This is a genomic window from [Clostridium] citroniae WAL-17108, from assembly GCF_000233455.1.
Classification (GTDB): Bacteria; Bacillota; Clostridia; order Lachnospirales; family Lachnospiraceae; genus Enterocloster; species Enterocloster citroniae.
The window spans coordinates 1-57,671 of the sequence record NZ_JH376421.1 but is presented as its reverse complement, the minus strand read 5'-3'; the positions used below and the strand labels follow the sequence as shown (position 1 = coordinate 57,671).

The following is a 57,671-nucleotide window of genomic DNA, read 5'->3' as shown; positions in this document are numbered from 1 at the left end:
TCAGGCCGTTGGAAGGTATTTTCCTGGATGAGATAGTGTAAAGGAGATTCCGTGGCTCAGGTCTTATATCATGCTTAAATTATATTGTCACTGAAATCCCATAATGATTAAAGGAGGGGCATGGATCATATGAATGAAAAATGGCAGCAGTTAAAGGACTGGATCCAATCCAGCGGGAACATTGTGTTTTTCGGCGGTGCGGGGGTATCCACGGAGAGCGGTATCCCGGATTTCCGGAGTGTGGACGGTTTGTATAACCAACAGTATAAGTATCCGCCGGAGACGATCATCAGCCACAGCTTTTATGTCCGCAATCCTGAGGAATTTTACCGGTTTTACAAAGACAGGATGCTTTTTACCCATGCAAAGCCCAATGCAGCCCATCAGGCCCTGGCGAGACTGGAGGAACAGGGAAAACTCAGGGCTGTCATTACACAGAACATTGACGGGCTGCATCAGATGGCGGGAAGTAAAGAGGTCTTGGAGCTTCACGGCTCCGTACATAGGAATTATTGTACCAGATGCGGCGAATTTTACGGGCTGGATCATGTGATAAACAGTGAGGGAGTCCCCCGATGCAGCTGCGGGGGCACTGTAAAGCCGGATGTGGTGCTGTATGAGGAGGGGCTGGACAACCGGATCTTACAAAAGTCCGTGGACTATATACGTAATGCGGACATGCTTATTATCGGCGGTACTTCTTTGGTGGTATATCCGGCAGCAGGCCTTATTGATTATTACCGGGGCAATCGTCTGGTGCTTATTAATAAAGGCGCCACTTCACGGGATTCCCAGGCTGACCTGGTTATCAGCGACAGCATCGGGGAAGTTCTGGGCGCAGTGGTTTTGGAGTGAATAAATGTATAATACGAAAAGGGGCAGATCATATGTACAAAGCAGCGGGAAACAGATACGAAGTTATGGAATATAAGCGCAGCGGCCGAAGCGGTGTCCTGCTGCCAAGGATCTCACTGGGGCTTTGGCAGAATTTTGGCCTGGAGAAATCCCTGGAAGAGCAGAAGGACATTTTATTCCGGGCATTTGATATGGGGATCACCCACTTTGACCTGGCTAATAATTACGGCCACCCTGCCAGGGGAATGGCGGAAGAAAATTTTGGAGCCATCCTTAAATCGGATCTTGGAAGATACAGAGATGAACTGTTCATTTCCACCAAAGCGGGATATGACTTCTGGCCGGGGCCCTATGGAAACTGGGGTTCCAGGAAATACCTGATGGCAAGCCTGGATTCCAGCTTAAAGCGCATGGGACTGGATTATGTAGATGTATTTTACCATCACCGCCCGGATCCGGAGACGCCGCTGGAGGAGACTATGGGTGCGCTGTCCGATGCGGTGAGGCAGGGGAAAGCCCTGTATGTGGCCATATCCAATTATCAGGCCCCGGAAGCAGAAAAGGCAATTGCCATGCTCCGCGCCAACGGCACGCCATGTCTGCTGCACCAGCCGCGTTACAATATGCTGGAGCGGTGGGTGGAGGACGGCCTGCTGGAGCTTCTTGACAGGGAAGGCGTGGGGTGCATCTGCTTCAGCCCATTGGCCCAGGGAGCGCTGACAGACAAGTATCTTTCCGGCGTGCCGGAGGGATCACGGGCATCCAGGGAGGGGAACACCATAGGCGGACGGTATCTGTCTGAGGAGAGCCTTGTTAAGATCAGGGAACTTAACCAGATCGCCGCCTCAAGGGGACAGACCCTGGCCCAGATGGCACTTGCATGGGTCCTGCGGCGCAATGAGGTGACAAGTGTGCTCATAGGGGCAAGCAGCACCGCACAGCTGGAAGACAATGTGGCGGCTCTGGACCATCTGGCATTTGAACCGGATGAACTTGAGAAGATCGAGTCCGTCCTGAGCAGATAGAGGGGCTGTATTTACATATAGAAGTGGAGTAATAAGATGATGGAAAAGCTGAATTACGAAGTGGGTGATGTGGTAAAGCTGAAAAAACCGCATCCATGCGGCAGCAATGAATGGGAAATCCTTAGAGTGGGAGCCGACTTCCGGCTGAAATGCATGGGATGCGGACACCAGATCATGGTGGCCCGCAGGCTGGTGGAGAAGAATACCAGGGGATTGACCAAAAAAGGGGCGAATCCACAGGAACTGCAGTGATGAAAGTTATAAAAATATTAAAAAACATCTTGCAATTGTCCCGGGAATTTGATAAAATAATACTCCGTGACATATCATATCCTTGCTCCTGTTACTGAAAGCAGGGGCCAGAGACCACAAGGAGGTAAAGCAAGATGAACAAGTATGAATTAACCGTTGTTCTGAATGTGAAGCTTGAAGACGATCAGCGTGCAGCAGCACTGGAAAAGGTGAAAGGTTACATCACACGTTTCGGTGGCACCGTGACCAATGTAGATGAATGGGGAAAGAAGAGACTTGCATATGAGATCCAGAAGATGCATGAAGCTTTCTACTACTTCATCCAGTTTGAGTCCGATTCTGTATGCCCGAATGAAGTAGAAGCACACATTCGTATTATGGAACCAGTTATCAGATACTTATGCGTTAAAGTAGAAGCATAAGACATACCCAGCCCGTGTAAGCGGGAAAGAAAAAGGAAGAGTGACCGTATGAACAGAGTTATCCTAATGGGAAGATTAACAAGAGATCCGGAAATCAGGTATTCACAGGGAGAGCGCTCCATGGCGATTGCCAGGTACACCCTTGCAGTGGACAGGAGAGGACGCAGAGGCCAGGAAGGCGGAGACCAGACCGCAGATTTTATCAACTGTGTGGCATTTGACCGCGCAGGAGAATTTGCAGAAAAGTATTTCCGTCAGGGTATGCGTGTCCTTGTTTCCGGCAGACTTCAAACAGGTAGCTATGTAAATAAGGAAGGTCAGAAAGTATACACCACCGAGGTCATCCTTGATGACCAGGAATTCGCAGACAGTAAGGGCGCAGCTTCTGAAATGGGCGGCTATACGCAGTCAGCTCCTTCTCAGAGACCGGCTCCTACCAGTGCGATTGGTGATGGGTTTATGAACATTCCGGATGGAGTAGAGGACGAAGGACTTCCATTTAACTAGAATGTTCTATGGTTGAATAATAAAGGAGGACAACACCAATGGCATTTAATAAAACAGATAGACCAGATGGCGCTAAGATGAGAAGACCAGGCGGAATGCGCAGAAGAAAAAAAGTATGTGTATTCTGTGGCGATAAGAACGGCACAATTGATTACAAGGATGTTAACAAGTTAAAGAGATACGTATCCGAGAGAGGCAAGATCCTTCCCCGCCGTATCACCGGCAACTGTGCTAAGCATCAGAGAGCTCTGACTGTAGCGATCAAGCGCGCACGTCACATCGCTCTTATGCCTTATACCTGTGATTAATAATTGGTAACAGATCAGGACGGCGGGAAAATGGGTGCCAAAGCGGGCGTTAAGCTTGCTTATAAGTCCGTTTTTCCACCCATTTTCACATGGGATTTCCTGAACAGTTACAATAATTGTATATTAAAAGTCCCGAGGCCGGTGGGCCCTGGGGCTTTTTTTGTGGTTGGATTATTTATCAAAGTCTAACCGGAAGTGCCAAAAGGGGTGCCTAAATCATTCCGGCACCCTTACATTTGAATTACTGGTATGCTTTGATCATCTATTCACAGAACCGCATCCCGATTACAATCCTTTGAATAAATATAAGCAAACTCCTCATCCCTTCCCACCCCGTACGCGGCCTGAAGGCAATAGGCACCCATAAAGATATAATCCCCTTTTTTTACAGGGATCCAGTCATTATCCAGGTTGTACATTCCCTGGCCGGAGTAGATGTAGGCCCCGTGTTCCTGGACATGGGTCTCCACATAACCGTGGCAGGCACCCGGGCGGAAGGAAAGGATATGGAAGTTCATGTCAAAGCCGGGATCGTCTGAAGCCGGCAGGAAATCCTTCATACGTACATCTGCCATCCCCTCATATTCTACCCAGTCCACATCGTGGATATTGGCAATGACCGTGTGTGCTGAGCAGCCCCCCAGCTGCTGATATTTCCTTTTGTACAGGAAAGCCCGCGCCCTGCCTTCAGGGTTCTCAAAATAAAGCAGTTTCCCGGCGGGACAGAATATGTATCCTCCCTTTGTTATGACTGCCTCCTCGTCTTCATTCCAGACCTTAAGCGTACCCTCAAACAGATAGAGAAATGTTTCCACGCCCTCACCGCCAAATCCCGTCCTGTTGTTTCCCTGGGGGTCTATTGTCATAAGATAGTCCACGAAGGAAGCCCCCAGTTTGGGGGAGGACAGGATGGTGATCTCACATCCCTGAAAACCGGGGATGGTGTTCTTTACCAGCCCGTCCGGCTCCAGCAGCGCATACATATCTTTTTTGACAATGGACCGGTTTGACAAAAGATCCCCTCTGTACCCTGTAACTTGATTTACATAACTCATATGATGTTCCTCCCGTGCATATCTTTCTCATTATTTCCGGTGCCAGCAGGCGCCTTGCTTATATGCTATTATACAGGATTCTTCAGATTTGTAAATGAATGCACCTGTAACATGCTTCCGGGATCGCTAAAAGGAAGACAGTTTCCTCTGGAGAAAATGGAATTTGTGCATATTATATAAAAAATAATGCGAAATATGTATGAAATGTAGAATTTATGTAAAACTCTTGCTGGTTAATAATATCAGTGATATATTAAAGCTAATATTAATGGAAGAATACAGATAAAAAATGAAAAGGAGATTGTATGATGACAAAGAAAGAACGGGTGATAGCAGCGATTCAGCAAAAGGAGGTGGATGGGATCCCTTCCGGTTTTTCCCTTCACTTTCCGGAGGACAAGAAAAGAGGAGAGGCTGCTGTAAAAGCACATCTGGATTTTTTCCGTGAGACAGATGGGGATATCTGTAAAATAATGAATGAAAACCTGATTCCCGCCTTTGGCACCATCCATACCCCGGATGACTATGACAGGCTGATCCCAAAGATGACTATGAATGATGAGTTCATGGAACACCAGATGGAGGTGACACGGGAGATCCTGGCCGGCTGCGGAAAGGATGTATTTACCATGGGAACCCTTCATGGTATCTGCGCGTCCGGCATCCACCCCATTGAGCAGGCCGGGGTGAATTATTTTGCGGCTAGGCAGATGCAGGTGGATTTTTTGCGCTGGGATGAGAAAAAGATGTTATCCGCCATGGAGCGGATCACGGACGTGCTCTGTGATCTGGCTAAAAGCTACATAGAAGCAGGGCTGGATTCCGTTTACTTTGCTTCTCTGGGCGGTGAAACATGCTTTTTTACAGATGAGGAATTTGAAAAATGGATCAAGCCCTTTGATCTCAGGATCATGAAAGCCATTAAAGATGCGGGCGGTTATTGTTTCCTCCATATCTGCAAGGATGGACTTAATATGGAAAGATACCGCTGCTATGCGCCATATGCGGATGTTGTGAACTGGGGCGTGTTTGAGGTTCCCTATGATATGGAAGAGGGAAGGGAACTGTTCGGGGGTAAGACCTTGATGGGCGGACTTCCCAACCGCCACGGAGTGCTGGTGGACGGCACTCATGAGCAGGTGGAGGAAGAGGTGAAGAGAGTGATCGCTGACTTTGGCAGAAAGGGCCTGATCCTGGGAGCAGACTGTACCCTTGCCACAGAGCAGGATCTGGAGAAGGTAAAACAGGCTGTGAAAACGGCCCGAAGCTGTTGAGCATTAACGTTTTCTGTATATATCCTTAGTGGACAGGGTGTGTCCTTGTCTGCAGAGGACAGGGTTCTCTAACAAAAAAAGAGGCTGGGCACCGGGTGATATACACCGGGGTGTCCGGTCTCCTTATTGTATACTTATTGAATACGATTGAATACTTATTATATACTTATCAGTCGCTGATCCTATGGGTTTATCTTCCTTTGGTTGCCTTAAAACTGCGGTTATACCACATCTACGCATACAGTTCCACCAAATATTTGAGGATCTCAACCACTTTTTCCATGGATTGGACAGACACAAATTCATGGCGTCCATGGCCGTTCTGGCCCCCGGTGCAAAGGTTGGGGCAGGGCAGGCCCATGTAGGACAGGCGGGAGCCATCGGTTCCGCCGCGGATAGGATCCACAATGGGGGTGACCTGGGCCTTTTCCATGGCCTCAAATACATGGCTGATCAGTTCCTTATGGTCCTTCACCTTTTCATACATGTTCAGATAGCTTTCCTGGATCTGGATTTCCACAGTGCCCTGGCCGTATTTATTATTCAGATACCTGCAGGCTTCTTCCATCAGTTCCTGACGCCTTAGAAATTTACCATGATCGTGGTCCCTTATGAGGAATTTCATCTTGGCCGTTTCCGTGCACCCCTCCAGACGGTCCAGGTGGTAGAAACCCTCGCGTCCCTCCGTGCACCCGGGCGTCTCATAGGCGGGGAGCAGACTCTGGTATTCCATGGCTATGAGGATGGCGTTTTTCAGCACGCCTTTAGCATACCCGGTATGGGCCGTGACGCCATGCACGGTGACAAAGGCGCTTGCAGCATTGAAATTTTCATAGGAAAATTCCCCCAGAAGCCCTCCGTCCACAGTGTATCCATAGGCAGCGTCCAGCTTCTTTATATCCACATGGTCCGCTCCCCGGCCGATCTCCTCATCCGGGGTAAACAGGATGCTGAGTCCGGGATGGGGATGCTGGGGATGTTCTGCCAGAAACTGCACCAGTGTCATGATCTCCGCCACACCGGCCTTGTCATCCGCGCCCAGAAGGGTGGTGCCGTCCGTGACGATCAGGTCCTGGCCCACAAAGCGCTCAAGCACAGGATATTCACTGACTCTGGTGACAATATTCTTCTCCTGATTCAGTACAATATCACCTCCGTCATAATCGGACACAATACGGGGCTTAATGTTGGCTCCCGACATATCCATGGCCGTATCCATATGCGCGATCAGGGCCAGACCAGGCTTGGCGCAGCCGCTGGAGGGCGGTATGTGCCCGTAGACGCAGCCGTACCGGTCCACTTCCGCATCCTCCACTCCCAATTCCTTCAGTTCATCCGCCAGATAACCGGCCAGCTTCAGCTGTTTGGGAGTGGAAGGCACCTTGCCGCTGTCAATATCGGACTGGGTGTCGAACCCCACATAGGTGAGAAATCTGTCTTTTACATTTCTGCCTCTTACATTCATGTAGACCTCCTTAAAGCGTTGGAGTCTCTGATCGGGCTCCGGTGCTCATATTACAAAATATTATACAGGTTATGATGCCGGAATACCAGAGGTATTATGCAGATACTCCCCGGAATCACAAAAGGCCGCCATATGAAAATGACAGCCTGAGAGCCATGTGGCAGGTTCCCTGTAAAGTATTTGAACTGATACGAATTATTTATGGAAATGCAGGTGGCAGCATCCGTCTCCGGCAGCAATGGTCTTTGTGATATCCAGTGTCAGCCCCATCTGGTCGGCAATACCGCGGTCCCCGTCCATGGCCATATCGCACAGCAGTTCCAGTTCCTTGCCCTTATAGCCTAGTTTTTCCCAGGCCTGAACAAGGGGACACTGGCGGAATTCTGCCACCAGGCTGTCATGGGAGGACTCGAGCACATCGATCTCCATGTTTTTTGCGCCCTGTCCGCTAAAGAATGCCCTGCCAAAATCAGCGGCGCTGTCCGGGTCCTCACAAAGGGGCTTATACATGTTGTCGCCATGGATATGGCCGCACTTGCGGATGGCTTCGCGGCACATCTTCTCAGCGTCAGCGCCCTGCTCCTTAGCCTGTTCATAGAGAAGTGCCATCCATGTGGCTCTGTGCTCCACGGCACCGCGGCAGGCCATGGTTGCGGGATCGGTAAATTTAGGTTCGTTGTGTTTAACAGACATCTTAAAATCCTCCTTCAATAAAATCAGTTTTTGATATTCCGATTTTATCCAGGCACGCAGAAATAACTGTTATTTATTTAAACATGCAAATGTAATCTAGTCAATACTTTCAAAGACTTAAATATATTTTTGTCGATTATGCCAATAAAAAAGAAAAAAAGTGTGCATATTAAACAAAAATAATTAAAAAACAGTTCGTAAGGTTGACATTTACGTTATATCTGATATTATCAGTGATATAACAATGATATTCTTAGTGTTCAGGCACGCAGCTACCCATTAAGAAGTATCACGGAAATACGGAGGTCGATAAACAACATGTTTAAGTACATTGTAAAACGTCTGTTGGTAGCGATTCCCACCTTTTTCGGAATAACTGTTCTTGTATATCTGATTTCGGCAATGGCTCCCGGAAGTCCCCTGGAGATGCTCATGGCAGATCCCATGGCAACCAAGGAGAGTATGGAAGCGCTGAAAACACAGATGGGGTTAAATGACCCGGCGATCATACAGTATTTCCGGTGGCTTGGAGCCATGCTCCAGGGAAATCTGGGGATCTCATACCGGAACAGCCTTCCTGTACTGGGACAGGTACTGGAAAAATTGGGACCCACACTGATACTTACACTGTCATCTACTGCGCTATCAGTTCTGATCGCAGTGCCCCTTGGCATCATGTCAGCGTATAAGCCCTATTCCGCATGGGATTACGCCTCATCCGGATTTGCATTTGTAGGGGCATCCACCCCTACCTTTTTTACAGGTCTAGTGATGATCTATCTGTTTGCAGTCAAGCTTCGGGTACTGCCCATGGGAGGAATGTACGATGCCGGGGTACATACGGTCGGCTCGGCAGTCAACCATCTGATCCTGCCCTGTCTGGTTCTGACCATATTTAATATAGGCAGCATACTGAGGCAGACCCGGGGCAGCATGATGGAAGTGTTCAGCGAAGACTATATCAGGACAGCCAGGGCCAAAGGCCTTGTAGAACCAAGGGTTGTCATTGTCCATGGCCTCAGGAACGCTCTGATCCCTGTGGTAACTGTTCTCAGCACCATGATTCCGTTTATGTTCGGAGGCGCTGTGGTGGCGGAGCAGGTATTCAGCTGGCCGGGGCTGGGAAGCCTTATGGTCCAGTCCATTAATGCAAGAGATTACCCCATGATAATGGGGATCACCGTAGTAATTGCAGCAGCCGTTCTGGTGGGCAATGTCCTTACGGATATTGCTTACAGTCTGCTTGACCCAAAGATAAGGGAGAGCCGTTAGCCGCCTCACTGGTTCGTGGACAACCTCACCAGGTGGGCCGCATGTATTGTACATAAACGGCCGGAGAACAGCTGTAACAAAGGAGGTAAGAGGATGTCAGAGACAATCGTCATAAAAAAGGACTCATATTATCGGGACGTGCTGAAAAAGTTCACGGCCCACAAGCTGGCCATGATCGGCGTTGCAATTATTGCATTGGAAGTATTCCTGGTGGTATTTCTTCCCATCATCCTGAAGCTGGATCCATACACATCGGATATACTGGCCTTCAGCGCAAAGCCCGGTCCCGGCCATTTACTGGGAACAGATGACACGGGAAGGGATGTGTTCGCAAGGCTGGTGTACGGCGGCCGCGTATCCCTTCTGGTGGGTCTGCTTTCCGCCATCATAAGCCTTTGCATCGGCGTCCCCCTGGGGCTGATCGCCGGTTATTACAAGGGGATATGGGAAACCATTGTCATGAGGGCCGCGGACATTTTCATGTCATTCCCATCCATGATACTGGTGCTGGTATTGGTTGCCGTGATCGGACCCTCTGTCTGGACCGTTACGCTGGTGATCGGCGTGCTGGGATGGACGGACTTTGCCAAGCTGATCTACGGCAATGTATTGTCGGTCAGGGAAAAGGAGTACGTGGAATCTGCAAAGGCCGTGGGGACCAAGGACCTGCCCCTTTTGATGAAATATGTGGTGCCCAATGCGTTTGCCCCCATATTGATCAACTTTACGTTCCGTACCGCCCAGGCCATTATCCAGGAATCCGCACTCAGCTTCCTGGGCATGGGCGTTCAGCCGCCCCAGGCTTCCTGGGGAAATATCCTGTACGCGGCGCAGTCCATCACCGTGCTTTCATCCAGGCCGTGGCTCTGGGTGCCGCCGGGCATTTTGCTGGTGCTTACGGTTACCAGCATCAATTTTGTAGGGGACGGCATCAGGGACGCCCTGGATTCAAAGACAAAGATTAAAAAGAAATAAAACAAACACATACAAGTTTAAAGGAGGAACATTATGAGACGTAATTTTGTAAGAGTAATTGCAGCTTCCATGGCATGTACCATGCTGCTTTCAGCGTGCGGCGGGTCTTCCCGGGGAACATCCGGCACGGCGGCCAATGCAGGGGGAACGGCCCAGACAGAAGCGCCAAAGGCTGGGGGAAGCAGCACCGGCGAGAAGATCGTTACCATTGCACAGTCCGGGGACTGGGATACGTTCATGGTGATGAATACCACCAATGCAGGCGCCGACAATGTAAATGAGCTTATGTTTGACCGTTTGATGACCATTAACACGGACGGCACGTTTGAACCCAGGCTGGCTGATTCCTGGGAGACCAATGAGGCCCGGGACAAGATTACATATCACCTGAACGAGAACGCGAAATGGCATGACGGGGAACCTGTAACCGCAGAGGACGTGGTCTACTCCGCACAGGTTGCATCTTCCTCTGAATATAACTACCTGCGCCGCATCCGTATGCAGTACTTTGCGGGTACCGATGACACCGGATGTGAGACAGGGACTGACAGTGTGGAAGTAAAGGCCGTGGATGACCATACGGTAGAATTTACCTTAAAGACACCCATGGATCCCTCCATTGTCTATGCTCTTGTAAACCGTGACTTTTTTATCATTCCAAAGCACCTGCTGTCCGGGATCTCCGATGGGGACCTGGTAAATGATGCGTTCTGGCAGAAGCCCATTGGCTCCGGCCCATGTATCTTTGACAGCACCGAGTCCGGCGTGTCCATAGAGTTTAAGGCAAATAAGGACTACTACCTGGGCGCACCTGATTTTGACAGGCTGGTGTTCAAAAAAGTACAGTCCTCCAATATCCTTTCCGGCCTGATGAGCGGCGAGATCGATGCCCTTTCCGGAAATACGCAGATCCCTCTGGCTGACTGGGATGCTGCCAACAACACCCCGGGTGTTGCCGCAAAGTCCGTACCCACCTTTGCGTACCAGTACATGGCCATGAATACTTCCAGGGATTACCTGACAGAGGACATCCGCCATGCAATCAGCCTTGCCATCAACCGCCAGGTGATCGTGGACCAGCTCCTTCAGGGCCAGGGACGCGTTGCCATCGGCCCCCTTCCTGAAGACCACAAGTACTATGACACAAGCCTGAAGGTTGAATACGATCCTGAGAAGGCAAAGGAAATGATCGAGGCAGCGGGCTGGGATGCAAACCGCGAACTGGAAGTACTGGTTTCCACTGGCAATGAAGTGAGGGAAAAATCAGCGATCCTGATCCAGCAGGATCTTCAGAAGATCGGCATCAAGACAAGGATCCAGACACTTGATTTCCCCACCCTGCTGTCCAATGCGCGCAATGGCGAGTATGATCTGTGCTTTATCGGCTCCGCCGGTTCCGTTGATCCATCCGAATCCGTACCTAACGTGACGGCAGGCTACATGAATAACTTTACACAGCTGTCCGACCCGACTTTGGGCCTTTTGGGCGAGGCCGGAGCCAAGGAGATCACATTTGAGGCACGTAAAGAGGCTTATGACAAATATCAGCAGGAACTGTTTAAGCAGATGCCAATGGCATTCCTGTATTTTACCAATGACCTCTTTGGATACAGCGAGAAGCTGGAGAATGTGCGGGTAGGCGCCATTGATTACAATGTGAACAAGAATGTATGGGCCTGGAAGGTGAATAAGTAATCGGGATCAGCATGTTCCATACGAAAAGCGAGGTACTTAAATGTCTGAAAATTTGATTGAAGTAAAAAAACTCGTAACCCAGTTTTCCGGAAAGAACGGAACGGTTACTGCTGTGGACGGCGTATCCTTTCATATAAAAAAGGGCGAGACCCTGGGAATCGTGGGAGAGTCAGGCTGCGGCAAATCAGTGACGAGCATGTCAATTTTGAGGCTGATTCCTCCCCAGTCCGGTAAGATCGCATCTGGAGAGATCCTGTTTAAGGGAAAAGACCTGACCAGGCTTAACCAGAAGGAAATACGCCAGATCCGTGGTAACGAGATCGCCATGATATTTCAGGACTCCATGACAGGGCTGAATCCGGTTATGACCATCGGAAAACAGCTTGTAGAAACAATAACCGCGCATAGTAAGATGGATAAAAAACAGGCATGGAAACGCGCCGAGGAGATGCTCATGAAAGTGGGCATCCCCTCCCCGGCCCAGCGCCTTAAGGAGTATCCCCACCAGCTTTCCGGCGGCATGAGGCAGCGTGTGATGATAGCCATGGCCCTTTCCTGCAATGCATCCCTGTTCATAGCGGATGAACCCACCACTGCCCTGGATGTTACCATTCAGGCCCAGATCCTGGAGCTTATGAGGGAATTAAAAGAAAAGGAAAACAAGTCGATCATGCTCATCACCCATGACATGGGTGTGGTTGCGGAGATGGCGGACGAGGTAATGGTCATGTATGCGGGCAAGGAGATGGAGTACGGGGATGTGAAGAGTATTTTTAAGCATCCGCTCCATCCGTATACCCAGGGGCTGCTTAAGTCCATCCCCCGTCTGGACCAGAACAGCGCGGAGCGCCTCTTTAATATCCCGGGGTCGGTCCCGGATCTGAGCGAAATGCCAAAGGGATGCCGGTTCTGTACCCGGTGTACGCAGGCACAGAACAAATGCCATGAACAGGAACCGGGGCTCTATGATATAGGGGGACAGAAAGTTCGCTGCTGGAAATATGCGCCGGAGGGAGGCTGGGAACATGAGGTCGAATAAAAACATATTGGTTGAACTAAAGAATGTAAAAAAAGAGTTTATCACAGCCAAAACCATGACCGGAAAACCGTTAAAGATCGTCCATGCCGTGGACCGGATCAACCTTTCCATCTATGAGGGGGAGACCATTGGGGTGGTGGGTGAATCGGGATGCGGAAAGTCCACGCTGGGGCGGTCCATCCTGCGGCTGATCGATCCTACCTCAGGCCAGGTCCTCTATAAGGGTGATGATATCACAAAGTACAACAAAGAGCAGATGCGCCAGATGCGCAAGAAAATGCAGCTGATCTTCCAGGATCCGTATGCCTCCTTAAATCCCCGTATGACTGTGCTGGAGCTGATCAAGGCTCCCCTGGACGCCTTTGGAATGGGTAGCAATGAGGAGCGCATACAGAAGGTAAAGGAGATCATGGAACTGGTGGGTATGCCGGAGAACATGATGAACCGTTATCCCCATGAGTTCTCAGGAGGACAGAGACAGCGCATTGTCATCGCAAGGGCCCTTGTGCTGGACCCTGAATTCGTGGTCTGTGACGAGCCGGTGTCCGCTCTGGATGTGTCGGTCCGCGCCCAGGTGCTGAACCTGATCCAGGACCTTCAGAAAACAAAAAAACTCACCTATCTGTTCATTTCCCATGACCTGAGTGTGGTTAAGTACGTGTCTGACCGTATTGCTGTAATGTATCTTGGGAGGATTGTGGAGATTGCAGAAAAGGATGAGCTTTATAACAACCCGCAGCACCCTTACACCAAGGCCCTGCTGTCAGCGATCCCCATCCCTGATGTGGACAATAAGATGAAGAGGGAGATCCTTACGGGGGATGTGCCCAGTCCGCTGAATCCTCCCCGGGGCTGTTATTTCCACACCAGGTGTAAATACGCTGCCGGACGGTGCTCTCAGGAATGTCCGAAGCTTCATGATGTGGGCGGCGGTCATATGGTATCATGTCATCTGTGCGAATAAGGAAGGAAAATCAAGATGTTTAAACCTGACAGCAGTTTTATGCAGGAGATCGATCAGTGGATCGAAAAAAACAGCCAGGCATTTGTAAAGGACCTGGACAGATTAGTGGCCATTCCCAGCATATCGGTTCAGGGGGATGAGAAATATCCCTTTGGAAAAAATTGCGGGGATGTGCTGGATGAGGCGGTTTCCCTGGCCGCAGGGTATGGATTCCATGTGGAGAATCATGAGTATTACTGCGGCAGCCTCCTGGTAAAGGGGACGGCAAAGGAACCGAAGCGGATCGGCATGTATGCCCATCTGGATGTGGTTCCACTGGGGGAAGGGTGGCATAATCCGCCTCTTAAGTGCACGCTGAAAGACGGATTCTTGATCGGCCGGGGCGTGGGGGACAACAAGGGGCCGGGTATCTGCGCCCTGTACGCCCTGCGGTATTTAAAGGAGCATGGCATTGCCCTGAAAAATGACGTGCTTCTTTATTTTGGCTTGTCAGAGGAAACGGGAATGCAGGACATTGAGTATTTTTGCCGTACCCAGCAGGTCCCGGATTTCAATCTGGTGGTGGACACTAATTTCCCTGTATGTTATGGGGAAAAGGGTCTGATGAGGGCTGATATTGAGCGGGAAATGGACGGAAACCTGGTATCCTTCCATGGCGGCAGCGTGGTCAACGTGATTCCGGTAAAGGCCGAAGCCGTGCTTTCAGGGGTGGACCTTAAAGAAGCCGTGGAAAGACTGAAGGGAATAGACGGGATCAGCGTGGAGCAGGACGGGGCGGATATAAAGGTTTCAGCCCGGGGCATATCCCGCCATGCGGCATTTCCGGAGGGGTCCGTGAATGCGGTCCATGTTCTGGCAGGCGCTCTGGCAAAGAGCGGACTGGTCAGGGGCAGTGCCGAAGATGCAATGCGGGCAGTGGAATCCATGACATCTGATTATTATGGGGTGGCATGCGGCATTCCCTTTGAGGACAGTGAATCCGGAAAGCTTACCTGTGTGGGCAGTGTTGCCCATGGGGAGAAGGGAAGGATCAATGTGTCCTTTGACACCAGGTATCCGGTGACCGTGGATGGCCGGGAGGTGGCGGAAGGTTTTAGAAAACAGGCGGAATCCCTGGGATTTGGGGTTACCATCGGCGAGCTGTCGGCACCGGCCTATGTACCTCTTGATAATCCCTACATTCCTGTGTTAAGTGAGATCTGCGATCATGTCCAGGGCAGGCATTATGAGCCTTACACCATGGGGGGAGGAACCTACTCCAGGCATCTTCCCTGTGCCATCGGATTCGGGCCGGGTGTGCCGGATGCGCCCAATCCCTTTGAGAACGGCCACGGACAGGGGCACCAGCCCGATGAATGTGTTCCCTTACAAATGTTGCTAAAAGGTTTGAAAACATATATAATATCCCTTATGGAGCTGGATCGTATGCTATAAGGAAATGCTTTAAGGCATGTTGGAAAAAAGTGGGAGGGAATGTATATGGGAAGCGGGAAGCCATCGTCTTTGAAGACTGAAATATATGATTCTATTCTGAAAGACATAATAGAGGGCAACTACAAGCAGAATGAGATCATCAATGAAAAACAGTTGATTGAAAAGTATGGGGTGAGCAAATCCCCGATCAGGGACGCCCTGATCGAGCTGTGTAATGAAGGAGTGCTGATCAGCCATCCCAGGTATGGATATGAAGTGGTCAGGATCAATGAAAAGGAGATACGGGATATAGTAAATTTCCGGATCATGGTTGAGACAGGATGTCTCAGGGATGCCGCCTCCATCATGACCAGGGGTGATATTATGGAGCTGCGTGAGTTCACCCTGACTGAGTGTTCTGACAAGGATAAGGACCTGACCATCCTGAAGCACTGGGACAACAACAGCAAATTCCATCTCCGCCTGCTTTCCTACAGCGGGAATGAGTACTGCTACAGTATGCTGCAAAAAAGCATTGGAATCATGACAAGGGCCTATGCCCAGAGGCACTGGGAGAAATGGGGAACCATCTCCATCCGCATGGGCTGTGAGAACCACCTGAAGGTGATCGATTATCTGATGGACAAGGATCTGGAACGGGCGGTGGATGAACTGCGCCGGGATATTGTGTCATTTCTCGATATTTTATATCCAAACTATGGAAGTCATATGTATATGTAATGTCTGATCCAAGCCATGGAGAAATTTCTCCATGGCCCTTTTGGTTATAAAATCATCCTATTATGGATCCGTTATAAACCTGCCGCCCTGCCTGGGGCCTCTGAACAGGGAAATGGCCGTCTCATCTGCATGGCCAGTTCCGCCCCATACTCCTTAGCCAGCTGTATAAAATACCGGGATGCCTCGTTTAAATGGGTATTCTTGCGGTAAGTGATGTAGGTGGTCCAGCTGATGGGAGGGGAGAGACGGAACCAGGACACAGCATCACGGTCCGGGCTGCACAGGGCTCTGGAAAAGGGCAGGACGGTACAGCACAGGCCGGTGGCAGCCAGCTTTACCAGGGCGTGGTTCATGCCTGTCTCGATCAATATCTTGGGCTGGTATCCGGCCGCGGCAAAGGCCGGGTCAATGATGCCGCGCATGGTGGAATTGGGGAACATCAGGGCAAAGGTATCCTCCTTAAAGAGCTTTAGATCCATAAAGGGCATGGGTTCCCCTGGGGCGGCGCACTGACCGGCACAGGGATGGGTTTTTGGCACTCCCAGGATCATCTCCTCCTGGTACAGGGGGATGTATTCCAGATTGACCTTGTCCTGCTCACCCAGCATGACCAGGCCAAAATCCAGCTTACCTGCGGCGATCATGCTGTGCTGCTCAGCCACATAGCGCTCCAGCAGATGAAAGTTAATGCCCGGATACTGCCGGTTGAATTTGGGAAAAACAAAGGTGAACAGGTCAATACCGTGTTCCAGGGTCAGCCCTAAGGTGATCTCGCCCACGGTGTTGTTTTTCATATCAGACAGGATATTGTAAGTATTCTTTTTGATCTTCATGATCTCACGGGCATTTTCCACGTAGATCCTGCCTGCCGCGGTCACCTGCAGATGGTGCTTATCCCTGTAGAACAGCTGGATCCCCAGTTCCTGTTCCAGCTTGATCAGCTGCTGATTCAGGCCGGACTGTGTGATGAAAAGGGATTCCGCTGCCTTGGAAATGCTGCCGTGGTCTGCAATTGCGATCATATATTCCAGCTGTCTTAATTCCATAAAAACTCCTTCGCACTTTTACTACTATCCGATATAATTACTCTTAAGTTCACTTCTTACTACTCTGCTATTATAATAAAAACATATCAAAAAGTCAGTACTATTTCATGAAAATGTACAAATCAAAAGAAAAGGGGTATAATATGTTAGGTATTGTAGGGCTGGTCTGTGCTGTCGTGGCCGTTATTTTCCTGATCTGGAAAAACTGGCACATGGCCATTGTGTCTTTAGTGGGCGCTATTATTGTGATCGTATTTAATGGAATGAATCCCGTGTCCGCCATCACTGAGAATTTTATGACCGGGATGAGCGGGTTTGCCGGGAGCTGGTTCCTGCTGTTCATGCTGGGATCCATATTCGGCAAGGTAATGGGGGAAAGCGGCGCATCCGTGGGGATAGCGGGCAGTTTATTAAAGCTTTTGGGGGATAAGTCAGTGGTCCTGGTCATTATGATTACCGGATTAGTGCTGTCCTATGGAGGAATCGGAACTTTTATCATTGCATTTTCCGTGTATCCCATTGCAGTCGCCCTGTTCCAGAAAGCGGATATACCGAAGAAACTGATCGTGGCAACCATCATGGTGTGTCCGGTGACCGTGTGTATGGCCATGCTTCCAGGTTCACCGTCCACGCAGAATCTGCTGCCCACTACATATTTTAACACAACGGCTTACGCGGGAGCCAAGATCGGCATTATCTGCTCCGTGCTCATGTTTGCGGCAGCTTATCTTTACCTGAACTGGCAGATCAAGGCCGCAAAGGCAAACAATGAACACTTTGTGGCAAGCCCGGGGGAAAACATCATGGATCTGCAGTCCGTGGAGCAGGGAAAGACGCCTGAGGTGTGGAAATGCTATGTTCCCATCGTTGTCCTCCTGGCCGCCATGTTCGGTTTCCAGAAGCTGACCGCCATGCCCTCCACATACGCGGTGTCATGCGCCATGATCCTGGCCATTGTGATCGGATGCATCCTTTATAAGGATAAGCTGGATATCCAGTCAGCCATCAATGACGGCGCCTCAGGCGGCCTGGGCGCACTGATCGCCACCTCCTCCATCATGGGATTTGGAAGCGTGGTATCCGCTTCACCGGCTTACGGGATCGTCACGGACGCTCTGGTGAACATGAACATCGGGCCTCTGGCCACGGCTCTTATTTCCATCAACGTGATCGCGGCCATCACAGGTTCGTCCGCAGGCGGACTGAATATTTTCCTTTCCAGCATGGGCGGATATCTGGCTTCCACCGGACTGAACACAGCCATGCTTCACCGGGTGGTATGTATTGCCTCCTCGGGCTTTGACGCAATGCCCCATGCCTCCGGCATGGTGGTGTGCAACCAGATCGCCAAGACTTCCCAGAAGGATACATATAAGCATGTGTTCATTACCTGTGCGATCATGCCGTTCTGCTGTGCCATCCTGGCCTGCGTCCTCGGCACCATGGGAATTATCTGACAGAGGTGACATTATGAAAGCTGATTTTATCATTCGGGGCGGCAGGGTCATGGACCCTGTCACGGCCACCGACCAGATTCGGGACGTAGTTGTCTCAAATACAAGAATTATAGACCCCCAGGGGGAAATGGTGGAATGTGACCATGTGATCGATGCATCAGGCTGTATTGTGGCTCCGGGCCTTATTGACTTCCATACCCATATTTTCTATGAGGGAAGCGGCACCTGCCTGCGCCCTGATTTCATGATCTCCCAGGGGACCACGGCTGCCGTGGACGCGGGAACCGCAGGAACGGTTACCTATGAGGCATTTTATAAATCCGTGATCGCCCAGTCCACGGTCAGGATAAAAAGCTTCCTGACCACATTTTCAGGAGGACAGCTGGATTTTAAGCTGTGCGAAGATTTTGATCCCTGCCTGATCAACCTTCCCAGGATGGAGCGGGTCATTGACAAATACCGGGACAATATCCTGGGACTTAAGATCCGTCTGTCAAAGGGCGTGGTGCCTGATGATAAGGGGCTTGAATACCTGAAGCGGATCGTAGACCTTGCGGAGGAACTGGACAATAAGCTGGGGACCTCCCTCAGGGTCTGCGTCCACACCACCAACGCACCCATTACAGCCGGCGAACTGGCTCAGTGCCTGCGTCCGGGGGATATTTTCTGCCACTGCTACCAGGGCGCGGGCAATACCATTGTCACGGAGGACGGAGGGATATCACCCCTTGTGCTGGAAGCAAGGAAGCGGGGAGTGATCTTCGATGCCGCCAACGGCAGGGGGAACTTTGGGGTGGATACAGCCAGACGGGCTCTGGCAGCCGGGTTCCTTCCCGACATCATCAGCTCCGACCTGACCCTGGATAAGTTTAATATACCGCCCTATGCCAAAAACCTCCTTTTTGTCATGGCAAAATACAGGACCTTGGGCATGGAACTGATGGATATCCTCAGGGCAGTGACCGCGGTGCCTGCCAGGATCATGGGGATGGAGGGTAAGATCGGTACGTTAAAGCCGGGAGCGGATGCGGATATTGTTATCCTGAAGCAGAAGGATCTGAGCTTTACTCAAAAGGATTTCCGGGATGAGGAACTGACAAGCCATGAGCTCCTGGTTCCCCAGATGACCATGTGCGCAGGGGAGATCAACTTCTGCCAGTCGGATTTCTTCCTATAATTATAGGAGCTTTCTGGAAAAGATAGAAACTAAGTAACAGTTACAAAGATCATACAAAAAGACCGGGCTGTATTTGTCTGAAAGGCATGAAATTGTCTAAAAGGCATAAAAACAGCCCGGTCTTTTATGAAACTATATCCCCCCTTGTTACAGATTCGTCTTTCCATTTAATTTTACCTATGATAAAATAGAAGGTACGCTGGTCAATTGTAATACCAGAGCTATTGACATTTGGAGACTGTGATGATATAAATAAAACCATACTAAATTACTATGAATAGTGTGCTTGATCGGGAGGACGAATTATGAAGAATACAACAGGAGTGGCAAAGCGGTGTGTTTCCCTGGCATTGGCCGCGGTTATGGCATTGTCCCTGGCCGGCTGTAAGGGAAAGGCAAATGAAGGTATACAGGCAGAGGGCGGTTCGGCGCCAGCCCAGACAGGGGCGGTGGGGGAGAAGATCGTAAACATTGGTGTGACAAGCTCCCTGAATACCCTGAATCCTCTTTTGATGGACGGGGTGGAGATGAACAAATACGCCACAGGCCTTATGTTCCTTCCGCTGATGGACCTGGATAAGGATATGAATTTTGAGGGAATGCTGGCTGACTCCATCACGGCGGAGGATGGCAGCAACTTCCTGGTGCATATTGATGATCAGGCTGTCTGGTCCGATGGAACCCCGGTGACCGCAGATGATGTGATTTATACGGCCCTGCGTATCTGCAGCCCTGTTATTGGGAATGTGGCCATGATGTACTATGTATTTGAGGGCGTGGGCGATGACGGATTTGTGGAGGCGGGAGCCGACCATGTGGAGGGCATCACCAAAGTGGATGACAAGACCGTGCGCTTTACCACCAAGGCACCCATGTCCCTGATCACATTTAAAGCATCCTATGCCCGGTATCTCATGCCCCTTCCAAAGCATGTGATCGAGAATATCAGCGAGGAAAATCTTATGTCAGACCCCTGGTTCAACAAGCCGGATGTGGTCAGCGGACCTTACAGGGTAACTGAATTTGACCGGGATCACTATGTGGCCTATGAGGCTAATAAGGATTACTGGAAGGGAGCGCCTAAGATCGACCGTCTGAACATTAAGATCGTGGAGGGAAGCCAGCTCTATGCAGGCCTTAAGTCAGGGGAGATCGATGTGACCCAGAATACCATGAGCTCCATTCCCCTGGAGGATTATGAGAGCGTCCAGTCCCTGGAGAATGTGAATGTGTCCTTTGGCGATCCTATCACCAACCAGTCCGTATTTATCCGCACATCCAACATACCGGATGCAAAGGTCCGCCAGGCCATGCTGTACGCCATTGACCGCCGGCAGATCCTGGACCAGCTGTTAAAGGGCAATGGGGAGGTATCGGAAGGATTCCTGTCCTCTGCCAGCCCCTACTTTGATGAGTCCATCACTCCTGTGACCTATGATCCGGAGAAGGCAAAGACCCTTTTGGAGGAGAGTGGCTGGGACAAAAATAAGACCATTAAGTTCTGCATTGATTCAGGTGACAGCACTTTTGTCAACGCCGCTTCTGTCATTGCGGCGCAGTGGGCGGCCGTGGGGATCAAGGCGGATATCCAGACCATGGATATAAACACACTCCTTGGCAATGCTAACAAAGGAGATTTTGACGTGATGGCAGTGCAGTACACCTACCCGCCGGTAGATCCCTACGCAGATGTTGCATGGCTTCTGGGCGGTGAGGGCAGCTGGACGGAATACAGCAATGATAAGGTGAATGAGGCACTGTCCAAGGTGCAGCTTTCCAGCGATATCGGTGAGCTGAAGGGGCTGTACTCCATTATAGATAAGCAGGTACAGGAGGATGTACCCATGTTCTCGGCCTATATCATCAAAACCATGGCGGCTGTTAATAAGCGCCTCACAGGTGCGGAGCCCAGCGTATACGGGTTCCTGAACCATGTGGAGCAGTGGGATATAGCCCAGTAAGCCAATTGAATCGCTTATGACTGAATCCCGGGGGGCGTTACGCTCTCTGGGTATTCTTGATTCAGATGGACGGAGGAGGAATATCCGGTGCCCATAAGGGAATACCCGGCAGATGGAAGAGGAATACCCGGTGCCGGCAGGAGAAAATTTACAGTACGCAGTAGAAATGAGGAAATATTATGTCGCATATCCTGGAAGTCTCGGATCTGGAAGTTACATTTTCCGGGGATGGAGGAAAAAATATCAGCGTAGACCATGTGGATTTCTATGTGGATCCAGGTGAGGTGGTCTGTATCGTGGGGGAATCCGGCTGTGGGAAAAGTGTCACCTCCCTGTCCGTTATGGGGCTTTTGGGACGTGGCGGCAAGGTTACGTCCGGCAGGGTGATGTTTGAAGGAAGGAACCTTCTGGAACTGACTGAGAAGGAGCTGGACCAGGTCAGAGGGGACAGGCTCACTATGATATTCCAGGATCCCCTGACTTCCCTGAACCCTGTGTTTACAATAGGAAACCAGATGACGGAGAGCATCCGCATCCACATGGGTCTTGGCAAAGAGGAGGCAAAAGCACGGGCACTGATGCTGCTGAAAAGGGTGGGCCTTCCAGGCGCCGACTCCGTGATGAAGCGGTACCCCCATCTCCTTTCGGGCGGTATGAGGCAGAGAGTAATGATCGCCATGGCGCTGTCCTGCAATCCATCCCTTCTCATCGCGGATGAACCAACCACTGCCCTGGATGTGACCATCCAGGCCCAGATCATGGATCTTATCCTGGAATTGAGGGAAGAATTGGGGATGAGCGTGCTTTTGATCACCCATGACATGGGGCTGGTTGCCCAGATGGCTGACCGCGTGCTGGTAATGTATGCGGGACAGATGATCGAGCAGGCCCCTGTGCTGGAATTGTTTGACCATCCGGCCCACCCCTATACCAGGGCGCTTCTGCGCTCAGTGCCGGAGATCCGGGACGGAAAGGAACGGGTCCTGGAATCCATTGAGGGCATTGTGCCGGAACAGTATGATTCCATTATGGGATGCAGATTTGCGGACCGGTGTCCATACAGACAGGATATCTGCCGGTATCCTCAGACAGCGGAGGAGATCAGGGCCGGGCATCGGGTGAGATGCTGCCGCGTAAAGGAGGTTGAGGAAAATGCCGCTGAATCATGAAGTGCCTCTTTTGCAGGTAGAGAATCTGAAAAAATATTATTCCGCCAAAAGCGGGATGTTTTCCCGCAGTTCGGGGGAGATCAGGGCAGTGGACGGAGTGTCCTTTTCCCTGTATAAAGGCGAGACCCTGGGGCTGGTTGGAGAATCCGGCTGCGGCAAGTCCACCCTGGGCCGCCAGATCGTGGGGCTGGAGCGCCCCACCGGAGGCAGGGTCCTGTATCAGGGAAAGGATCTGGCCAATATAAGCGCCGGCCAGATGCGGTCCATACGCACACAGCTGCAGATGGTGTTCCAGGACTCCTACTCATCCCTGAACCCCAGGAAGCATATATATGAAATCCTGTCAGAGCCCATGCTGTACCATGGACTTGCAGATAAGAGCACCATACACAGGGAGGTGGAACGGCTGCTGGACATGGTGGGACTTCCCCAGAATGCCCTTGGCCGTTACCCACATGAATTTTCAGGCGGCCAAAGGCAGAGGATCGGCATTGCCAAGGCCCTTTCATTAAAACCACAGTTGCTGATCTGCGATGAGCCGGTGAGCGCCCTGGACGTGTCCATCCAGGCCCAGATCCTGAACCTTCTTAAGGAGCTGCAGCAGGAACTGAACCTGACCTGCATTTTTATCGGCCATGGACTGGGTGCGGTCAACTATGTGAGTGACCGTATCGCAGTCATGTACCTGGGGCAGATCGTGGAACTGGCGGACAGCCGGGAACTGTTTGAGCATCCCCAGCATCCATATTCCAAGGCGCTGTTTGATGCGGTGCCCCTGGCTGATCCAAGAACCAGAAAGAGGCGTGGAAAAGGCATTATTGAGGGGGAGGCGGAGTCCGAGACAGGACCGGCGGACGGATGTCCCTTTTATCCCAGATGTCCGCGCCGCACCGGAGAGTGCGCGGATGCGGACATGGTTCTTCAGTCCGCACCCGTGGGAAGCAGGCATCTTGTATCATGTATCCATACAATCGGGGGCGGGGGCCGTGTAATCCAGGGAGGAGTGAGCTGATATGACAAAATACATTATAAAGCGCCTTTTGATCGCTCTGCCCACCCTGATCGGCATCACCATCATTGATTACGCCATCATGTGCTTTGCGGGAAGCCCTCTTGAGATGATGCAGGGCGCCCGTATCTCCCAGGCGGCCGTGGCGGCCAAGGAGGCGGCGCTGGGGCTGGACCAGCCCTTTTATATCCAGTATCTCGTATGGCTGGGACAGCTGCTCCAGGGAAACATGGGATACTCCATTAAATCCTATGAGGCGGTCAGCGCCATGATAGGAAGCCACCTGGGGCCAACCCTGCTTCTCATGGGCGTGTCCCTGATCGTAAGCCTGATCATGTCGGTTCCGGCCGGAATATACAGCGCCATCCACCAGTATTCCAAGGGGGACTATGCTGTGGTGACCGCTTCTTTTTTCGGAAGCAGCATACCCGGCTTTTTCCTATCCCTGCTGCTGGTCTATATTTTCACTGTAAACCTGGGTATACTGCCATCAGGAGGCATGGTCACCCTGGGAACCTCCGGGGGCGCCGCGGATGTGGCGGCCCATATGGTGATGCCCGTGCTGGTGCTCTCCGTGTCCATGGCAGGGACCAACATACGGTATATCCGCAGCGCGGTGCTGGAGATCCTCCAGCAGGACTATCTCCGGACAGCCAGGGCCAAAGGGATTGGAAGGCCAAGGGTCATATACAAGCACGCCCTGCGCAATGCCCTGGTGCCGATTGTGACAGTGATCGGAATGCAGATCCCCGTCCTGTTCGGAGGGGCCGTGATCGTGGAGCAGCTCTTTTCCTGGCCCGGTCTTGGGCTGATGACCATGAGCGCCATCCTTAACAGGGACTATCCCGTGATCATGGGTGTATGCCTGCTGTCTGCCGTGGTAGTGCTTGTGGCAAATCTGGTAACGGACATTGTGTATGCCATTGTGAATCCGGCCATCCAGTACGAGTAGTGGTTAACAGGAGTTAAACAGATAGAATGAAAAAAGATAAAGTTACATTAAATGATGAAATTGGAAGAGAAAATTACTGGCAGACCGTATGGCGCAGGTTCCGCCACCACCGGCTGGCCTGTTTCAGCCTGGCTGTCCTGGCTGTTATCTGCACCGCGGCCGTGCTGGCCCCGATCATAGCACCCTATGACCCTGAGGAGATCGCAGGGCCTTTCGGCGCTGCTCCCAGCCTTAAGTTTATCCTTGGCACGGATCAGATCGGGCGGGATATGTTCAGCCGCCTTTTGTACGCCACCAGGATCTCCCTTCTGGTAGGCGTGCTGGCCACTGCCATATCAACGGCCATCGGAGTCATACTGGGACTGCTGGGCGGATACTTTGGGGGATGGCTGGACATTGCCATCATGCGCTTTACGGACATGGTGATGTCCTTCCCCTATATCCTTCTGGTGCTGGTGGCGGCCGCCATCTTTGAGCCTGGCCTTTGGAGCATTATCCTGATCCTGGGATTTGTGGACTGGCCCGGCATCGCCCGCCTGGTGAGGGGCAATGTGCTGAGCCTTCGGGAGACCAATTTTGTAAAAGGCAGCATTGTGGCGGGGATGCCCACGCGGCATATCCTGTTCTCCGAGATTCTGCCCAACACAGTGGCTCCCATCCTGGTATACGCCACCTCTGTTATGGCCCTGTCCATGCTGGACGAGGCGTCCCTAAGCTTTCTCGGCATGGGCGTACAACCCCCGGCAGCCAGCCTGGGCAATATGTTAAACAGCGCCCAGTCCCTTACGGTGCTGACCAGACAGCCATGGCTCTGGATCCCTCCGGGGCTTTTAATCGTGATCCTTGTGGTGGCCATCAACTTTGTGGGGGATGCGCTCCGGGACGCCCTGGACCCATCCGCGGTCATGACCATCCGCAGACCGGCGTCCGCCGGCGGATCAAGCTCCAGTGGTAAATCAGCATCCACCCGGGAAAAAGGAGAGATTGCAGAATGAACCGGTATATAGAGAAGAAACACGTTATCCATACATTTTCCCCGGACCATGTGCCTGCTGCAAGCGCCGGACCCGGGGAAACCCTTATATTTGAGACATATGACTGCCATATGGGGCAGCTTCTGAGGGAAGGGTCTGACTTTGACCATATGGACAAAAGCCTGGCCAATCCGGCCACCGGACCGGTATATATAGAAGGGGCCTGTCCTCAGGATATACTGCGCCTGGCAATCAGGAATATAGAGCTGGACCAGGTGGGGATCCTGGACAAGGGACCCACGGCAGGGGCGCTGAAGGAGCATTTCCCCGAATATATCATCAGACGGCTTCCTGTAAAGGACGGCATGGTCCATTACGGACATCTTCAGATCCCGGTCCGCCCTATGATTGGCGTTATCGGCACCGCCCCCAAAGGGCATGCGGTGAGCACACTGGCGCCCGGGGATCATGGAGGCAACATGGACTGCACCAGCATTGGGCCCGGCGCGGTACTGTACCTTCCGGTCCGGGTGCCCGGCGCCCTTCTGGCAATGGGAGACCTGCATGCGGTGATGGGTGACGGCGAGTGCGGAAACTGCGGCGTGGAGACCGGCGGCCGGGTCACGGTCCAGGTGGATGTGGTAAAAAACCATCCCATCCCATGGCCGCTGGTGGAGACAGGGGATCGCTGGATCGCCATTGCCTCCCGGGAAAACGTGGATGAGGCATGCCAAAAGGCCGCGGACCAGATGTTTACGTTCCTGACTGTTGAAGCAGGGCTTTCTAAGCTGGATACGGGAATGCTTATTGACATGCTGGGAAACCTGGTGGTGTGCCAGATCGTAAATCCCCAAAAGACAGTGCGCCTGGAAATGCCCAAATGGCCCTTGGAAAAGCTGGGGTTTTATGGATTTGCTGATCAGGAATCCATTACCCGGACCCGGGGCTTAAAGGGAGAACAGGAGGTCCGTCCATGACCATTCACCAGATGGAATGCTTTCTGGAAGCGGCCAAGACCCTTAACTTTACAGAGGCGGCCAGCCGGCTTTATATTTCCCAGCAGGGGCTCAGCCGCCAGATCGCCTCGCTGGAAAAGGAGCTGGAACTGCGCCTGTTTGACAGGACCACTAGGGATGTGCGCCTTACAAGGAGCGGGGAGCTGCTTTTATGGCGTTGGAAGGATATACCAAAGGAGATAAGCGACTCCGTGGACATGGCCAGGGAAGAAGGGGAGCGGGCCAAGAGCAGGATCAATGTGGCAGTGGTGGGAATGAACGGGATCATAGAAAAAGCGGGCAATCTGCTGGCCGACTACATGGCCGTTGACCCTGACACGGAATTTGAGATCAGTGAGTTTACCAGCATCAAGGATATGACAACCGGAAACCCGGATCTTATGATGACGGTCAGCTTCCTGCCCACCCATGAGCAGCTGAGGGAGAAATACGGTGTGCTGTGCATAGGGAAACTTCCCCTGTACTATGTGGTATCCAGGAAAAATCCCCTGGCAGACAAGGAGGAGGTATCCATAGAGGATTTTAGGGGGGAGACCATGCTCTGCCTGTACAAGAACTTTTTCGCAGGCGCGGAGATGCATCTGTTTGAACTGTTGTCAAAACAGGAGCATGTGCTGCAAAAAGCCCGTTTTTATGAGAATGTCAACAGCCTGGAACTGGCTTTGATCGCAAATGAAGGGATCCATATCAGTTTTAAGGAGTTTTATCACAATTATGGGGACCGCCTGAAACTGTTCCCCCTTCCCGATGCCGAGAACCAGGTGAATGCCAGTGTGCTTATGGTGTGGCGGAAGGAAAACGAGAAGAGGTTTGAAAATTTTATTAAATATTTGAAAAAACTTTATAATTAACAACATATGGTTGTTAATTATCCGCATTTTGATGTTAGACAAAAGAGGGTGTCACTGTCTAAAATACTAGATGGTTGGTTTGATAAAAGGTATTTATGGTCGGGGAAAGGTGGTAGCTGCAGCAGCCCATTTCCCCTGTTTTTTATCTCAAGCTATGAATGAATCTAAAAATAATAAAGGTTATGAAAGGAAAGAGGAGAAGATGAAAAAGGCAAAGATGCGTATTATCTGGGGAATCATTATTGTGGCGATCGCTGCATTTTTGATTGTCCGCATTTTCAGGAAAGAAGAACCTGTTGCCCCCACCCCTGACCCGGTGGTCATGGTACAGCCGCCGGCTATGGGCAATATAGAGTTGACGACCAATCTGGTAGGTACTATTGAACCGGCGGATATTGTCTACATATATCCAAAGGCAGGTGGTGACGTTACCGCCGTCAACGTAAAGGCAGGGGATACAGTGGCAGCCGGACAGGTGCTGGTTGAGATCGATACCAAGCAGGTGGCCACGTCCAAGAATGCCATGGATACCGCCAAGGTAGCCTGGGATGATGCCGTGTCCACATTAAACCGCATGGCGCCCCTTCACGCTTCCGGGTTTGTATCTGACAAAGAATTTGAGGGATACCAGACAGCCGCAGAGGCAAAGCGCCTTCAGTATGAATCAGCTAAGATCGGATATGAGACACAGATGGAATTCAGCCATGTAACATCCCCTATTAACGGCCGGGTGGAACAGCTGAATGTAGAGCTTCACGATACGGTGGGGTCCTCCATGCAGATGTGTGTCATTGCCGGGGAAAGCGGCAATAATGTGACCTTTTATGTGACGGAGAAGGTGAAAAACAATCTGAGCCTGGGTGCTCCTGTTACCGTGACAAAGGAAGGAAATCAATATGGCGGCTCTGTTGTTGAGATCAACAATATGGCCGAGGCATCCGTGGGCCTTTTTAAGGTAAAGGCATCGGTGGATGATCAGGAGACCATGGCTCCGGGAACCAGTGTGGAGATCCAGGTTCCATCTGCTTCCGCCAGGAATGTGATGCTCATTCCCAACCACTGCGTTTATTACAAGTCAGGGGATGCGTATGTCTATACATATGACCAGGCAGAGGGCGTGATCCATGAAGTGCCGGTGGAAGTGGGCATATTTGACAGCGAGAATATCTCTGTGCTTTCAGGGCTTACCCTGGATGATATGGTGCTTACCACATGGACCTCCGAATTAAAGGAGGGAACAAAGGTAACCCTGGACACGGGAGCCGGCGAAGATGCCGGACAGACGGATGAAGCTGAAAGTCCAGCCGCAGACACAAGCGCAGCACAGTAGAAGGAGGCAGCAAAATGGGCTTAACGAAACTTGTCTTAAAAAGACCGGTCAGTACGGTTCTTGCAATCCTGTGCCTGATTGTGTTCGGTTTATCCTCGGTGATGAAGTCACCTTTGGAGTTAATGCCGGATATGAACATGTCCATGATGATTGTTATGACTGTCTATGCCGGAGCCAGCCCTGATGATGTCAATGAGCTGGTTACAAAACCCATAGAGGACAGGGCCAGTACCCTTAGCGGTCTGGATACCATTTCTTCCCAGTCCAAGGAAAATATGTCCATCGTCATGCTCAAATATGACTATGGAACAGATATGAATGATGCTTATGACGACCTGAAAAAGCAGATGGATCTTGCCAAGGCGGAACTGCCGGACGATGCTGATGATCCCATAATGCTGGAACTGAATACCAGCATCATGCCCAATGTGATCATGGCAGTCAGCCATGGCGAGGATGATGACCTATATAACTATGTAAATAATAACCTGGTTCCTGAATTTGAAAAATTGTCTTCCGTGGCTGAGGTATCCCTTGTGGGAGGCGCCCAGAAACATATCAAGGTCGTGCTGATGCCTGAAAAGCTGAAGCAGTATGGGGTGACCATGAACTCCATTGCAGGCGACATCACAGGCGCTGACCTTACATACCCTGCGGGCGATACCGAGGTTGGAGACCAGAAACTGGCGGTTTCCACAGAGCAGCCCTTTGAGACTATGGAGAGCCTGAAGGATATTCCCCTTACTGTTTCGGGCGGGAATATCGTGTACCTGGGGGATGTGGCTGAGATCTATATGGGCGCGGACGATATGGAAAGTATTGCGCGTTATAAGGCTGAGAACGGGGTGCCCGAGGACATCGTGGCACTTACGGTCAGCAAGCAGCAGGACGCAGCCACCCTTACCGTATCCAAAGATGTGAGCAAGGTAGTGGAGCAGGTCACCAAGCTGGATCCAAATCTCCAGATTACGGTAGTCAATGATGATAAGGATTCCATCATGTCATCACTGAGTTCCGTTATTGAAACCATGATCCTGGCCATCATTATATCCATGGTCATTATCTGGTTGTTCTTCGGGGATCTGAAGGCTTCGCTGATCGTAGGAAGTTCCATACCTGTGTCTATTCTGGCGTCCCTAATATTGATGCAGCTTATGGGCTTTAGCCTGAACGTTATCACCCTAAGCGCCCTGGTGCTGGGTGTTGGTATGATGGTGGATAACTCCACGGTTGTGCTGGAGAGCTGTTTCAGGGCCACGGACGACACTGGCTTTAAGGAATATTCCAAGGCTGCCTTAACAGGAACCGGGGTTGTGTATCAGTCGGTTATCGGTTCCACACTGACCACCTGCGTGGTATTCCTTCCATTGGCTATGCTTGGAGGAATGACAGGCATGATGTTCCGGCCTCTGGGCTTTACCATTGTGTTCTGTATGACGGCTTCCCTTATATCAGCTATCACGGTGGTTCCGCTGTGCTACATGATCTATAAACCCATTGAGAGAAGTTCAGCGCCATTCTCAAGGCCTGTGGAAAAAATGCAGGCAGCTTACAGGAATATCATGAAAAAGATATTAAAGAAGCGCGGCCTCATTATGCTGGCGTCCGTACTGCTGCTGGCATTCTCATTCCTTCTTGCCAAGAACCTGGATACAGAGCTTATGGCAGAGGACGACCAGGGTCAGATCACCATAACCGCGGAAGTAAAACCCGGTATGAAGATTGCTAAGATAGACCAGATCATGAAAGAGATCGAAGGGATCGTATCCCAGCATCCTGATGTGGAATCCTATTTCACCATGGCGGGAAGCTCCGGACTGAGCATGAGTTCCGACCCCAATATTTCTGTTTATCTGAAAAAAAACAGACATATGGAAACGGATGAGGTGGTAAAACTCTGGAAGCAGCAGCTGGCAGGGATACCGGATACCAATATAACAGTGGAGGCTTACTCGCAGGTGAGCGCCATGATGGGTTCTGACAATGATTATACGGTAGAGCTCCAGAGTACCAATTATGATGATTTAAAGGCAGTCAGCGATAAGATCGCCGCCCAGCTCAGCGACAGGCCTGAACTGACAAAAGTGCACTCATCCCTGGAAAATGCAGCGTCAGTTGTCAAGGTTACTGTAAACCCCATCAAAGCCAGGGCAGCGGGGCTGACTCCGGCGCAGATCGGCGGGACCCTTAACAATATGCTCAGCGGCGTGACCCCTACCACCATGAATATCAATGGTGATGATGTGGATGTAAAGGTGGAGTATCCAAAGGACCGTTATAAGACCCTGGATCAGGTGGAGAGCATCACTCTGCAGACATCCTCAGGCAAATCTGTGGCACTGACGGATGTGGCTGATATCCGCTTTGCGGACAGCCCGGCATCCATCACCAGACAGGATAAACAGTACCGTGTGACCATCAGCGGTATTTATACGGAGAATTCAACCAAGGAGACAAAAGGACAGCTTCTGACAGATGTGGTGATGCCCAATGTGAGCGGAACCGTAAGTATTGCCCAGAACTCCCAGGAGGAGTCCATGGCAACCGAGTTCGCCGCCCTGTTCCAGGCCATTGCACTGGCGATCTTCCTGGTATTTGTGGTCATGGCAGCGCAGTTTGAGTCACCCAAGTTCTCCATCATGGTTATGACCACCATCCCCTTCTGCCTTATAGGTGCCTTCGGGCTTTTGTGGATCGCGGACAGCGCCATCAGTATGACGTCCCTGTTGGGCTTCCTTATGCTGGTTGGTACGGTTGTCAACAATGGTATCCTCTATGTGGATACCGTAAACCAATACCGGCGGGATATGGATCTGAATACTGCCCTGATCGAGGCGGGCGCCACCCGTTTAAGGCCGATCCTCATGACCACCCTGACCACGGTTGTTTCCATGGTTCCAATGGCTATGGCCCTTGGAGACAGCGGAAGCACCACCCAGGGCCTTGCACTTGTTAATATCGGCGGTCTGACCGCGTCCACCATTCTGTCACTGCTTATGCTTCCTGCATATTACAGTCTCATGAACGGAGGCGGAAAGAAGCGTGTGATTATTTCAGATTAATTAATAAAAAAGACATGGGCTGGAGGATCAGCTCATGTCTTTTTTTGCAGCGTTGGAATCATTGCCTCGGTGATGATCTATACCATATTAATGAAAGTATGGCCGGTAAAAGCGGTAAATTCAGGAGGTGCTTATGAGAAAGTATAAAATAACAGCAGCATTGGGGATCGCTATGATGGGAGTCGGTTCATTTGTGACATCCTACGCCTTTTTTCACTGGCAGCCCTAGACCTGTTAAAAAAATGTTAAAAAATTACTGTTTTCAAAATTGAAAAATGATGGTATCATAAAAACAAATGTGGCTGCAGCAAAGGGGGAGGAGATTGCACCTTGGCTCTGCAGCCTATTTTGATACAGAAGATTGTTATTATTATAACAATCCCGATATGAGTAGATTTATAGAAGTTTTTGTATGATATACAAAAATTTTTAGAATTACTAAAACTTTTTGATGAAAAAGTTAGAAAGTGGATTGCTAAATTTTTAGTCATGGGTTATAATCTATTCATATTGTACAAAAATAATAGGAAAGATATGGACAAATACTAGATAACTTGTCATTTTGCAGTAGAAAAGTATTTGCCATAGTATTCCTGCGGGCTTATCTGCGTAAACTAGGTACATACTCCACGCAGATGTCCTGTGGGATGTCCGGGAAAGAAAGGGGGATTTGGATTGGCCCAGGAGACAATTGATGCAATTCGCCAGGCAGAGGCAGCTGCCGAGTCAGCGGAAAAAGATGCAGTAAAACAGGCGGAAGCAATTGTGGCGGAGGCAAAGGCCCAGGGTGTGCAGTTAAAGGCAGACATGACAAGCGCTGCCAGAGAAGCTGCAGTGCGGGCCGAAGAAGACGCAAAGGCTCAGGGTGAGCAGATGATGCACGCAGCAGGTGCAGAGGAAGTAAAAGAACTGGAAGCCCTGCGCAGTGCCGTAGCCGAGAAACAACAGCAGGCAGTCAAGGTCATTTTATCGGAACTGCTGTAAGGAACGTCCACGATCAAACAATCGCGGAAAGGTCAGGAAGGGAGGCGCTTAAGGTTGGCAGTAGTGCCTATGAAAAAAGTGCTGATCTGCGGCCTGAAAAAGGACCGCAAGGGCACCCTTGAGCTTCTGCAGCGCCAAGGGGTACTGGAAATCAGCAATGTGCTGCAGGAAGATGATATGTTCCAGAAGATGGACGTAACGTCTTCCAAAACCGTATTTGAACGAAACGCCGCCATAGCGGAGCAGGCGATCATGGTCCTGAGCAAGTATGCTCCTGAGGACAAAGGCATGTTATCCTCATTTGCAGGCAGGGAACTCCTGTCAGTGGAAGAGTACGAGGCTAACGCGGTAAACCATGATGAGACTATGAAAAAAGCCTACCGCCTGCAGGATCTGGCAAAACAGATCGGCGAACACAGTGCCATGATTCCGAAGCTGGAACAGCAGATGGAGGCACTGGCGCCATGGAAAAGCTTTGATCTGCCTTTGGACTTTAAGGGAACAAAGAAATCCGTGGCATTCATCGGTTCCATACAGGAAGAGATTTCCCTGGAACAGATCACAGAAAGGCTTGGTGAGCTTGCGCCCCAGGCAGATACCATTGATGTAAACATTGTCAGTGCATCCAAGGAGCAGACCTGTTTATTCATCGTCTGTGCAAAAAAGGATGCGGAGGCAGTTGAGGATGGGTTAAAGAAGCTGAATTTTGTAAAACCTCCCCTCAGCTCACAGGTGCCGGCCAAGCGGCAGCAGCAGCTGGAGGAAGAACTTTCCAAGGTGCGTGCCGAGATCGCGGGAGCCGAGAAGGCGATCGCGGATATGGCGCCTGACAGGGAAGCCCTCAAGTTTGTAATGGACTACTATACCATGCGTGCTGAAAAGTACGGAGTATTAAACGGTCTGGTGCAGTCCAAACGAGTATTTCTTATTACCGGGTATGTTTCAGTGGAAACAGCTCCCAGGCTTGAAAAGCTGCTTCAGGAAAAATACGAAGTAGTGGTCGAGTTTTCCGAACCGGAGGAAAAGGATGATGTTCCGGTTATTCTTCACAATAACAAATTTGCCGAGCCGGTGGAAGGCGTCATTGAGAGCTACAGCCTTCCTGGAAAGGGTGAGATCGACCCGTCCATGGTAGTGGCAACCTTTTATTATGTGCTGTTCGGGCTCATGCTTTCCGATGCGGCCTATGGCCTGATCATGGTGGCCGGCACTGCATACTGCCTTACCAAGTTTAAGAACATGGAAGACGGTATGAAGAAATTCATGAAAATGTTCATGTACTGCGGCATTTCCACTGCGTTCTGGGGCTTTATGTTCGGCAGCTTTTTCGGAGATGCGGTGAACGTGATCGCAACCACATTTTTTAACAGGCCTGACATCAGGCTGGCTCCCATCTGGTTTGAGCCGGTCAGCCTGCCTATGAAAATGCTGGTGTTTGCGTTCGTGTTAGGTATCATCCATCTGTTTACAGGACTGGGGATCAAATTCTATTCCTGTGTGCGGAGCGGAAACCTGGCAGACGGCATCTACGATGCGATTTTCTGGTATATGCTGGTGGGAGGCGGTATCGTTTACCTGCTTACCATGTCCATGTTTACCGATATGCTGGGACTTACCTTCACACTCCCGCCAATCGCCGGGACAGTGGCAGCAGTGCTGGCGGTGATCGGACTCATTGGAATCGTACTTACCAGCGGGCGTGAATCAAAGAGCTGGTTTAAGCGCATCCTTAAGGGCCTGTACGGGGCATATGGGATCACCTCTTATCTGAGTGATATCCTTTCCTACTCCCGTCTGCTGGCACTGGGACTTGCTACCAGCGTTATCTCCACCGTATTTAACAAGATGGGCAGCATGGTAGGGGGCAATATTGCAGGAGCCATTGTATTTATCCTGGTATTCCTCATCGGACACAGCCTGAACCTGGCGATCAACGCCCTGGGCGCCTATGTCCACACAAACCGTCTGCACTATGTGGAGTTTTTTGGAAAGTTTTATGAGGGAGGCGGACGGAAATTTGAACCCTTCGCCATTCACACCAAATATTATAAAGTCAAGGAGGACATTTAGTTATGGAGAATATGGGAGTTGTTTTAGCGTTAACAGGAGCAGTGCTTGCAGCACTTTTTGCAGGAATCGGTTCAGCCGTTGGTGTTGGTATTGCAGGTGAGGCAGCAGCAGGAGTTGTGACAGAGGATCCAAACAAGTTCAGTAAAGTACTGGTATTACAGCTGCTTCCCGGTACACAGGGTATCTACGGACTGCTGATCGGTTTCATCACCCTGACACAGATCGGTATCATGGGTGGAAGCGCTGATATCTCTTTGGCTAAGGGCTTCTTATATCTGGCTGCATGCCTTCCTATGGCATTTGTCGGCTGGTTTTCCGCTATTAAGCAGGGCAAGGCCGCTGTTGCAAGTATCGGCCTGGTTGCCAAGAAACCTGACCAGTTTGGTAAAGCTATGATCTTCCCGGCCATGGTTGAGACCTACGCCATCCTGGCACTGCTGATCTCCATTCTTGCTATCTTTGGTATTGCCGGCGTTAACGTATAATCGGCAGGCCAAATATCAGGAGACATCAGGAAAGGAGAACATCGCATGGCGGGATTAGATAAGATCATCAGCCAGATTAAAGAGGAGTCCCAGGAAGCGGCGGCACGTACCATAGCGGCAGCCCGCAGCGAGGCGGATCAGATCCTGGCAGCAGCCCGTAAGGAAGCGGAGCGGGAGTGCGCCGATATTGACAGGCGTTCACGCCAGTCCGTTGCCAACATCCTGGAAAGGGGGCAGTCAGCCGCTGATCTTAGGAAGAGGGGAAGTATCCTGGCCGAGAAGCAGAGACTCATTGGCGAGACCATTGCCAGGGCCAAAGCCGAGCTTAAGGATATGGACACGGATGCCTATTTTGAGATGATTCTGAAGCTGGCGGTAAAATCCGCCCAGGCGGGCAAGGGCGAACTTCTGTTATCAGATAAGGATTTGGCCCGGATGCCCCAGGGATTTGAGGATAAACTGAATGCGGCCCTGACTGACAAGGGCGCAGCGCTGCGCATTTCCAATGCCACAAGGGATATTGACGGAGGATTTGTGCTTACTTATGGAGGGATTGAGGAGAACTGTTCCATTGATGCGCTCTTTGATTCAGCCCATGAGACATTACAGGATAAGGTGCAGGAAATTCTTTTTTCATGAACGGAGGAACATTTTAAATGGCAGACAAACAATATGTTTATGCAGTAGCCCGTATCCGTTCCAAAGAATTGTCCCTGCTATCCGGTGCATTTTTAGAGCAGCTGACAGCTGCAAAAAGCTATGATGAGTGTATCCAGCTTCTCACTGAAAAGGGCTGGGGAGACGACAGCACCAAGGATGCTGAAGCCATCCTGGCCGCTGAGCGGAGGAAGACCTGGGGGCTGATTTCAGAGCTGGTGGAGGACATGTCCGTATTTGATGTGTTCCTGTACGCCAACGATTACCATAATCTGAAGGCAGCCATCAAGGAGGTCCGCATGGGCCATGAGTACCCCGGGATCTACATTGACCAGGGAACCGTGGATGTAAAGCTGATACACGATGCAATTGAGAACAGAGAATTCCAGAATCTTCCGGAGCCCATGAGAGTGCCTGCGGAGGAAGCCTACAAGGCTCTTCTGCACACACAGGACGGCCAGCTCTGCGATATCATCATTGACAGGGCGGCGCTGGAAGCTATTTACCATGCCGGTAAATCCTCAGGCAATGAGTTCTTAAAGCTTTATGCGGAGCTGACAGTTGCGGCAGCAGATATAAAGACAGCGGTGCGGGCATCCCGTACCGGTAAGGACAGGGCATTTTTGGAACAGGCGCTGGCGCCTTGTGATACCTTGGACACGGTCCGCCTGACCCAGGCGGCCATAGAGGGAGTGGATGCCATCGGCATTTACCTGGAATCCACCACCTATGCAGATGCGGTAGAGGAGTTGCGCCGCTCACCTTCAGCTTTTGAACGGTGGTGCGACAATCTGATGATCCGTAAGATTAAGCCGCAGCAGTACAGCCCATTCGGACTTGGACCGCTGGCAGCTTATATTCTGGCACGAGAGAACGAAATAAAATCAGTTCGGATCGTACTTTCCGGGAAACTCAACCACCTTCCCGAAGAGTCCATCCGGGAAAGGGTAAGGGAGATGTATGTATAAGATTGCAGTAATGGGCGACCGTGACAGTATCTACGGATTCGCCGCTCTGGGTCTGGAACCATTTCCCCTCACAGACCCGGTGGAGGCAGGAAAGAAGATAAGGGATCTGGCAGAGAGCGGATATGCGGTGATCTACATCACAGAAGCCCTGGCAGCCCAGGTTGAACCGGAGATTGACCGCTTCCGTGAAGCTGACCTTCCGGCCATTATACTGATTCCCGGCGTGTCCGGCAATACGGGCAAGGGGATCATGGCAGTTAAAAAGTCAGTGGAGCAGGCAGTTGGCTCTGACATTATATTTAATGGGCAGTAGTGCTCATAACTGAGGAGGTAAAAGATGAGCAAAGGCGTAATTAAAAAAGTAGCCGGTCCTCTGGTTATTGCAGAGGGCATGCGCGACGCCAACATGTTCGATGTTGTTCGCGTTAGCGACCAGCGTTTGATTGGTGAAATCATAGAGATTCATGGCGATAAGGCTTCCGTTCAGGTTTACGAAGAAACCTCCGGACTTGGACCTGGTGAGCCGGTGGAATCCACAGGCGTGCCCATGAGCGTGGAGCTTGGGCCTGGCCTGATCGGAAGTATATATGACGGTATCCAGCGTCCTCTGGACGCCATTATGGAAAAGACAGGGGGAAACCTGCTGAACCGCGGTGTCGAGGTACCTTCCCTGAAGCGCGAGAAAAAATGGACCTTTGAGCCAACCGTGGCCCAGGGTGACAAGGTGGGCGGCGGCGATATCATCGGTACGGTACAGGAAACCGATGTAGTGGTGCAGAAGATCATGATCCCTGTGGGGATCCAGGGAACTCTGACCTATATAAGCGGCGGCGAGTTCACCGTAACCGACACGGTGGCGGTTGTGACTGATGAAAAGGGACAGGAGCATCCGGTGACCCTGATGCAGAAGTGGCCTGTACGTAAGGGCCGTCCTTACCAGAGAAAGCTGTCTCCTGATATGCCTCTTGTAACAGGGCAGAGGGTTATCGACTGCCTTTTCCCCATTGCCAAGGGCGGTGTTGCGGCTGTTCCCGGACCATTCGGTTCAGGTAAGACAGTGGTTCAGCATCAGCTGGCTAAGTGGGCTGACGCTGACATCGTGGTCTATATCGGCTGCGGCGAGCGCGGCAACGAGATGACCGATGTTCTGAACGAGTTCCCGGAGCTGAAGGATCCAAAGACCGGAAAGTCTCTGATGGAGCGTACCGTTCTGATCGCAAATACCTCGGATATGCCCGTTGCGGCACGTGAGGCATCTATTTATACAGGTATCACCATTGCCGAGTATTTCCGTGACATGGGCTATTCCGTGGCCCTGATGGCAGACTCCACATCACGTTGGGCCGAGGCTCTCCGTGAGATGTCAGGACGTCTGGAGGAAATGCCCGGTGAGGAAGGTTACCCTGCATACCTGGGTTCACGTCTGGCGCAGTTCTACGAGCGTGCCGGCCGGGTGATCTCCCTGGGCAGTGACAACAGAGAAGGCGCCCTTTCCGTAATCGGTGCCGTATCCCCTGCAGGCGGCGATATTTCCGAGCCTGTTACTCAGGCAACCCTGCGTATTGTAAAAGTATTCTGGTCCCTGGATGCCGACCTGGCATACAAGAGACATTTCCCGGCCATTAACTGGCTTACCAGCTACTCCCTGTATGTGGACACCATGGAAAAATGGTTTAATGCAGAGGTGGAGAGCGACTGGACCGAACTGCGCTCACGTCTGATGCGTCTGCTCCAGGAGGAGTCGGAATTGAACGAGATCGTGCAGCTGGTTGGTATGGACGCACTGTCCGCCCCGGACCGTCTGAAACTGGAAGCAGCCCGTTCCATCCGTGAGGACTTCCTGCATCAGAATGCCTTCCATGAGATTGATACATTTACATCCTTAAAGAAGCAGCATATGATGATGAAGCTGATGATGGCTTATTATGACCAGTCTCAGGATGCTCTGGGCAAGGGCGTGAATATCGAGCGCCTGGTAAGCCTTCCTGTCCGTGAGGCGATCGGCCGTTTCAAATACACCGAGGAACCGGATCTGGATAAGGTTTACGCAGATGTCATCAAGACCCTGGAGAATGAGATCAACGATGAGCTGAGCAGAAAGGAGGACTTCTAATGCCCAAGGAATATAGAACAATAGAAGAGGTAGCAGGTCCTATTATGCTGGTCCGCGGCGTACAGGGAGTAACCTACGATGAGATGGGAGAGATCGAACTGGCTAACGGCGAAAGACGCCGCTGCAAGGTTCTGGAGATCGATGGCGGCAATGCCATGGTACAGCTGTATGAGGCAGCCACGGGTATCAACCTGGATTCAAGTAAGGTGCGTTTCTTAGGACGTACCATGGAGCTGGGTGTGTCCGAGGATATGTTAAGCCGTATGTTTGACGGCATGGGCAAGCCCATTGACGGCGGTCCCGACATCCTGCCCGAAAAGCGTATGGATATCAACGGCCTGCCCATGAACCCGGCAGCCAGAAGCTATCCTGAGGAGTTTATCCAGACCGGCGTTTCCGCCATCGATGGGCTGAACACCCTGGTACGTGGACAGAAACTGCCCATTTTCTCTGCATCCGGTCTTCCCCATGCCAACCTGGCGGCTCAGATCGCACGTCAGGCAAAGGTGCGCGGCACTGATGAGCCATTTGCCGTTGTGTTCGCCGCCATGGGCATCACCTTTGAGGAGGCAAACTTCTTCATGGAGAGCTTCCGTGAGACAGGTGCGATTGACCGAAGCGTCATGTTCATCAACCTGGCCAATGACCCTGCCGTAGAGCGTATCGCAACACCGCGTATGGCCCTGACAGCTGCAGAGTACCTGGCATTTGAGAAGAACATGCACGTGCTTGTCATTCTCACCGATATTACAAACTACGCAGACTCACTCCGTGAGATCTCCGCAGCCCGTAAGGAAGTTCCCGGACGCCGCGGTTATCCCGGATATATGTATACCGACCTGGCTTCCCTTTATGAGAGAGCAGGACGCCAGAAGGGCAAGACCGGTTCCATCACCATGATCCCGATCCTGACCATGCCTGAGGATGACAAGACCCACCCGATCCCTGACCTTACAGGTTATATCACCGAGGGCCAGATCATCCTTAGCCGTGAACTGTACCGCAAGAACGTGACACCGCCCATCGATGTGCTTCCGTCCCTGTCCCGTCTGAAGGATAAGGGTATCGGCGAGGGCAAGACAAGGGCAGACCATGCCGATGTTATGAACCAGCTGTTTGCAGCCTATGCCCGTGGTAAGGATGCCAAGGAACTGATGGTAATCCTGGGCGAGGCGGCTCTGACTGATATGGATAAGCTGTACGCCAAGTTTGCAGATGAGTTTGAGAAGGAGTATGTATCCCAGGGCTACTATGCGGACCGTGAGATCGAAGAGACCATGGAGATCGGCTGGAAGCTGCTGCGCATCCTTCCAAGGAGCGAGCTGAAACGTATTAAGGACAAATTCCTTGACCTTTACTATGATGCAAAATAACCAGCAGTCAGAAAGGAAGTTGACATAACATGGGTGCAAAACATGTGAATCCCACCCGTATGGAGCTTACCCGTCTCAAGAAAAAGCTGGCCACAGCCATCAGGGGACATAAGCTCTTAAAGGATAAGCGGGATGAATTGATGCGTCAGTTCCTGGACCTGGTGCGTGAGAACAAAGCTCTTCGTGAAAAGGTGGAGGCAGGGATCGCTGCGGCCAACCAGAATTTTGTGCTGGCCCGCTCCGGTATGACGGATGAAGCCCTGAATGTGGCCCTAATGGCCCCCAAGCAGGAGGTTTATCTGGAATCTGAGACAAGGAACGTCATGAGTGTGGAGATCCCGGTGTTTAAATATAAGACCAGGACGTCAGACCCCAATGACATCTACTCCTATGGATTTGCCTTTACCTCCAGTGATCTGGATGATGCGGTAAAGAGCCTGGCAGATCTTTTGCCGGATATGCTGCGCCTGGCTGAGTGTGAGAAATCCTGCCAGCTCATGGCAGCGGAGATCGAGAAGACCCGCCGCCGTGTAAATGCTCTGGAACATGTAATGATTCCCGAGACCCAGCAGAACATCCGCTATATCACAATGAAGCTGGATGAAAATGAGCGCAGTTCCCAGACAAGGCTTATGAAGGTTAAGGATATGATGCTTGAAGAAGCCCACCACTACAGCGAGAGGGAAGTGGTTCCTGTGGTGGATGAGGTGTAAGACCGGATGGGGCGGCCGGACCATCTGTGTGATCGGTTTATGAAACTTTTATGGAAATGCCCTCCGGCCCGGGTGGACAGAAGATAATAATTATGTTAGAGTTAATCCCAGGAAGTGGCAGATATGCCTCGTCCTGGGATTATTCGTTAACTGTGGGAGAGCCCGGCATGCCGGACTCTTTTGTCAAGTGTACTCCCGGACTCTTCCGCTCATCAGATCTTCTGGAGAGATGGGGACGGGGAGGGGACGAGCGTACGTTCAACCAGATGGGAGGAATCAGAATGAGATTACAACATTTTACAGTACATAAAAGATCCGTGATCAGGACAGGTGCCGCCATAGGGCTCATCCTGTGCCTGGCCCTTCAGACCGCGGGCTGCAGTCCGTCAGGCTCTGTTCAGGAGACAAAGGCGCAGACCACGGCGGAGGGGACAGAGACAAAGGCGCAGACAGATGCCCAGACAGGAGCGCAGACAGATGCCCAGACAGTAGCTGAGGCTGGGGCGTCACAGGCTGGGGATGGCATAGGGACGTCACAGGCGGATGACCAGGCAGCGGGAGAAGGGGATGCCGGAATCGAGCCACAGCCGGGGAAACCCTTAAAATCCGGTAATAAAGCCCCTGATTTTACTGCTGAACTCATTGACGGTTCCACGGTCACCCTTTCCGATTTTAAGGGAAAGCCTGTGATCATCAACTTCTGGGCTACCTGGTGCGGTCCCTGTGTCAAGGAAATGCCTGCCTTCGAGCGCCTGAAGGAGAATTACGGGGATGAGATCGGCATCCTTGCAGTGAACTGCGGGGAGGATGCTGATACGATCAAGGATTTTGCCGATGCTAATGGCTATACCTTTCCCATTGCACTGGATGAAGAATACCAGGTATCCATGCTTTATCCCACCAACTCGATCCCCTACACGGTGGTGATCAATGGGAATGGAAAGGTGACCCATGTCTCCTCAGGGGCAGTGGATGCGGATACCATGTATGAGCGCTATAAGGAGGCCCTGGGGTTATGACAAGACAGAATAAGGCCGCCGCAGCTCTCCTCATCCTGGGAGTGGTATTCCTGTGCATAGGGGTGGCCCAGGGAGGTTACCGTGACGCTTTTCAGAAAGCGGTCCGGGTGTGCCTGGAATGTATCGGGATCGGGTGAGGGAATGAGTGATTTGAAGTACGCCTCTGCAGTCCGCCGGAGGCTTTATATTGGAAGGAGATGTAGGACCCCTGCCAAGAAAAACATATTATGATTCACTACCAGAAGAGGTGGGGGTCTGGATCGGAGGGAAAGATGAAACGGCGTCTCATACAGTTATGTGCGGCACTGATATATAATCTGAACCTCAGGGGATTTGCTGAGGTATCGATCTATAAAGGTAAACGGAAGGGCCTGTGCGTTCCGGGGCTGAACTGCTACTCATGTCCGGGGGCTATTGGCTCCTGTCCCCTGGGGACCCTTCAGAATTCTCTGGCAGCCATGGACAGGAAGCTGCCCTTTTATATTCTGGGAACCCTGCTGCTTTTTGGCGTCACGCTGGGCAGGACCATCTGCGGCTTTTTGTGTCCCTTTGGGTTTTTGCAGGAACTGCTTTATAAGATCCCTCTGCCCAAGATAAAGAAGAACAGGTTTACCATGGCGCTGTCCAAGGTTAAATATGCGGTCCTGGCTGTGTTTGTGATCGTGCTGCCCATTGCCCTAAAAGCGGCGACCAGGGTTCCGGTCCCTGCATTTTGTAAATACATATGTCCTGCAGGGACACTGGAAGGCGGCATCCCCCTGGTCCTTCTGGATGAATCCCTGGGCAGCCTGGCCGGCGCCCTGTTTTCCTGGAAGGTGCTGGTGTTGGCTGTGATCCTGCTCAGCGCCTGTTTCCTGTACAGGAGCTTTTGCCGGTTCCTATGTCCCCTGGGCGCGGTCTATTCCCTCTTTGCCCCGGTAGCCCTGCTGGGAGTGAAGGTGGACCATGACGTGTGTACGGACTGCAAACTGTGCGTGCACACCTGTAAGATGGATGTCAGGCATGTGGGGGACATGGAATGCATCCAGTGCGGGGAATGCATGAAGGAATGCGGGGTGGATGCCATTCATTGGAAGAAGCCCTTTGGGAGATAGCGGTGTTTGCATAATATAACATTTAATGAACATGTACGGCCAAAGGCTTTTTTGTTGAAATCCAATACACATTACAAGGATAAAGTTCCAAAGATATTATATTCTGTTATCGGATGAAATACACTCTATGCCTCAACCTCCAGCAGCACCTCGATCTCGCAGGCAATGCCGCCCGGCAGTGCATTGGTCCCGATGGCGGAACGTGCGGGGCAGCCGATCTCCTCGCCAAAGAGCTCTACCAGCAGGCTGGAAGCACCGTTCACAACCTGGGGCTGCTGGACAAAGTCATCTGCGCTGTTTACAAAAGCCAGGACTTTGACAAAGCGCTTGATCTTGTTCAGGTCGCCGATCTTTGCTTCAATATTAGCCAGAAGGTTCAGCGCACAGTTGTAAGCTGCTTTTTGTCCTTCTTCCACGGTCAGGTCCCTGCCTAATTTGCCAATGACCGTGCTGCCGCCTAGATCAGGACCGCAGCCTGAACAGTATAATAAGTTGGTTCCAAATTCGCGGACAGGTGTGTAGACTCCGCCTTTTGGAGGAGGCGCAGGAAGGGTGATGCCTTTTTCTTTTATTTTATCATATACGTTTGCCATGATCGTAATTCCTTTCTTATCTTAAATTTTTCTCAAACACATGTTAATAAGTGATCTTGCGGTTTCTTGCCGTGACTTCCCATGTATCGGTCATATGTCCATTTTCAACCACGGGAACAGACGGGTATAGGGCGCTGGTGGGACAGATATGGGTGGGCACCACAAAAAACTCATCTCCTACCTGGGGGCACTGGTCCTCATAGCCGGGTTCCATGGCAAAGGCCCAGTGTTCCTCGCTCTGGAATAATTCCTGGACATGATCCATACCTGCGATGATGCCCCGGGTTCCTTCCGGGTCGGAGGCAATCCCTTTGTATCCCAGATCCAGGGTAAAATGGCCTTTCACAGGGCAGCTGACAACTCTTGTGAGCACGGCCGCTCCCGGAGTAAAGGGCAGGTCGGGATATTTCTTACTATATCCATAATCATTGATAAAATAGGTGCCGGGTGAAAAATAGGCATGATATGGTGACTTGGGAAAGTCCGCATAGCAAGGCATGGAGGGGGATCCGCCCAGCACCAGAGTATGGCAGGAGTATCCCCTGTCGCTTATATGGGCGCATACTTCACGGATCTGTGAGGCGCTTACATCCGCATGCTGTTTGCGCAGGTTAAACTCCTGCTCGGTGCGGTGGCCATCGTAGCAGTGGAGGCCCATCATGGAAATGCCCTCCATAGAAGCGCACCGGGTGAAAAATTCTTCTGTGTCAGGGATGGCTACCCCGGTGCGGTTCATTCCCAGGTTCACATCCACCAGAAGACGCGCCACGGAGCCGGATTCCTTAAATACCTGTCCCAGGGCATGAACCTGTCCGGCGTCATCTCCCACGGCCCAAAACCGTACCTGGGGATATGCCATGGTTAAGTTAAGAAAACGTCTGATATTGGGACCAACCAACGGGTAGGCCACCAGCACATCACCAGCCCCGCAGCTGGCGGCCATTTCGGCCTCCGCTATGGTTGCACACTTAAAACGTGTAATGCCCGCGCTCATCTGCAGGCGGACCATCTGCGCCATCTTATGTGTTTTTACATGGGGCCACAAGTTCTCAGGGCCGCCAGCCAGGCTGACTGCTTTTTTGATATTCTCCCTGATGATATCCAGGTAGTAGACAAGAGCCGGCGTGATCACATCTTTGGATTCTTCAAACAGATATTTTTGCTCCATAACAACCTCCTTTATTTGCTCGCGGCCATCAGACGATTTAGACGAATCAGACGAGTCACTGTCGGTTGAGGCACACGGATTGCGGCAGAATCAGAAACACTGTTCATTATGGTTATAACACAAACTGTTGAAATTCGCAACACAATATTTGCAAAAAATATCAACAAAAATTTGAAATATAATGAAATAGAGATAAATATGCACAAAAAAATAAAAAAGCATATTGACAATTTGTTGAATACTCATTACAATAAAATTAAACAAATTGTTGAACTGTTCAAAATTTTGGCAGAATTCAGAGACGGGTTCAACAATGTTTTAAGTGCCTTCAGGCACTGGATGTTACTCATCATTTAACTTAAGGAGGAAGAGTATGTTAACAAAGACCCATGCTACATTTTTTATTGTTGGATTCATGCTGTATGTGCTTTTAATGATCGTGGTAGGCATTATCTGCAGCAGAGGCAAATCCAAAGGAAAGGATTACCTCACAGGCGGAGGCAAGATGCCCATGTACCTGATCTTTGCAACCATGGGCGCGACCCTGATCGGAACAGGTTCGTCCATTGGCGCAACGGCCAACGGATTTAAGAACGGTTTTGGCGGTTCCGCCTATGGGATGGGCGCTGCCCTGGGCATCCTGGCATTGGTACTGGTGGCCAAGAAGTCCAAGCTCAGGGCCAAGAACCTGATGACCATGGCGGAGGAGGCTCAGTTCCATTACAATGGAAACAGGATGGTAAAGGCTGTCATGAGTTTTATGATGTACATTATTGAGGTGGTATGGCTTGGCAACCATATCAACGGCGGCGCCACTTACCTGAGCTATGTAACCGGAATGGACCTGACCACCTCCAAGATGGTGGCCGTGCTGGCATTTGGAATCTATGTTATCATCGGCGGTTATCTGGCCGTGGTGTGGACGGATCTGATACAGCTGACCATACTGGTTTTCGGGTTCATAGCGATCACGGCTATTTCCATTCCCATGGCGGGCGGCTGGGGGACTATCACGGACACCATTACAGCTGCGGGAAAGGCAGGGAATTTAAGCTTTTATGGAATCGACTCCATGGGAGCCATGGCGCTGTTCTCACTGATGTTTTCCATTGCCATCCCCTGTCTGGGAACACCCACTTACCGTATGCGTATCTATACGGCCAAGGATGATAAGACCGCCATTCGGGCCTTGAGCCTTTCCGGCTGGCTGCTGTTGATTTTCTCACTGCTTCCTGCTATTATTGGTATGGCGGCATTTACAATCGCAACCAATACAGGAGCCCAGGCAGTGCTTGAAAAGCCGGACTTTGCATTTACTTATATTGCTACCGTGGTGCTGGGACCCATGCTGGGCCTGATGTTCATGATTTCCGGACTTTCTGCAACCATGTCATCCGGTGACTCCGATGCCATTGCCGGGGTTACGATCCTGATCCAGGACATTTATCCCATCATAACCGGAAAGCAGCTGGATGATGAAAAGGTGGGCCGGTGGTCCAGAATCGCAACCGTGGCCACCCTGCTGTTAGCCTTTTTTGCAACGCTGTTTGCCAAGGATGTTATGAGTTATATCAGCAATGTGATCGGCTCCATTATTCCCGGCGTATCCATCGCCATGCTTCTGGGCGCGTGCTGGAAACGCTCCACCTGGCAGGGCGGACTGGCATCAGTGGGAGTCGGGACCGTATTCGGTGTCCTGTATCTGGCGGTACCTGCATTTTCCAGTGCGGTGGCAGGTATTTTCACAGGACCTGCTATTCCTGCAACCTTAGTTGCCCTGGCAGCGGAAGTGATTGTCTCTTTGTGCACAAAGAAAGAAGAAATGTCCGAAGAAGAAAGACTTGCTCTTGTATTTGAATCAAGAGGAGCTGAAAAATAAGGGCTTGAAGGGAGACCGATTCATGGGGTTTGTAAAAGATAATTTTGAGGTGCTTGACAGTATTGCAAGGTGTATATCCTGTCAGTTCGGACCTAACTGCGAGGTGGTGCTTCACGACCTTACTCTGCCGTATGACCAGACCATTGTGGCAATCTACAACGGCCATGTGACAGGGCGGGAGATCGGCGGGGGAGGAACCAATGCAGGTCTGGAAATCCTGCGGGGCACAGCCATGCCTGAGGACCAGTATGGTTATATCAACTATACCAAGGACGGAAGGACCCTGCGTACCTCCAGCAAGTATTTCAGGGGCGAGGACGGCAGGGTGGAGGGAAGCCTTTGCATCAACCTCGATATTACAGGCCTTTTGATAGGGGAAGCAGCCATGAGGGCCCTCAGCGGCCATGGGGCTGAGACCAACACCAAGGAGGTATTTACCAGCAATGTGGACGAGCTGCTGGATCTGATGATGCAGGATGCAGTGCAGAGTACCGGAAAGCAGCTGTCCATGCTGACAAAGGAGGACAAGGTAGCGGTGGTCCGCTATCTGGATGAGAAAGGCGCCTTCCTTATTAAGAAGTCGGCTGAGAAGGTTGCGGACTTCCTTGGTATCTCCCGTTTTACTGTTTACAATTATCTGAACGAGCCCCAATAGCCAAAAGGGGCAAAAGAAAGCGGGGAAACAGAGAATGGGATCTGTTTTGATCAAAGACGGGCTGGTATATGACGGACTGGGAAATACACCGGCCAGGACAGATTTATATATAGAGAATGACAGGATAAGGAAAATAGGACCCCATATGGAGGAAGAGCGTGCGGACCAGGTGATCGATGCAAAGGGCATGGCGGTAACTCCAGGGTTCATTGATATACACAGGCACTGTGATGCAAAACCGTTTAACAGCAGGGAGTTTGGGGATGTGCTCCTGTCCCAGGGAATCACAACCACCGTGGTGGGAAACTGCGGCATTTCCATGACGCCTGCCAGCTCTGACCCCGACCGGGCCAGGGAGATGTACGAGTTTGACGAGCCTGTGCTGGGGCCCATTACAGATAACCGGATACACACCTACCATGATTACATGGAAGCCCTGGATCACATAAAGCTTCCTGTCAACTTTGCCTCCATGATCGGCACCGGTGCGGTGAAGATAACGGTCAAGGGGTTTGCAGACACCCCCTATACCCGGGAGGAGATGGAGGCGGCCAGGGCATTGGTGGAGGACGCTATGAAAGAGGGGGCGGCCGGTGTATCCGTGGGTATTATGTACCTGCCTGAGTGTTACAGTACAGCGGATGAGTTTGCCGGGCTGCTGGAACCCGTTGGGCGCTATGGAGGTGTTGTCACCGCCCATATCCGCGGAGAGGGCGACAGCATGGTGGACAGTGTCAGGGAGATCATAGAGATTGGGAAAAAGGCCGGATGCGCGGTGGAGATCAGCCATTTTAAATCCTGCGGCATGGCCAACTGGAAGAGGGAGATCCACAGGGCTATTGCTCTCATAGAGGAAGCCAGGGCAGCGGGACAGGATGTGACCTGCGACTTTTATCCCTACGAGGGAGGATCCACAGCCCTGACCACCATGGTTCCCCCGGTGTATGTAAAGGGAGACATGGGAAATGCCTTAAAGCGCATGGGAACGCCGGAGGGCATAAGGGAGTTCAGGGATGCCTGCAGCGTGCCCTATGATGACTGGGATAATTTTGCCATTACCTTGGGGTGGGACAGGATCCTGATATCCGGAGTGGTAAGGAAGCACAATGAAAAATTTCTCGGCAAAACAGTGACGGAGGCGGCCCGGGACTTTGGATTTGAGGATCCGGCGGACTGCGCGGCATACCTGATGCATGATGAGGACGGAAGAACGGCCATTATTAATATGAGTATGTGCCAGGAAGATATTGACACAGTGGCAAAGCTGCCCTATTCTGTAGTTATATCGGATTCCATTTACGCGGATACCAACACGCCCCATCCCAGGATGTATGGAGCATTTCCAAAGATCATCAGGGAATACGTGAGGGAGCGGGGGATCTACACCATGGAGGAGGCGGTGATGAAGATGACCTCCATGCCTGCGAGGCGGATGAAGCTTGAGGGAAGAGGCCGCCTGGAGGAAGGCTGCTTTGCTGATATCAATGTGTTTGACCCGGAGCATTTCCGCGACAATGCCACCTTCTCCCAGCCGGCCAGGATGGCGGAGGGGCTGGCGGTGTGCATGGTAAATGGAAACGTGGTGCTGCGGGATGGAAAGCCCCTGGGAGAATTTTGCGGAAGGAACCTTCGTATCACCAGGGGGTAACATCCATATGAGATGGGAATCTTTATATTATCAGACAAGGAGAGACATATGCCGGAGATTATTACAATTGGCGAGACCATGGCTGCATTTACGCCTGAGTCCACGGGATTTTTGCGGTATGTCAGCAATTACCGGATGCGGATCGCCGGCGCGGAGAGCAACCTGGCCATTGGCGTCTGCAAACTGAGGCACAGCGCGGGCTGGGTCAGCAGTCTTGGAAAAGATGAGTTCGGTGAGTTTGTGAGAAACAGCATAAGGGCGGAGGGTGTGGATACCAGCAGAGTGGTATTTGACCCGGAACACAGAACCGGTATCATGTTTAAGCAGGTGAGAAATGCTTCAGAAACCTCTGTGTTTTATTACAGGGAACATTCCGCAGCCAGTTTCATGGGCCCGGATCTGCTGGATGAATCATATCTGTCCAGTGCCAGGATCCTCCATCTCACGGGGATCACCCCGGTCCTTGGAACAAACTGCCGGGAGATGGTGGAGGCAGCCATGGACCTGGCTGTAAAGCATGGACAGATGATCAGTTTTGACCCCAATATCCGCAGGAAGCTGTGGGGCGATAAGGACTTTGTGCCAATGCTCCGGGATATGATGATGAAAGCACAGATCGTGCTTCTGGGTGCGGATGAGGCCCAGGCGCTCCTTGGCACCGCAGAACCGTCAGAGATCATGGATCATCTGTTTGACAAGGGGCTGGCTGAATATGTGGCTGTAAAGGACGGAGCAAAGGGAGCGTATGTGGGAAGTCTTGAAAACACCCGGAGGGACCGCGATGGCCTGGTCCGGATCCCGGCCTTTCCATGCAGCTGTGTTGATCCGGTGGGAGCCGGAGATGCGTTTAATGCCGCATTCCTGTGCGGTATTCTGGAAGGAAAAGATATAAGGGAATGCGGCAGTATGGGAGCCGTGGCAGGGGCCCTTGCCACTGAGACCTATGGGGATACGGAAGGGTATCCCTCCCAGGAACAGATGGAGGCGGCGGTCAAGGGGAACACCATGGTCTACAGGTAAGACGGACCGGCAGCGGAATGTCTTTTGGATAGAAACATAAAATATTCATACCCTCAGTGGACAAGGGCAAAACCGTGTGTCCCCTTGTCCACTGAGGGCAGGGGGCTGCAGGGAAAGGAGCAGGAGATGAAGAAAATATTGGAACATAATAAGATCTGTGCGATTATGAGGAACATACCCTTGGAAAAAACGCTGGATTACGCGGAGGCAGTGTACCGCGGAGGCGTCCGCATGTTTGAGGTGGCCATGAATTCAGACAGCGCAGTCCGCCAGATCGAGATCATGAGAGAGCGGTTCGGCGGTCAGGTCTATGTGGGAGCCGGCACAGTGACAACGCCGGAGCGCTGCCGAATGGCATGGGAGGCAGGGGCCCAGTTCTTCCTTACGCCCTCCGCCACGGTGGGAACCATGGAATTCTGCCGCAAGTACGATATCCCGCTTTTGCCGGGGGTACTCACCCCAACGGATGTGGCCGTGTGCCTGGAATATGGATACCCTATTATGAAGCTGTTTCCCGCAGGGGATATGCCGTCCTCCTATATCAAGAGCCTGAAGGGGCCGTTTGACGGCACGGAGTATGTGGCTGTTGGGGGCGTGACCGCGGACAATATTGAATGCTTTCTAAACAATGGGTTCATAGGAGTGGGGATCGGAAGCAACCTGATGCCAAAAGAGTATGTGAAGAATAACCAGTGGGAACAGGCATCCCAATATGTTGGGGAGATCGTAAGACGTGTGAATGGTTCTGATGTCTGAACTTTACATTCAAAGCTGCCGGTGCTAAAATAAATTGAGCACCGGCGTTTTTGTGCCTAAAAAGAGACAGATGGGATACTGAGGTAAGTGATGGAGACAAAACGGATCATAATCAAGGATAGAGAGAATATAAAAGATGAGGAACTGTCAGCGGCGGCGCAGGTCCTTCGGGAGGGCGGCCTTGTGGCATTTCCCACGGAGACCGTGTATGGACTGGGGGGCAATGCCCTGGATGAGGACGCTGCAAAGAAGATCTATGCTGCAAAGGGGCGGCCATGTGACAATCCATTGATCGCCCATATTTCGTGTGCAGAGGAACTGGAACCCCTGGTAAAGGAGATCCCTGAAGCGGGAAGGAGGCTGATGGAAGCATTCTGGCCCGGCCCTCTTACCATGATCTTTCCAAAGAGCAGCAAGGTTCCCTATGGAACAACGGGAGGTCTGGATACAGTGGCTGTGCGAATGCCCGATGACCCCATCGCCAACCGGCTCATAGCCCTGGCCGGGGTTCCCATAGCAGCTCCCAGCGCAAATACATCAGGGCGTCCCAGCCCCACCACGGCGGATCATGTGTGGCAGGACATGAACGGGCGGATTGAAATGATCATTGACGGCGGGCCTGTGGGGATCGGGGTGGAGTCCACTATCGTGGATGTGTCGTCACCGGTGCCTGCTGTACTGCGCCCGGGCGCCATCACCATGGAGATGCTCAGGGAAGTGCTGGGAGAGGTAACCATTGACCCGGCTATCCTGGGCCCCATGTCGCCGGGGGTGCGCCCCAAGGCTCCGGGCATGAAATATAAGCACTATGCGCCCAAGGCGGATCTTACGCTGGTGGAGCCGGAGGGCATGGCCATGGATCAGGACCAGGTAATGCGTATGGTGGAAACGGTCAGGAAGCTGGCGGAAGAAAAATGTTCCCTTGGCTTTCGCGTGGGCATTATCTGTACGGATGAATCAGCATCGGAATACCCCCGCGGACTGGTCAGAAGCATTGGAGCCAGAAGGAGCCAGGCGTCTGTGGCCCATAACCTGTATGCGGTTCTCAGGGAATTTGACGATTTAAAGGTGGATTTCATATTTTCCGAAAGCTTTACGGAGGACCACCTGGGCCAGGCGATCATGAACCGCCTTTCCAAAGCGGCGGGGTACAGGATCGTGCGGGTATAGGTGGGCCTGGGAGGAAAATTAGGGGCCGGATTCGGAATTTAGATGTCCGGATCGGAACTTAAGGGCCGGTATCAGGTGAATGGAAAGCATAAGGAGGACAAGATGGAAAAACAGACCCTGGGAGAGATCGCTGCCCAGAAACTTCTGGGAATGATACAGGAAAAAGGCTATACGGCCGGAGATAAGCTTCCCACGGAAGCGGAGCTGGTGGAACTTCTGGGAGTGGGACGGAATACGGTGCGGGAGGCCTTGCGCATCCTGATGTCCAGGAATATTGTCACCATACGCCAGGGTTCCGGCACCTTTATATCAGATAAGAATGGGGTCGCGGATGACCCCCTGGGATTTTCCATGATTGAGGACAGAAGAAAGCTGACCGAGGACCTGATCCAGATCCGTGTCATGCTGGAGCCGCCCATAGCTGCCCTGGCTGCCCAGAATGCCACTCCGGAGGATGTTCTTGCCCTGGAAGCTGTGCTGCTTGAATTGGAGGAGTGCATGGAAAAACGGGAAGATTATTCAGAAAAGGATTCCCAGTTCCATGCCATGATCGCGGGCTGCAGCCATAATCTGGTCATGACCAACCTGGTTCCCGTGATCACGGACGGAGTCCAGGTGTTTGCAGGTTCTGTCCGGGAAACAGAGTATGAAAATACCAGGGAAGCCCACCGGAGGATATTTGAAGCCATCCGTGACCGCCGGCCCGTGGACGCCCAGCAGGCCATGTATTTTCATCTGATGTTTAATGATATCCGGTATAAGGATGAGGTCAAATAGCAGGGATTTCGTCTGATCCGGCTTCGTAGGTCCTGCCGCTTAGGACGCGCTCGCCGTTATTTGCGTAGATTTCCACAAAGGTGTTGTCCAGGCAGATCAGGAGTTCCATGGGGCTGCAGGGAGCAAAGGTGCACCGGCGCAGGGAACCGTAAGCCGGGTCTACCGGGATCTTCAGACTGCTTCGGTCCCAGGTGATGCTGCGCTGGGCCATGTCCACTGTGAGGGACCAGAAATCCTCACTGCTTCCCACTTGCAGGACATGGGGAAGGCCGTCATCTTCAAACGACCAGTTAAGGCACACCGGAATTTTTGGGTTTGAATAGGGAGTTGGGTGGGGCGGGACCTGGATGGGAGTGCCAAATGCGGGCAGGACTTCAGGGCAGGGAGGAGTATACAGCTGCCCCTGTCTGACCTGCAATAAGCGGGGCAGGGTCAGGCCATGGCGCCAGTGGTATCTGTCCTCGGGAAGCTTCTGCTCCCCGCACCCCAACCAGCCAAATACCATGGGCGTTTTATCCTTTCCATAAAACGGCTGGGGCGCATAGAAATCAAAACCACAGTCCGTCTCCTGAGTGCGCTCTGCACGAAATTCCATGTGTTCCAGATCCAGTCTGCCTGTAAGGGCAAGGGAAGTAAACTGATTGAGATACCTGTCTCCCTGGGGGGGAAGGCCGATCAGTGAGATCATCAGCACATCATATCCATCAGCCTTTATAAATCCGGGGCATTCCACCATGGTTCCAAGGTTCAGTTCCTTTCCCTTTTCTGTAATCCGAACAATCCCCAGATAATCCCACTCCAGAAGCGTGGAGCCTGAGTACAGGATCAGCTGTCCTTTCCCTTTTTGGTCCGTGGCTCCCAGCATCATATAGTAACGGCCGTTTTGTTCAAATACAAAGGGGTCGCGGATGTCACCGCCCATGCCTGACGGGGCGCCATCGATCAATGGATTTCTACTGCACTTTGAGATGGTTCCGTCAGGTTTCATAATGGCGGCGGCCTGTTTAGGGATCCGGCCTTTTTCTGTTTTATAGTTTGCAGTATAGAACAGGTAACAGTTTCCGTCCTCAGGGCTGACAAAGGCATTTCCGGAATAGCATCCGTTTTTTTCATAGGGCTGTGAGGGGATCAGGATCTCATCACACCATTCCCAGGCAGACAGATCCCTGGATTTCACATGGGCCCAGTGCTTCATTCCGTGGCTTGCCCCAAAGGGGTACCACTGGTAGAACACGTGGTACCAGCCTTCATACCAGCACAGGCCATTGGGGTCATTTAACAGGCCGCAGGGAGGGCAGATATGGACCACGGGCCGGTAAGGGCTTTGGGAAACTGCTGCGGCCAGGTCACGCAGATATGGGATGTGTTCCCTGGATATGGCCGTATATTTGTCAAAGTTCTTCAGTTCCATGATTGTTCCGCCTTTCTGTTTGATCCGCCGGTTACGGCTGTTTATTTCCCAGCTTTCCGGCTTTTGCACACACCAGGATAAAGACAATGGGGAGTGCAAATGCAGCCAGGTTTCCTATGATATATCCTGCCAGCACAGGCGGGTAGACAATGGTCAGCCCCGGAAGTCCGGTCAGGGCAAAGCCGATCGCTTTCACGTCCAGAAGTTTCATCACAGCGCCTCCGATTCCAGCGCCGGTGATGGCGCAGATAAAGGGAATCATGGAGTCCTTAATGTTGACTGCAAAGATTGCCGGCTCCGACACTCCAAACAGGGTTGGGAAAAAGGAGGACATGGCGATCTCGCGGTCTTTGGAGCGCTTTTTAGCCAGCAGGTACATGCCGATGCAAGCCCCGCCCTGTGCTATGATGGATACGGACCACAGGGGCTGTATGTAGTTAAACCCGGTGTTGGCCACCAGGCTGGCCTCAATGCCTTGGATGGCATGATGGGTTCCGGTAACGACCAGAGGCTGGAGCAGGGCGGCAAATGCAAATGCACCCACAATACCGCAGCGGTTATAAAGAAAATCTGTGACGATCCCCAGTCCGTGTCCGATGAGATTGCCCAGGGGGCCGAATACCAGGAACAGTGCAAGGCCTGAGATCAGAAGGGTAACGGATGGCACCACGATAAAGGAAACCACCTGGGGAACATGCTTTTGCAGCACCTTTTCCGTCCTGGCAAGGAACCAGGAGACAAGAATGGCGGAGAATACGCCGCCCTGGAAACCAACAATGGGAGTCTGTATGCCCAGAAGGCTCCAGTACTGGGGAACAGCGCCCGCGGCAACCGCGTTGGCATCCATCAACCCCGGATGGATCATGATACAGCCAAGTACAATTCCCAGAATGGGGTTGCCTCCAAAGCGCTTCACTGCGGAATAGGTGATCAGCACCGGAAGGAAGGTGAAGGTTGCGGCAATGATGTTCAGGCATGCGGCAAAGTCCGCGACCAGTTTGCTCTGGTCTGCCAGAGAACCCTCCAGTCCGAATAAACCCGCTGTTGTAAGCAGGGATTTTATGCCCACGATCATGGCTGCTCCCACAAATGCCGGAATGATGGGAACAAAGATATCACTGAAGATTTTAAATGCTTTCTGAAGGGGCTTTAAATCCTCGGTGCCCTCCTTTTTAACCTCCGCCACCGTGGACTCACCCAATCCGGTCATGATGAGGAATTCTTCATAGACCGCGTCCACGGTCTTAGTCCCGTAGATGATCTGCAGCTGTCCGCTGTTAAAGAAAACCCCTTTTACCCCGTCCAGTTCTTCCAGGGCCTTTTTGTCATACTTTGTATTGTCTGCCAGAATCAGGCGAAGACGTGTAACGCAGTGGGTAGCCTTGGATACATTTTCCTTTCCTCCGATCAGGGGAAGAAGCTGGGAAGCCATTTTCCTGTAATCCATACGTAAGATCCTCCTTTTTGTTGAGTGGTTCCAGATGGTTTATGATTGTTGGGGTGCTTCATATTGTTTAATTGCGCACAACTTGGAACGTTCCATGTTTTCTTGATTTTAGTATACATGGAACGTTCCAAGTTGTCAAGAGATAAATTAAAAAAATAAGACCGCTCTAAATACGAGTGGTCTTACCCTGGATAAATGTCACGGGAAACAGTTTGTAATATTCAACTTCCTCGCCTGCGATCTGCCTGCAAAGGGTGTCCACCGCATAGGCGGCTATGTCTTCCACAGGCTGGCGCATGGAGGAGATCCGGATCCGGTCATTAGCGTGACTTTTGGTACCGTCAAATCCAATGATCTGCAGGGTATGGCCGGGCACGGCCGGACAGCTGTGGGAACGGAGGGAATCGATCATATATTCCGCATACCGGTCCGCCGCGGTAAACACACCGTCCCATGGAGTGTTGTTTTTAAATTCCTGCTCCACAAAGCGGTCGATCTCCAGAATGAATTCCTGGGAATCAGATTCCGAATATAACTCTATAAAGGGGATGTCATTTTCCTGGCAATAGCTTACAAATCCATCCCGGCGCAGCTTGGTGACCCCGTTTTTATCTGAAAGCCGGCCGATGAAAGCCAACCGCCGGCAGCCCAGTTCCAGGAGCTTCTGGGCAGCCATCACGCCGCCCTGGAAATTGTCGGTGCTCACAAAGGGAATATGGGCATTAAAATAGCGTTCAATGGCCACCATGGGTATATTGGCATCCGCCACATAGGGGGCAATATCGCTGTAAGTAATGGACAGGATCCCATCCACTTTGTTTTCCTTTGCCATAGAAACATACTCCAGCTCCAGATGATAGTCATTCTGTGAATTGCACAGCAGAAGCTTGTAGCCCCGGCGGCGCAGCTCCTGTTCCATATCATTGGTTAGTTTGGAAAAAAAAGGAAACCAAACGGTGGGCAGAATGAGAGCCACGGTATGGGTCCTGTTGGATTTAAGGCTCCTGGCATAGGCGTTGGGGACATACCCCAGGTCCTTTATGGCCTGTTCCACCTTTTCCTGGTATTCGGGTCTGACCTTGACATGGTTGATGACATTGGACACAGTACCTCTGGACACACCGGCCAGTTTTGCCACATCATTGATGGTTACCATGGATGATTCCTCCTGTTGCACGCCTGAATCGCGGAATATGCTGCCAGCATACTGGATGGCGGCAGGCGAGAGATGATAGTTGTCCATATTATATCAGATCATGGGGGGAATGGCTAGACCATATTAAACACGCCCCAGAACAGACCCCACCCGATCAGAGAACATGGCCTTAAATAAGCCTGCAAATAAAAAGTCAAGCTAAATTTTAAAGAACATTGAAAAATTTATACAGGTTGAAAAGTGGGTATCAAAATAAGACCGCCAGGATATGCCGGTCTAAAAACAGGTTTTACGTGTTGGTTATTCCGATGCCGGAAGAGAAGCAAGATATTCTTTCACTCGCCCATAGTAAATACGTAAAAATTTATTGGCACCTGCGGTCATGTAAACATAGTAAGGTTTACCTTGTGCGCGCTTCTTGTCCATGAATAGATAAACGGGATCATCCGGTTTGGTTTTAATTAGAACATCCATGACCTGGTACAGTGTTTTGCGTAAAGCGGGTGAGCCATGCTTGGAAACATGCACACTCTTCTGAGAATAATCCCCGGAATCG

Annotated in this window: 54 protein-coding genes and 1 pseudogene (1 of these 55 running past the window's edge); 45 read left to right on the top strand and 10 right to left on the bottom strand. The window is 51.5% G+C overall.

The window, feature by feature from the left end; translation table 11 throughout:
- The 7 genes from HMPREF9469_RS10305 to rpsR all read left to right on the top strand — a co-directional run.
- On the top strand, positions 1-41 hold the end of the coding sequence (locus HMPREF9469_RS10305) for a GNAT family N-acetyltransferase (RefSeq protein ID WP_007861685.1). It extends 1,072 nt beyond the left edge of the window; 41 of the gene's 1,113 nt are visible here — the last part of the coding sequence; its start codon lies beyond the left edge, outside the window; it ends in the stop codon at positions 39-41.
- 88 nt (positions 42-129) lie between these two features.
- Positions 130-855 carry an NAD-dependent protein deacylase gene (locus HMPREF9469_RS10300; protein ID WP_007861684.1) on the top strand — a complete coding sequence of 242 codons (726 nt, stop codon included), beginning with the start codon at positions 130-132 and terminating at the stop codon, positions 853-855.
- Between the two features lie 32 nt (positions 856-887).
- On the top strand, positions 888-1,880 hold the full coding sequence (locus tag HMPREF9469_RS10295; protein WP_007861683.1) for an aldo/keto reductase: 993 nt from the start codon (positions 888-890) through the stop codon (positions 1,878-1,880).
- Between the two features lie 36 nt (positions 1,881-1,916).
- Entirely contained in the window at positions 1,917-2,132 is a 216-nt protein-coding gene (locus HMPREF9469_RS10290) for a DUF951 domain-containing protein (RefSeq protein ID WP_007861682.1), read from the top strand.
- Positions 2,133-2,266: 134 nt separating this feature from the next.
- Entirely contained in the window at positions 2,267-2,554 is a 288-nt protein-coding gene (gene rpsF / locus HMPREF9469_RS10285; RefSeq protein WP_007861681.1) for a 30S ribosomal protein S6, read from the top strand.
- Between the two features lie 48 nt (positions 2,555-2,602).
- Complete coding sequence (locus HMPREF9469_RS10280) at positions 2,603-3,061, top strand: single-stranded DNA-binding protein (protein ID WP_040415992.1); 459 nt, start codon at positions 2,603-2,605, stop codon at positions 3,059-3,061.
- A 38-nt stretch (positions 3,062-3,099) separates the two neighbouring features.
- Positions 3,100-3,369 carry a 30S ribosomal protein S18 gene (gene rpsR, locus HMPREF9469_RS10275; RefSeq protein WP_002568382.1) on the top strand — a complete coding sequence of 90 codons (270 nt, stop codon included), beginning with the start codon at positions 3,100-3,102 and terminating at the stop codon, positions 3,367-3,369.
- Positions 3,370-3,635: 266 nt separating this feature from the next.
- Here rpsR and allE read toward each other — a convergent pair whose 3' ends face one another.
- The gene (allE, locus tag HMPREF9469_RS10270) at positions 3,636-4,424 is read right to left on the bottom strand and encodes a (S)-ureidoglycine aminohydrolase (RefSeq protein WP_007861665.1); all 789 of its coding nucleotides are present in this window, start codon (positions 4,422-4,424) and stop codon (positions 3,636-3,638) included.
- 308 nt (positions 4,425-4,732) lie between these two features.
- Here allE and HMPREF9469_RS10265 point away from each other — a divergent pair, with 308 nt between their 5' ends.
- Positions 4,733-5,698, top strand: a complete 966-nt coding sequence (locus tag HMPREF9469_RS10265) for a uroporphyrinogen decarboxylase family protein (protein ID WP_040415989.1) — start codon at positions 4,733-4,735, stop codon at positions 5,696-5,698.
- Positions 5,699-5,930: 232 nt separating this feature from the next.
- Here the strand turns inward: HMPREF9469_RS10265 and pepT are convergent, their stop codons facing one another.
- The gene (pepT, locus tag HMPREF9469_RS10260; protein WP_007861663.1) at positions 5,931-7,163 is read right to left on the bottom strand and encodes a peptidase T; all 1,233 of its coding nucleotides are present in this window, start codon (positions 7,161-7,163) and stop codon (positions 5,931-5,933) included.
- A gap of 195 nt (positions 7,164-7,358) precedes the next feature.
- Entirely contained in the window at positions 7,359-7,856 is a 498-nt protein-coding gene (locus HMPREF9469_RS10255) for an L-2-amino-thiazoline-4-carboxylic acid hydrolase (RefSeq protein ID WP_007861662.1), read from the bottom strand.
- Positions 7,857-8,174: 318 nt separating this feature from the next.
- Here HMPREF9469_RS10255 and HMPREF9469_RS10250 point away from each other — a divergent pair, with 318 nt between their 5' ends.
- The 7 genes from HMPREF9469_RS10250 to HMPREF9469_RS10220 all read left to right on the top strand — a co-directional run bounded on the left by HMPREF9469_RS10250 (position 8,175) and on the right by HMPREF9469_RS10220 (position 15,955).
- Entirely contained in the window at positions 8,175-9,128 is a 954-nt protein-coding gene (locus tag HMPREF9469_RS10250) for an ABC transporter permease (protein WP_007861661.1), read from the top strand.
- 93 nt (positions 9,129-9,221) lie between these two features.
- Positions 9,222-10,103, top strand: a complete 882-nt coding sequence (locus HMPREF9469_RS10245) for an ABC transporter permease (protein ID WP_007861659.1) — start codon at positions 9,222-9,224, stop codon at positions 10,101-10,103.
- Between the two features lie 33 nt (positions 10,104-10,136).
- Positions 10,137-11,798 carry an ABC transporter substrate-binding protein gene (locus HMPREF9469_RS10240; protein WP_007861651.1) on the top strand — a complete coding sequence of 554 codons (1,662 nt, stop codon included), beginning with the start codon at positions 10,137-10,139 and terminating at the stop codon, positions 11,796-11,798.
- 40 nt (positions 11,799-11,838) lie between these two features.
- A complete protein-coding gene (locus tag HMPREF9469_RS10235; protein ID WP_007861650.1) occupies positions 11,839-12,837 on the top strand; it encodes an ABC transporter ATP-binding protein in 999 nt (332 codons plus the stop codon).
- A complete protein-coding gene (locus tag HMPREF9469_RS10230) occupies positions 12,824-13,801 on the top strand; it encodes an ABC transporter ATP-binding protein (protein WP_007861649.1) in 978 nt (325 codons plus the stop codon). The genes HMPREF9469_RS10235 and HMPREF9469_RS10230 overlap by 14 nt, the downstream gene beginning before the upstream one ends.
- Positions 13,802-13,816: 15 nt before the next feature.
- Positions 13,817-15,235: a Sapep family Mn(2+)-dependent dipeptidase gene (locus HMPREF9469_RS10225; RefSeq protein ID WP_007861647.1), complete on the top strand. Its 1,419-nt coding sequence runs from the start codon at positions 13,817-13,819 to the stop codon at positions 15,233-15,235.
- A 69-nt stretch (positions 15,236-15,304) separates the two neighbouring features.
- Positions 15,305-15,955, top strand: a complete 651-nt coding sequence (locus HMPREF9469_RS10220; protein ID WP_227162028.1) for a GntR family transcriptional regulator — start codon at positions 15,305-15,307, stop codon at positions 15,953-15,955.
- A gap of 71 nt (positions 15,956-16,026) precedes the next feature.
- Here HMPREF9469_RS10220 and HMPREF9469_RS10215 read toward each other — a convergent pair whose 3' ends face one another.
- Positions 16,027-17,001, bottom strand: coding sequence for a LysR family transcriptional regulator (locus HMPREF9469_RS10215; protein WP_007861645.1), 975 nt, complete (start codon positions 16,999-17,001; stop codon positions 16,027-16,029).
- Between the two features lie 143 nt (positions 17,002-17,144).
- On the opposite strand from HMPREF9469_RS10215, the gene HMPREF9469_RS10210 reads away from it, so the two are divergent.
- The 23 genes from HMPREF9469_RS10210 to HMPREF9469_RS10105 all read left to right on the top strand — a co-directional run bounded on the left by HMPREF9469_RS10210 (position 17,145) and on the right by HMPREF9469_RS10105 (position 43,435).
- Positions 17,145-18,458, top strand: coding sequence for a GntP family permease (locus tag HMPREF9469_RS10210; RefSeq protein WP_007861644.1), 1,314 nt, complete (start codon positions 17,145-17,147; stop codon positions 18,456-18,458).
- A gap of 13 nt (positions 18,459-18,471) precedes the next feature.
- Entirely contained in the window at positions 18,472-19,635 is a 1,164-nt protein-coding gene (locus tag HMPREF9469_RS10205; protein ID WP_007861643.1) for an amidohydrolase family protein, read from the top strand.
- Positions 19,636-19,940: 305 nt separating this feature from the next.
- The gene (locus tag HMPREF9469_RS10200; RefSeq protein ID WP_007861642.1) at positions 19,941-21,596 is read left to right on the top strand and encodes an ABC transporter substrate-binding protein; all 1,656 of its coding nucleotides are present in this window, start codon (positions 19,941-19,943) and stop codon (positions 21,594-21,596) included.
- A gap of 179 nt (positions 21,597-21,775) precedes the next feature.
- A complete protein-coding gene (locus HMPREF9469_RS10195) occupies positions 21,776-22,765 on the top strand; it encodes an ABC transporter ATP-binding protein (protein ID WP_007861641.1) in 990 nt (329 codons plus the stop codon).
- A complete protein-coding gene (locus HMPREF9469_RS10190; protein WP_007861639.1) occupies positions 22,749-23,777 on the top strand; it encodes an ABC transporter ATP-binding protein in 1,029 nt (342 codons plus the stop codon). The genes HMPREF9469_RS10195 and HMPREF9469_RS10190 overlap by 17 nt, the downstream gene beginning before the upstream one ends.
- Before the next feature lies 1 nt (position 23,778).
- Positions 23,779-24,726, top strand: a complete 948-nt coding sequence (locus tag HMPREF9469_RS10185; protein ID WP_007861637.1) for an ABC transporter permease — start codon at positions 23,779-23,781, stop codon at positions 24,724-24,726.
- Positions 24,727-24,752: 26 nt separating this feature from the next.
- Complete coding sequence (locus tag HMPREF9469_RS10180) at positions 24,753-25,721, top strand: ABC transporter permease (RefSeq protein ID WP_007861634.1); 969 nt, start codon at positions 24,753-24,755, stop codon at positions 25,719-25,721.
- A complete protein-coding gene (locus HMPREF9469_RS10175) occupies positions 25,718-26,677 on the top strand; it encodes an acetamidase/formamidase family protein (RefSeq protein WP_007861632.1) in 960 nt (319 codons plus the stop codon). The genes HMPREF9469_RS10180 and HMPREF9469_RS10175 overlap by 4 nt, the downstream gene beginning before the upstream one ends.
- Positions 26,674-27,567, top strand: a complete 894-nt coding sequence (locus tag HMPREF9469_RS10170; RefSeq protein WP_007861630.1) for a LysR family transcriptional regulator — start codon at positions 26,674-26,676, stop codon at positions 27,565-27,567. The genes HMPREF9469_RS10175 and HMPREF9469_RS10170 overlap by 4 nt, the downstream gene beginning before the upstream one ends.
- A 202-nt stretch (positions 27,568-27,769) precedes the next feature.
- Positions 27,770-28,897: an efflux RND transporter periplasmic adaptor subunit gene (locus HMPREF9469_RS10165; RefSeq protein WP_007861626.1), complete on the top strand. Its 1,128-nt coding sequence runs from the start codon at positions 27,770-27,772 to the stop codon at positions 28,895-28,897.
- Between the two features lie 14 nt (positions 28,898-28,911).
- Entirely contained in the window at positions 28,912-31,959 is a 3,048-nt protein-coding gene (locus HMPREF9469_RS10160; RefSeq protein WP_007861624.1) for an efflux RND transporter permease subunit, read from the top strand.
- Between the two features lie 675 nt (positions 31,960-32,634).
- Positions 32,635-32,943 carry a hypothetical protein gene (locus tag HMPREF9469_RS10155; RefSeq protein WP_007861620.1) on the top strand — a complete coding sequence of 103 codons (309 nt, stop codon included), beginning with the start codon at positions 32,635-32,637 and terminating at the stop codon, positions 32,941-32,943.
- A 54-nt stretch (positions 32,944-32,997) separates the two neighbouring features.
- Complete coding sequence (locus tag HMPREF9469_RS10150; protein ID WP_007861618.1) at positions 32,998-35,013, top strand: V-type ATP synthase subunit I; 2,016 nt, start codon at positions 32,998-33,000, stop codon at positions 35,011-35,013.
- Between the two features lie 2 nt (positions 35,014-35,015).
- Complete coding sequence (locus tag HMPREF9469_RS10145) at positions 35,016-35,498, top strand: V-type ATP synthase subunit K (RefSeq protein ID WP_007861617.1); 483 nt, start codon at positions 35,016-35,018, stop codon at positions 35,496-35,498.
- Between the two features lie 45 nt (positions 35,499-35,543).
- Entirely contained in the window at positions 35,544-36,137 is a 594-nt protein-coding gene (locus tag HMPREF9469_RS10140) for a V-type ATP synthase subunit E (RefSeq protein ID WP_007861615.1), read from the top strand.
- A 17-nt stretch (positions 36,138-36,154) separates the two neighbouring features.
- Positions 36,155-37,123, top strand: a complete 969-nt coding sequence (locus tag HMPREF9469_RS10135) for a V-type ATPase subunit (RefSeq protein ID WP_007861613.1) — start codon at positions 36,155-36,157, stop codon at positions 37,121-37,123.
- Positions 37,116-37,436, top strand: a complete 321-nt coding sequence (locus HMPREF9469_RS10130) for a V-type ATP synthase subunit F (protein WP_007861611.1) — start codon at positions 37,116-37,118, stop codon at positions 37,434-37,436. Before HMPREF9469_RS10135 ends, HMPREF9469_RS10130 begins: the two co-directional genes overlap by 8 nt.
- A gap of 24 nt (positions 37,437-37,460) precedes the next feature.
- Positions 37,461-39,236, top strand: a complete 1,776-nt coding sequence (locus tag HMPREF9469_RS10125) for a V-type ATP synthase subunit A (RefSeq protein ID WP_007861609.1) — start codon at positions 37,461-37,463, stop codon at positions 39,234-39,236.
- On the top strand, positions 39,236-40,609 hold the full coding sequence (locus HMPREF9469_RS10120; RefSeq protein WP_007861607.1) for a V-type ATP synthase subunit B: 1,374 nt from the start codon (positions 39,236-39,238) through the stop codon (positions 40,607-40,609). Before HMPREF9469_RS10125 ends, HMPREF9469_RS10120 begins: the two co-directional genes overlap by 1 nt.
- A gap of 29 nt (positions 40,610-40,638) precedes the next feature.
- A complete protein-coding gene (locus HMPREF9469_RS10115) occupies positions 40,639-41,322 on the top strand; it encodes a V-type ATP synthase subunit D (protein ID WP_007861605.1) in 684 nt (227 codons plus the stop codon).
- 281 nt (positions 41,323-41,603) lie between these two features.
- A complete protein-coding gene (locus tag HMPREF9469_RS10110) occupies positions 41,604-42,341 on the top strand; it encodes a TlpA family protein disulfide reductase (RefSeq protein WP_007861598.1) in 738 nt (245 codons plus the stop codon).
- Positions 42,338-42,478 carry a CD1871A family CXXC motif-containing protein gene (locus HMPREF9469_RS32415; protein ID WP_007861597.1) on the top strand — a complete coding sequence of 47 codons (141 nt, stop codon included), beginning with the start codon at positions 42,338-42,340 and terminating at the stop codon, positions 42,476-42,478. Before HMPREF9469_RS10110 ends, HMPREF9469_RS32415 begins: the two co-directional genes overlap by 4 nt.
- 135 nt (positions 42,479-42,613) lie before the next feature.
- Positions 42,614-43,435 carry a 4Fe-4S binding protein gene (locus tag HMPREF9469_RS10105; protein ID WP_007861596.1) on the top strand — a complete coding sequence of 274 codons (822 nt, stop codon included), beginning with the start codon at positions 42,614-42,616 and terminating at the stop codon, positions 43,433-43,435.
- Between the two features lie 125 nt (positions 43,436-43,560).
- On the opposite strand, the gene HMPREF9469_RS10100 is transcribed toward HMPREF9469_RS10105, so the two are convergent.
- Together HMPREF9469_RS10100 and HMPREF9469_RS10095 are read right to left on the bottom strand one after the other, a co-directional pair.
- A complete protein-coding gene (locus HMPREF9469_RS10100) occupies positions 43,561-44,028 on the bottom strand; it encodes a RidA family protein (protein WP_007861595.1) in 468 nt (155 codons plus the stop codon).
- A gap of 43 nt (positions 44,029-44,071) precedes the next feature.
- Positions 44,072-45,196, bottom strand: a complete 1,125-nt coding sequence (locus tag HMPREF9469_RS10095) for a D-TA family PLP-dependent enzyme (RefSeq protein ID WP_007861593.1) — start codon at positions 45,194-45,196, stop codon at positions 44,072-44,074.
- Positions 45,197-45,569: 373 nt separating this feature from the next.
- On the opposite strand from HMPREF9469_RS10095, the gene HMPREF9469_RS10085 reads away from it, so the two are divergent.
- From HMPREF9469_RS10085 to HMPREF9469_RS10055, 7 genes are all read left to right on the top strand, one after another.
- Positions 45,570-47,075: a sodium:solute symporter family protein gene (locus HMPREF9469_RS10085; RefSeq protein ID WP_007861591.1), complete on the top strand. Its 1,506-nt coding sequence runs from the start codon at positions 45,570-45,572 to the stop codon at positions 47,073-47,075.
- Positions 47,076-47,097: 22 nt separating this feature from the next.
- Complete coding sequence (locus HMPREF9469_RS10080; RefSeq protein ID WP_007861589.1) at positions 47,098-47,730, top strand: helix-turn-helix transcriptional regulator; 633 nt, start codon at positions 47,098-47,100, stop codon at positions 47,728-47,730.
- Between the two features lie 34 nt (positions 47,731-47,764).
- Entirely contained in the window at positions 47,765-49,378 is a 1,614-nt protein-coding gene (locus HMPREF9469_RS10075) for an N-acyl-D-amino-acid deacylase family protein (RefSeq protein ID WP_007861587.1), read from the top strand.
- Between the two features lie 48 nt (positions 49,379-49,426).
- Positions 49,427-50,398, top strand: coding sequence for a sugar kinase (locus tag HMPREF9469_RS10070; RefSeq protein ID WP_007861586.1), 972 nt, complete (start codon positions 49,427-49,429; stop codon positions 50,396-50,398).
- 126 nt (positions 50,399-50,524) lie between these two features.
- Positions 50,525-51,154, top strand: a complete 630-nt coding sequence (locus HMPREF9469_RS10065) for a bifunctional 4-hydroxy-2-oxoglutarate aldolase/2-dehydro-3-deoxy-phosphogluconate aldolase (protein ID WP_007861585.1) — start codon at positions 50,525-50,527, stop codon at positions 51,152-51,154.
- 90 nt (positions 51,155-51,244) lie between these two features.
- Positions 51,245-52,324: an L-threonylcarbamoyladenylate synthase gene (locus HMPREF9469_RS10060; RefSeq protein WP_007861584.1), complete on the top strand. Its 1,080-nt coding sequence runs from the start codon at positions 51,245-51,247 to the stop codon at positions 52,322-52,324.
- Between the two features lie 102 nt (positions 52,325-52,426).
- Entirely contained in the window at positions 52,427-53,101 is a 675-nt protein-coding gene (locus HMPREF9469_RS10055) for a FadR/GntR family transcriptional regulator (RefSeq protein WP_007861583.1), read from the top strand.
- Here HMPREF9469_RS10055 and HMPREF9469_RS10050 read toward each other — a convergent pair.
- The 4 genes and pseudogenes from HMPREF9469_RS10050 to HMPREF9469_RS10035 form a co-directional block, all read right to left on the bottom strand.
- Positions 53,094-54,512 (bottom strand): glycoside hydrolase family 32 protein, encoded by a 1,419-nt coding sequence (locus HMPREF9469_RS10050; protein ID WP_007861582.1) that lies wholly within the window; start codon positions 54,510-54,512, stop codon positions 53,094-53,096. The genes HMPREF9469_RS10055 and HMPREF9469_RS10050 overlap by 8 nt on opposite strands.
- 31 nt (positions 54,513-54,543) lie before the next feature.
- Positions 54,544-55,959: a PTS transporter subunit EIIC gene (locus HMPREF9469_RS10045; RefSeq protein WP_007861581.1), complete on the bottom strand. Its 1,416-nt coding sequence runs from the start codon at positions 55,957-55,959 to the stop codon at positions 54,544-54,546.
- 166 nt (positions 55,960-56,125) lie between these two features.
- Complete coding sequence (locus HMPREF9469_RS10040; protein WP_007861579.1) at positions 56,126-57,115, bottom strand: LacI family DNA-binding transcriptional regulator; 990 nt, start codon at positions 57,113-57,115, stop codon at positions 56,126-56,128.
- A 300-nt stretch (positions 57,116-57,415) separates the two neighbouring features.
- Positions 57,416-57,671: pseudogene (locus HMPREF9469_RS10035) on the bottom strand (IS110 family RNA-guided transposase); the annotation flags it as partial.

Coding starts and splice junctions, on each gene's coding strand:
- HMPREF9469_RS10125 (WP_007861609.1), top strand. CDS start 37,461: ATGAGCAAAGGCGTAATTAAAAAAGTAGCCGGTCCTCTGGTTATTGCA.
- HMPREF9469_RS10120 (WP_007861607.1), top strand. CDS start 39,236: ATGCCCAAGGAATATAGAACAATAGAAGAGGTAGCAGGTCCTATTATG.
- HMPREF9469_RS10060 (WP_007861584.1), top strand. CDS start 51,245: ATGGAGACAAAACGGATCATAATCAAGGATAGAGAGAATATAAAAGAT.
- HMPREF9469_RS10100 (WP_007861595.1), bottom strand. CDS start 44,028: ATGGCAAACGTATATGATAAAATAAAAGAAAAAGGCATCACCCTTCCT.
- HMPREF9469_RS10130 (WP_007861611.1), top strand. CDS start 37,116: ATGTATAAGATTGCAGTAATGGGCGACCGTGACAGTATCTACGGATTC.
- rpsR (WP_002568382.1), top strand. CDS start 3,100: ATGGCATTTAATAAAACAGATAGACCAGATGGCGCTAAGATGAGAAGA.
- HMPREF9469_RS32415 (WP_007861597.1), top strand. CDS start 42,338: ATGACAAGACAGAATAAGGCCGCCGCAGCTCTCCTCATCCTGGGAGTG.
- HMPREF9469_RS10185 (WP_007861637.1), top strand. CDS start 23,779: ATGACAAAATACATTATAAAGCGCCTTTTGATCGCTCTGCCCACCCTG.
- HMPREF9469_RS10160 (WP_007861624.1), top strand. CDS start 28,912: ATGGGCTTAACGAAACTTGTCTTAAAAAGACCGGTCAGTACGGTTCTT.
- HMPREF9469_RS10135 (WP_007861613.1), top strand. CDS start 36,155: ATGGCAGACAAACAATATGTTTATGCAGTAGCCCGTATCCGTTCCAAA.
- HMPREF9469_RS10085 (WP_007861591.1), top strand. CDS start 45,570: ATGTTAACAAAGACCCATGCTACATTTTTTATTGTTGGATTCATGCTG.
- HMPREF9469_RS10190 (WP_007861639.1), top strand. CDS start 22,749: ATGCCGCTGAATCATGAAGTGCCTCTTTTGCAGGTAGAGAATCTGAAA.
- HMPREF9469_RS10170 (WP_007861630.1), top strand. CDS start 26,674: ATGACCATTCACCAGATGGAATGCTTTCTGGAAGCGGCCAAGACCCTT.
- HMPREF9469_RS10210 (WP_007861644.1), top strand. CDS start 17,145: ATGTTAGGTATTGTAGGGCTGGTCTGTGCTGTCGTGGCCGTTATTTTC.
- HMPREF9469_RS10230 (WP_007861649.1), top strand. CDS start 12,824: ATGAGGTCGAATAAAAACATATTGGTTGAACTAAAGAATGTAAAAAAA.
- HMPREF9469_RS10040 (WP_007861579.1), bottom strand. CDS start 57,115: ATGGTAACCATCAATGATGTGGCAAAACTGGCCGGTGTGTCCAGAGGT.
- HMPREF9469_RS10140 (WP_007861615.1), top strand. CDS start 35,544: ATGGCGGGATTAGATAAGATCATCAGCCAGATTAAAGAGGAGTCCCAG.
- HMPREF9469_RS10255 (WP_007861662.1), bottom strand. CDS start 7,856: ATGTCTGTTAAACACAACGAACCTAAATTTACCGATCCCGCAACCATG.
- HMPREF9469_RS10225 (WP_007861647.1), top strand. CDS start 13,817: ATGTTTAAACCTGACAGCAGTTTTATGCAGGAGATCGATCAGTGGATC.
- HMPREF9469_RS10180 (WP_007861634.1), top strand. CDS start 24,753: ATGAAAAAAGATAAAGTTACATTAAATGATGAAATTGGAAGAGAAAAT.
- HMPREF9469_RS10065 (WP_007861585.1), top strand. CDS start 50,525: ATGAAGAAAATATTGGAACATAATAAGATCTGTGCGATTATGAGGAAC.
- HMPREF9469_RS10295 (WP_007861683.1), top strand. CDS start 888: ATGTACAAAGCAGCGGGAAACAGATACGAAGTTATGGAATATAAGCGC.
- HMPREF9469_RS10195 (WP_007861641.1), top strand. CDS start 21,776: ATGTCGCATATCCTGGAAGTCTCGGATCTGGAAGTTACATTTTCCGGG.
- HMPREF9469_RS10070 (WP_007861586.1), top strand. CDS start 49,427: ATGCCGGAGATTATTACAATTGGCGAGACCATGGCTGCATTTACGCCT.
- HMPREF9469_RS10115 (WP_007861605.1), top strand. CDS start 40,639: ATGGGTGCAAAACATGTGAATCCCACCCGTATGGAGCTTACCCGTCTC.
- HMPREF9469_RS10110 (WP_007861598.1), top strand. CDS start 41,604: ATGAGATTACAACATTTTACAGTACATAAAAGATCCGTGATCAGGACA.
- HMPREF9469_RS10300 (WP_007861684.1), top strand. CDS start 130: ATGAATGAAAAATGGCAGCAGTTAAAGGACTGGATCCAATCCAGCGGG.
- allE (WP_007861665.1), bottom strand. CDS start 4,424: ATGAGTTATGTAAATCAAGTTACAGGGTACAGAGGGGATCTTTTGTCA.
- HMPREF9469_RS10290 (WP_007861682.1), top strand. CDS start 1,917: ATGATGGAAAAGCTGAATTACGAAGTGGGTGATGTGGTAAAGCTGAAA.
- rpsF (WP_007861681.1), top strand. CDS start 2,267: ATGAACAAGTATGAATTAACCGTTGTTCTGAATGTGAAGCTTGAAGAC.
- HMPREF9469_RS10280 (WP_040415992.1), top strand. CDS start 2,603: ATGAACAGAGTTATCCTAATGGGAAGATTAACAAGAGATCCGGAAATC.
- pepT (WP_007861663.1), bottom strand. CDS start 7,163: ATGAATGTAAGAGGCAGAAATGTAAAAGACAGATTTCTCACCTATGTG.
- HMPREF9469_RS10050 (WP_007861582.1), bottom strand. CDS start 54,512: ATGGAACTGAAGAACTTTGACAAATATACGGCCATATCCAGGGAACAC.
- HMPREF9469_RS10250 (WP_007861661.1), top strand. CDS start 8,175: ATGTTTAAGTACATTGTAAAACGTCTGTTGGTAGCGATTCCCACCTTT.
- HMPREF9469_RS10205 (WP_007861643.1), top strand. CDS start 18,472: ATGAAAGCTGATTTTATCATTCGGGGCGGCAGGGTCATGGACCCTGTC.
- HMPREF9469_RS10175 (WP_007861632.1), top strand. CDS start 25,718: ATGAACCGGTATATAGAGAAGAAACACGTTATCCATACATTTTCCCCG.
- HMPREF9469_RS10105 (WP_007861596.1), top strand. CDS start 42,614: ATGAAACGGCGTCTCATACAGTTATGTGCGGCACTGATATATAATCTG.
- HMPREF9469_RS10235 (WP_007861650.1), top strand. CDS start 11,839: ATGTCTGAAAATTTGATTGAAGTAAAAAAACTCGTAACCCAGTTTTCC.
- HMPREF9469_RS10145 (WP_007861617.1), top strand. CDS start 35,016: ATGGAGAATATGGGAGTTGTTTTAGCGTTAACAGGAGCAGTGCTTGCA.
- HMPREF9469_RS10245 (WP_007861659.1), top strand. CDS start 9,222: ATGTCAGAGACAATCGTCATAAAAAAGGACTCATATTATCGGGACGTG.
- HMPREF9469_RS10075 (WP_007861587.1), top strand. CDS start 47,765: ATGGGATCTGTTTTGATCAAAGACGGGCTGGTATATGACGGACTGGGA.
- HMPREF9469_RS10095 (WP_007861593.1), bottom strand. CDS start 45,196: ATGGAGCAAAAATATCTGTTTGAAGAATCCAAAGATGTGATCACGCCG.
- HMPREF9469_RS10165 (WP_007861626.1), top strand. CDS start 27,770: ATGAAAAAGGCAAAGATGCGTATTATCTGGGGAATCATTATTGTGGCG.
- HMPREF9469_RS10200 (WP_007861642.1), top strand. CDS start 19,941: ATGAAGAATACAACAGGAGTGGCAAAGCGGTGTGTTTCCCTGGCATTG.
- HMPREF9469_RS10055 (WP_007861583.1), top strand. CDS start 52,427: ATGGAAAAACAGACCCTGGGAGAGATCGCTGCCCAGAAACTTCTGGGA.
- HMPREF9469_RS10240 (WP_007861651.1), top strand. CDS start 10,137: ATGAGACGTAATTTTGTAAGAGTAATTGCAGCTTCCATGGCATGTACC.
- HMPREF9469_RS10080 (WP_007861589.1), top strand. CDS start 47,098: ATGGGGTTTGTAAAAGATAATTTTGAGGTGCTTGACAGTATTGCAAGG.
- HMPREF9469_RS10045 (WP_007861581.1), bottom strand. CDS start 55,959: ATGGATTACAGGAAAATGGCTTCCCAGCTTCTTCCCCTGATCGGAGGA.
- HMPREF9469_RS10215 (WP_007861645.1), bottom strand. CDS start 17,001: ATGGAATTAAGACAGCTGGAATATATGATCGCAATTGCAGACCACGGC.
- HMPREF9469_RS10265 (WP_040415989.1), top strand. CDS start 4,733: ATGACAAAGAAAGAACGGGTGATAGCAGCGATTCAGCAAAAGGAGGTG.